General features: G+C 68.1%; 46 protein-coding genes (2 of these 46 cut by a window edge). 20 read left to right on the plus strand and 26 right to left on the minus strand.

Annotation, left to right across the window (positions count from 1 at the left end; translation table 11 throughout):
• From VF651_01830 to VF651_01900, 15 genes are all read right to left on the minus strand, one after another.
• Positions 1-620 carry the 5' end (the start) of a bifunctional 2-methylcitrate dehydratase/aconitate hydratase gene (locus VF651_01830; GenBank protein ID HEX7964431.1) on the minus strand. The gene continues 829 nt to the left of window position 1, outside the view, so 620 of the gene's 1,449 nt are visible here — the first part of the coding sequence; its start codon is at positions 618-620; its stop codon lies off the left edge, out of view.
• 18 nt (positions 621-638) lie between these two features.
• A complete protein-coding gene (gene prpC / locus VF651_01835) occupies positions 639-1,805 on the minus strand; it encodes a 2-methylcitrate synthase (GenBank protein HEX7964432.1) in 1,167 nt (388 codons plus the stop codon).
• A gap of 28 nt (positions 1,806-1,833) precedes the next feature.
• Positions 1,834-2,724, minus strand: a complete 891-nt coding sequence (gene prpB, locus VF651_01840; protein ID HEX7964433.1) for a methylisocitrate lyase — start codon at positions 2,722-2,724, stop codon at positions 1,834-1,836.
• Positions 2,725-2,817: 93 nt separating this feature from the next.
• Positions 2,818-3,435 (minus strand): phosphoadenosine phosphosulfate reductase family protein, encoded by a 618-nt coding sequence (locus VF651_01845; protein HEX7964434.1) that lies wholly within the window; start codon positions 3,433-3,435, stop codon positions 2,818-2,820.
• Position 3,436: 1 nt separating this feature from the next.
• The gene (locus tag VF651_01850; protein HEX7964435.1) at positions 3,437-4,486 is read right to left on the minus strand and encodes an oxidoreductase; all 1,050 of its coding nucleotides are present in this window, start codon (positions 4,484-4,486) and stop codon (positions 3,437-3,439) included.
• Positions 4,483-5,721: an NAD(P)/FAD-dependent oxidoreductase gene (locus VF651_01855; GenBank protein HEX7964436.1), complete on the minus strand. Its 1,239-nt coding sequence runs from the start codon at positions 5,719-5,721 to the stop codon at positions 4,483-4,485. The genes VF651_01850 and VF651_01855 overlap by 4 nt, the downstream gene beginning before the upstream one ends.
• A gap of 72 nt (positions 5,722-5,793) precedes the next feature.
• Positions 5,794-6,342: a hypothetical protein gene (locus VF651_01860; protein HEX7964437.1), complete on the minus strand. Its 549-nt coding sequence runs from the start codon at positions 6,340-6,342 to the stop codon at positions 5,794-5,796.
• A gap of 194 nt (positions 6,343-6,536) precedes the next feature.
• The gene (locus tag VF651_01865) at positions 6,537-6,824 is read right to left on the minus strand and encodes a hypothetical protein (protein HEX7964438.1); all 288 of its coding nucleotides are present in this window, start codon (positions 6,822-6,824) and stop codon (positions 6,537-6,539) included.
• Positions 6,825-6,967: 143 nt separating this feature from the next.
• Positions 6,968-9,376 carry a serine/threonine-protein kinase gene (locus tag VF651_01870; GenBank protein HEX7964439.1) on the minus strand — a complete coding sequence of 803 codons (2,409 nt, stop codon included), beginning with the start codon at positions 9,374-9,376 and terminating at the stop codon, positions 6,968-6,970.
• 192 nt (positions 9,377-9,568) lie between these two features.
• Positions 9,569-10,018 carry a hypothetical protein gene (locus tag VF651_01875; protein ID HEX7964440.1) on the minus strand — a complete coding sequence of 150 codons (450 nt, stop codon included), beginning with the start codon at positions 10,016-10,018 and terminating at the stop codon, positions 9,569-9,571.
• On the minus strand, positions 10,018-10,368 hold the full coding sequence (locus VF651_01880) for a hypothetical protein (protein ID HEX7964441.1): 351 nt from the start codon (positions 10,366-10,368) through the stop codon (positions 10,018-10,020). The genes VF651_01875 and VF651_01880 overlap by 1 nt, the downstream gene beginning before the upstream one ends.
• 170 nt (positions 10,369-10,538) lie before the next feature.
• On the minus strand, positions 10,539-11,816 hold the full coding sequence (locus tag VF651_01885; GenBank protein HEX7964442.1) for a PQQ-dependent sugar dehydrogenase: 1,278 nt from the start codon (positions 11,814-11,816) through the stop codon (positions 10,539-10,541).
• Positions 11,817-11,818: 2 nt separating this feature from the next.
• Complete coding sequence (locus VF651_01890; GenBank protein HEX7964443.1) at positions 11,819-12,391, minus strand: BsuPI-related putative proteinase inhibitor; 573 nt, start codon at positions 12,389-12,391, stop codon at positions 11,819-11,821.
• Positions 12,392-12,605: 214 nt separating this feature from the next.
• On the minus strand, positions 12,606-13,898 hold the full coding sequence (locus tag VF651_01895; GenBank protein ID HEX7964444.1) for an amidohydrolase family protein: 1,293 nt from the start codon (positions 13,896-13,898) through the stop codon (positions 12,606-12,608).
• A complete protein-coding gene (locus VF651_01900) occupies positions 13,895-15,295 on the minus strand; it encodes an amidohydrolase (GenBank protein HEX7964445.1) in 1,401 nt (466 codons plus the stop codon). Before VF651_01900 ends, VF651_01895 begins: the two co-directional genes overlap by 4 nt.
• A 134-nt stretch (positions 15,296-15,429) precedes the next feature.
• On the opposite strand from VF651_01900, the gene VF651_01905 reads away from it, so the two are divergent.
• Genes VF651_01905 through VF651_01920 form a run of 4 tightly spaced genes read left to right on the plus strand, consistent with a single transcriptional unit; the run spans position 15,430 to position 20,067 of the window.
• On the plus strand, positions 15,430-17,442 hold the full coding sequence (locus VF651_01905; protein HEX7964446.1) for a cation:proton antiporter: 2,013 nt from the start codon (positions 15,430-15,432) through the stop codon (positions 17,440-17,442).
• Between the two features lie 35 nt (positions 17,443-17,477).
• On the plus strand, positions 17,478-18,659 hold the full coding sequence (purT, locus tag VF651_01910) for a formate-dependent phosphoribosylglycinamide formyltransferase (GenBank protein HEX7964447.1): 1,182 nt from the start codon (positions 17,478-17,480) through the stop codon (positions 18,657-18,659).
• Between the two features lie 30 nt (positions 18,660-18,689).
• Positions 18,690-19,571: a type II CAAX endopeptidase family protein gene (locus tag VF651_01915; protein HEX7964448.1), complete on the plus strand. Its 882-nt coding sequence runs from the start codon at positions 18,690-18,692 to the stop codon at positions 19,569-19,571.
• Positions 19,572-19,581: 10 nt separating this feature from the next.
• Positions 19,582-20,067 (plus strand): YajQ family cyclic di-GMP-binding protein, encoded by a 486-nt coding sequence (locus VF651_01920; protein ID HEX7964449.1) that lies wholly within the window; start codon positions 19,582-19,584, stop codon positions 20,065-20,067.
• Here VF651_01920 and VF651_01925 read toward each other — a convergent pair whose 3' ends face one another.
• From VF651_01925 to VF651_01960, 8 genes are read right to left on the minus strand one after another with little or no spacing between them, the layout of a single operon-like run.
• Positions 20,068-21,939, minus strand: a complete 1,872-nt coding sequence (locus VF651_01925) for a serine hydrolase domain-containing protein (GenBank protein HEX7964450.1) — start codon at positions 21,937-21,939, stop codon at positions 20,068-20,070. It abuts the gene before it with no gap.
• Positions 21,940-21,972: 33 nt separating this feature from the next.
• A complete protein-coding gene (locus VF651_01930) occupies positions 21,973-22,761 on the minus strand; it encodes a hypothetical protein (GenBank protein HEX7964451.1) in 789 nt (262 codons plus the stop codon).
• Positions 22,758-23,624, minus strand: coding sequence for a hypothetical protein (locus VF651_01935; protein HEX7964452.1), 867 nt, complete (start codon positions 23,622-23,624; stop codon positions 22,758-22,760). The genes VF651_01930 and VF651_01935 overlap by 4 nt, the downstream gene beginning before the upstream one ends.
• 24 nt (positions 23,625-23,648) lie before the next feature.
• Positions 23,649-23,972 carry a BON domain-containing protein gene (locus VF651_01940; protein HEX7964453.1) on the minus strand — a complete coding sequence of 108 codons (324 nt, stop codon included), beginning with the start codon at positions 23,970-23,972 and terminating at the stop codon, positions 23,649-23,651.
• A gap of 29 nt (positions 23,973-24,001) precedes the next feature.
• Complete coding sequence (locus VF651_01945) at positions 24,002-24,964, minus strand: ABC-2 transporter permease (GenBank protein HEX7964454.1); 963 nt, start codon at positions 24,962-24,964, stop codon at positions 24,002-24,004.
• Entirely contained in the window at positions 24,961-25,818 is an 858-nt protein-coding gene (locus VF651_01950) for an ABC transporter ATP-binding protein (GenBank protein ID HEX7964455.1), read from the minus strand. The genes VF651_01945 and VF651_01950 overlap by 4 nt, the downstream gene beginning before the upstream one ends.
• Positions 25,815-26,183: a GntR family transcriptional regulator gene (locus VF651_01955; protein ID HEX7964456.1), complete on the minus strand. Its 369-nt coding sequence runs from the start codon at positions 26,181-26,183 to the stop codon at positions 25,815-25,817. The genes VF651_01950 and VF651_01955 overlap by 4 nt, the downstream gene beginning before the upstream one ends.
• 50 nt (positions 26,184-26,233) lie before the next feature.
• Positions 26,234-26,692 carry a hypothetical protein gene (locus VF651_01960; GenBank protein ID HEX7964457.1) on the minus strand — a complete coding sequence of 153 codons (459 nt, stop codon included), beginning with the start codon at positions 26,690-26,692 and terminating at the stop codon, positions 26,234-26,236.
• 420 nt (positions 26,693-27,112) lie between these two features.
• Between VF651_01960 and VF651_01965 the strand changes: the two genes are divergently transcribed.
• The 5 genes from VF651_01965 to VF651_01985 all read left to right on the plus strand — a co-directional run bounded on the left by VF651_01965 (position 27,113) and on the right by VF651_01985 (position 36,101).
• Positions 27,113-28,096: a malate dehydrogenase gene (locus VF651_01965; GenBank protein ID HEX7964458.1), complete on the plus strand. Its 984-nt coding sequence runs from the start codon at positions 27,113-27,115 to the stop codon at positions 28,094-28,096.
• Positions 28,097-28,241: 145 nt separating this feature from the next.
• The gene (locus tag VF651_01970; GenBank protein ID HEX7964459.1) at positions 28,242-28,697 is read left to right on the plus strand and encodes a thioesterase family protein; all 456 of its coding nucleotides are present in this window, start codon (positions 28,242-28,244) and stop codon (positions 28,695-28,697) included.
• Between the two features lie 61 nt (positions 28,698-28,758).
• Complete coding sequence (locus VF651_01975; GenBank protein HEX7964460.1) at positions 28,759-31,212, plus strand: acyl-CoA dehydrogenase; 2,454 nt, start codon at positions 28,759-28,761, stop codon at positions 31,210-31,212.
• A complete protein-coding gene (locus VF651_01980) occupies positions 31,209-32,591 on the plus strand; it encodes a DUF4286 family protein (protein HEX7964461.1) in 1,383 nt (460 codons plus the stop codon). Before VF651_01975 ends, VF651_01980 begins: the two co-directional genes overlap by 4 nt.
• Before the next feature lie 249 nt (positions 32,592-32,840).
• Positions 32,841-36,101 carry a PAS domain S-box protein gene (locus tag VF651_01985; protein HEX7964462.1) on the plus strand — a complete coding sequence of 1,087 codons (3,261 nt, stop codon included), beginning with the start codon at positions 32,841-32,843 and terminating at the stop codon, positions 36,099-36,101.
• Here VF651_01985 and VF651_01990 read toward each other — a convergent pair.
• Entirely contained in the window at positions 36,067-37,932 is a 1,866-nt protein-coding gene (locus VF651_01990; protein HEX7964463.1) for a diguanylate cyclase, read from the minus strand. The genes VF651_01985 and VF651_01990 overlap by 35 nt on opposite strands.
• Positions 37,933-38,080: 148 nt before the next feature.
• On the opposite strand from VF651_01990, the gene VF651_01995 reads away from it, so the two are divergent.
• From VF651_01995 to VF651_02040, 10 genes are all read left to right on the plus strand, one after another.
• On the plus strand, positions 38,081-38,656 hold the full coding sequence (locus VF651_01995; GenBank protein ID HEX7964464.1) for a DUF4136 domain-containing protein: 576 nt from the start codon (positions 38,081-38,083) through the stop codon (positions 38,654-38,656).
• A 30-nt stretch (positions 38,657-38,686) separates the two neighbouring features.
• Positions 38,687-39,862, plus strand: coding sequence for a DNA polymerase IV (locus VF651_02000; protein ID HEX7964465.1), 1,176 nt, complete (start codon positions 38,687-38,689; stop codon positions 39,860-39,862).
• 5 nt (positions 39,863-39,867) lie between these two features.
• On the plus strand, positions 39,868-41,451 hold the full coding sequence (locus VF651_02005) for an AAA family ATPase (GenBank protein ID HEX7964466.1): 1,584 nt from the start codon (positions 39,868-39,870) through the stop codon (positions 41,449-41,451).
• Positions 41,451-42,089, plus strand: coding sequence for a general secretion pathway protein GspB (locus VF651_02010; protein ID HEX7964467.1), 639 nt, complete (start codon positions 41,451-41,453; stop codon positions 42,087-42,089). Before VF651_02005 ends, VF651_02010 begins: the two co-directional genes overlap by 1 nt.
• Before the next feature lie 20 nt (positions 42,090-42,109).
• Positions 42,110-43,927 carry a DegV family protein gene (locus VF651_02015; GenBank protein ID HEX7964468.1) on the plus strand — a complete coding sequence of 606 codons (1,818 nt, stop codon included), beginning with the start codon at positions 42,110-42,112 and terminating at the stop codon, positions 43,925-43,927.
• Positions 43,928-43,955: 28 nt separating this feature from the next.
• Positions 43,956-45,563, plus strand: coding sequence for a M28 family metallopeptidase (locus VF651_02020; protein HEX7964469.1), 1,608 nt, complete (start codon positions 43,956-43,958; stop codon positions 45,561-45,563).
• A 94-nt stretch (positions 45,564-45,657) separates the two neighbouring features.
• On the plus strand, positions 45,658-46,938 hold the full coding sequence (locus VF651_02025) for a diguanylate cyclase (GenBank protein HEX7964470.1): 1,281 nt from the start codon (positions 45,658-45,660) through the stop codon (positions 46,936-46,938).
• A gap of 60 nt (positions 46,939-46,998) precedes the next feature.
• Positions 46,999-48,129, plus strand: a complete 1,131-nt coding sequence (locus VF651_02030) for an aminotransferase class V-fold PLP-dependent enzyme (protein HEX7964471.1) — start codon at positions 46,999-47,001, stop codon at positions 48,127-48,129.
• Positions 48,130-48,160: 31 nt separating this feature from the next.
• Complete coding sequence (locus VF651_02035; GenBank protein ID HEX7964472.1) at positions 48,161-50,632, plus strand: prolyl oligopeptidase family serine peptidase; 2,472 nt, start codon at positions 48,161-48,163, stop codon at positions 50,630-50,632.
• 56 nt (positions 50,633-50,688) lie between these two features.
• Positions 50,689-52,827: an acetyl-CoA hydrolase/transferase C-terminal domain-containing protein gene (locus VF651_02040; GenBank protein ID HEX7964473.1), complete on the plus strand. Its 2,139-nt coding sequence runs from the start codon at positions 50,689-50,691 to the stop codon at positions 52,825-52,827.
• 45 nt (positions 52,828-52,872) lie between these two features.
• Here the strand turns inward: VF651_02040 and VF651_02045 are convergent, their stop codons facing one another.
• Both VF651_02045 and VF651_02050 read right to left on the minus strand, forming a co-directional pair.
• Positions 52,873-55,485 carry an FG-GAP-like repeat-containing protein gene (locus tag VF651_02045; protein HEX7964474.1) on the minus strand — a complete coding sequence of 871 codons (2,613 nt, stop codon included), beginning with the start codon at positions 55,483-55,485 and terminating at the stop codon, positions 52,873-52,875.
• A gap of 158 nt (positions 55,486-55,643) precedes the next feature.
• Entirely contained in the window at positions 55,644-57,041 is a 1,398-nt protein-coding gene (locus tag VF651_02050) for a M28 family peptidase (GenBank protein ID HEX7964475.1), read from the minus strand.
• A 266-nt stretch (positions 57,042-57,307) separates the two neighbouring features.
• On the opposite strand from VF651_02050, the gene VF651_02055 reads away from it, so the two are divergent.
• Positions 57,308-57,671: the start of a DUF4097 family beta strand repeat-containing protein gene (locus tag VF651_02055; GenBank protein ID HEX7964476.1), read on the plus strand. 842 nt of this gene lie beyond the right edge of the window; 364 of the gene's 1,206 nt are visible here — the first part of the coding sequence; it begins with the start codon at positions 57,308-57,310; the stop codon falls past the right edge of the window.

Below are 57,671 nucleotides of genomic sequence, written 5' to 3' on the forward strand. Positions count from 1 at the left end.
CCGTCGATCCAGGCGTTGGAGACGGCGTTGATCACGTCCTCGCGGCTGCCACCCAGCATGTGGGTCACCACGGCGGTGGAGGCGACGCGCACCAGCAGGACGTGGTCCAGGCCCACCCGGTTGTAGCTGTTCTCGAGCGCCAGCACGCCCTGGATCTCGTGGGCCTTGATCATGGCCGTGAGCACGTCCTTGATGGTGAGCGGCTTCTTGCCCTCGGCGATGTTGCGGCGCGACACGTAGTCCGCCACCGCCAGGATGCCGCCCAGGTTGTCGGAGGGGTGGCCCCACTCCGCCGCGAGCCAGGTGTCGTTGAAGTCCAGCCAGCGCACCATGGCGCCGATGTTGAACGCGGCCTGCACCGGATCCAGCTCGAAGCTCGTGCCCGGCACCCGCGCGCCGCCCTGCAGGGTGGCGCCCGGCACCACCGGCCCCAGCAGCTTGGTGCAGGCCGGGTAGTCGAGGGCGAGCATGCCGCAGCCCAGGGTGTCCATGAGGATGTAGCGCGCGGTCTTGTAGGCCTCGGCGCTCTTCACCTTGTAGTCGCAGACGTAGTCGGCGATGTCCTTCAGGACCTGGTCGGGGGCGGGACGCTTGGCGGAACGGATGTCATGGCCACTCATCTATGTTTCCTTTCTCTCTTACTTGCGCTTTTCGATTGAAATGAACTTCTGGTCTTCGGGGCCAACGTAGTTGGCGCTCGGGCGGATGATCTTGCCGTCGGCGCGCTGCTCGATGACGTGGGCGCTCCAGCCGGTGGTGCGGGCGATCACGAACAGCGGCGTGAACATGGCGGTGGGCACGCCCATCATGTGGTAGGACACGGCCGAGAACCAGTCCAGGTTCGGGAACATGTTCTTGGTCTTCTTCATCACCGCCTCGAGGCGCTCGGCGATGTTGTAGAGCTTCATGTCCCCGGCGCCCTTGGACAGCTCGCAGGCGACCTTCTTGATCACCACGTTGCGCGGGTCGCTCACGGTGTACACCGGGTGGCCGAAGCCGATGATGACTTCCTTGGCCTCCACGCGGCGGCGGATGTCCGCCTCCGCCTCGTCCGGGTTGCCGTAGCGGCTCTGGATCTCGAACGCCACCTCGTTGGCGCCGCCGTGCTTGGGGCCGCGCAGGGCGCCGATGCCGCCGGCGATGCAGGAGTACATGTCGGAGCCCGTGCCGGCGATGACGCGGGCGGTGAAGGTGGAGGCGTTGAACTCGTGCTCGGCGTAGAGGATCAGCGAGGTGTGCATGGCGCGCACCCAGGCGTCCGAGGGCTCGCTGCCGTGCAGCAGGTGCAGGAAGTGGCCGCCCACGGAGTCGTCGTCCGTCTCCACCTCGATGCGACGGCCGTCGTGGCTGAAGTGGTACCAGTAGCAGAGCATGGAGCCCAGGGAAGCCACCAGCCGGTCCGCGATGTCGCGGGCGCCGGCGGCGTTGTGGTCGTCCTTCTCCGGCAGCGCGCAGCCCAGCGCCGAGACGCCGGTGCGCATCACGTCCATGGGATAGCTCGCGGCGGGCAGCGCCTCCAGGGCGGCGCGCACCACCTGAGGCAGGCCGCGCAGGCGCTTGAGCTTGGCCTTGTAGCCCTTGAGCTCGGCGCGGTTCGGCAGCTTGCCGTGGACGAGGAGGTAGGCCACCTCCTCGAAGTCGCACTTCTCGGCGATGTCGAGGATGTCATAGCCGCGGTAGTGCAGGTCGTTGCCGCTGCGGCCCACGGTGCAGAGCGCGGTGTTGCCGGCCACCACGCCCGAGAGGGCGACGGACTTCTTGGCCTTGGGGGCGGCGGCCGGGGCCGGAGTGTTGGTATCAGCCATGTTCCTGCTCCTGATGAGACCGAACTACTTAACTTTTCTTGCCGTCCTGTTTGAATAACTCGTCGAGCTTCTTCTCGTAGTCCATGTAGCCGAGCACGTCGTAGAGCTCGGCGCGGGTCTGCATGCTGTCCAGCACGCCCTTCTGGGTGCCGCGGGCCCGCAGCTCCGCGTACACCCGCTCCGCCGCCTTGCTCATGGCGCGGAACGCGGAGAGCGGATAGAGCACCAGGCGCACGCCGGCGTCGCCCAGCTCCTTGGTGGTGAACATGGGCGTCTTGCCGAACTCGGTGATGTTCGCCAGCACCGGCACCTTCACGGCTTTCGTGAACTGCTTGTACTCGTCCAGGGTCGTGAGCGCTTCGGCGAAGATCATGTCGGCGCCTGCCTCCACATACTTCGCCGCACGGTCCAGTGCGGCCTGCTGGCCCTCGCTGGCGTGGGCGTCGGTGCGGGCCATGATCACGAACTTGGGATCACTGCGCCCGTCCACCGCCGACTTGATGCGGTCGCACATCTCGGCGGCGTCCACCAGCTCCTTGCCGGGCCGGTGGCCGCAGCGCTTGGCGGCCACCTGGTCCTCGATGTGCATGCCGGCGGCGCCGGCACGGATCATCTCGGCAGCGGTGCGGGAGATGTTGAAGGCCGAGCCCCAGCCGGTGTCCGCATCCACCAGCAACGGCAGTTCGGTGGCGCCGCTGATGCGGCGGATGTCCTCGCAGACATCGTTGAGGGAGGTCATGCCGAGATCCGGCAGGCCGAAGGAGGCGTTCGCCACCCCGGCGCCGGAGAGATAGAGGGCCTTGAAGCCGGCCCGCTCCGCCAGGAGCGCCGCGTAGGCGTTGACGGCGCCCGCCACCTGCAGGGGACGTTCGGCTTCGAGCGCGGACCAGAACCGCGCGCCGGCGGAAGCATGAGCCATGGCGGGACCTCTAGGGATGCCGGCCGGAGCCGGGCTTAAGAGCCGCCTATTTTACCGGTTTTGCATTCCCCACGCCCCATCTGGCAAGTCGGCTCAGCCATCCATGGCCCGGGTATGGATGCCGCACTCCTGGTCCTGCTTCGGCCCCTTGCTGGGATCGTAGTAATCCTCGTTCATGGGCAGCTTGTGGGCGAGGCAATAGTCGATGGCCTGCATCTGGGTCCAGTCAAGCATGGGATAGACCGCGAGCATGCCGCCTCGCATGCGCGCGTAGGGGAAGAACCGGCGCTCGGCACTCTCCTCGCGCATGACCCCGGACAGCCAGACCTTCGGCGCTTCGGCCTTGAGCGCCTGCTGCAGGGGATCGAACTTCACGACCCGGGTGAAGTGGGCGAACGCGGGGCTCTCGACCTCGGGTACCGGCAGTTGCGGGGCACGGTAGACCTTAAGATTCAGCTTGAACATCCGAGTGTAGATCTCCATGAGCTCGCGGGTGCGCCCGGTCTCATGGCCGTGGACGATGGTCACCACGCGCATGTCCGGCATGGCATCCGTCACGAGCTTGAGCATGACGCCGGCGGTGGGGCCGAAACTGGTGGTGAGGATCACGTCGCGCCCGTAGCGCTCCACCATGCGGCGGATGCGCGCCGCCGCATCCAGCATCTCCAATTCACTGTCGAGCCGTACAGCGTCCGGCGGCCGATCTGTCATCTCAGTCACGGCTACCGCCGATGTCCACCACGATGCGGCCCTGGTGGCGGCCGTCCAGCACGCGGGGGAAGACCTGCGGCAACTGGTCGAAGGGCACGGTCTCATGGCCGATGGCCTTGAGTTTGGTGGGCTTCAAGTCGGTGGCGATGCGCTGCCACACTTTCAGGCGCAGCTTGCGGGGCGTCGCCATGGAGTTGATGCCCAGGAGGTTCACGCCCCGCAGGATGAAGGGCATCACGGTGGTATGCAGTTCGTGCCCGCCCGCGAGGCCGATGGAGGCGATGTTGCCCCACCAGTCGGTGGTGCGGGTGAGCCAGGTGAGCATGTCGCCACCCACGTTGTCGATGGCGCCCTGCCACTGGATGCGTTCCAGCGGCCGCGAACCGTAGTCGATCTCGCCGCGCAGCAGGATGTGGCTGGCGCCGAGCTGCTTGAGGTACTCCTGGGAGTCCTTCTTGCCGGTGACCGCCACCACCTCATAGCCGCGCCTGGCCAGCATGTTGACCGCGATGCTTCCCACGCCGCCGGTGGCGCCGGTGACCACCACCGGCTTGCCCTTGGGGCTTAGGCCGTTGTGCTCCATCTTGTGGATCGCGAGGGCCGCGGTGAACCCGGCGGTGCCCACCATCATGGCGGTCTCCGGAGTGAAGCCGCGGGGCATGGGGATCACCCACTCACCCCGCACCCGCGCATACTCGGCATAGCCGCCGTCGTGCTCCTCGCCCAGGCCGCAGCCGGTGACCAGCACCTTCTGGCCCTTCTTGTAGCGCTTGTCGCTGGAACTCACCACCGTGCCGGCGAGGTCGATGCCACCCACCAGCGGGAAGCGGCGCAGGATCTTGCCCTTGCCGGTGGCGGCGAGGGCGTCCTTGTAGTTGACGCTGGAGTACTGCACCCGCACCACCACTTCTCCGGGACCGAGGTCCGCGAGCGTCAACTGCTCGTAGCGCGCCTCGACTCCCTTCCCGGCCTCGTGGATGCGGAACGCGGTGAAGGTCTTGTCCATGGCGGTGTCCCTGCGGGCGGTGCGCGCCATTCTAGCGCGGTTCAACCTTGATCCATGATGAGGCGGGCACCGCGCCGGTTGGTGAAGTAGGTCCAGGCCCACTGCAGCATCACCACCATGCGGTTGCGGTAGTCGACGAGGTAGTAGATATGCACGAACACCCACATGAGCCAAGCCAGGTAGCCGCGCACCTTGAGCGCGTGCAGCGCCGCCACGGCCCGGTTGTGGCCGATGGTGGCCATCTGGCCCTTATCTATATAACGGAACGGCTTGCGCGGCCGGCCCTTGAGATCCGCGAGGATGGCGCGCGCCACGGCCAGCCCCTGCTGATAGGCCACCGCAGCGATGCCGGGATAGAGCACACCGGGAGACTGCTCCAGGTGCGCGAGGTCGCCCGCCACGAAGAGTTCCGGATGGCCCGGCACACTCAAGTCCGGCTGCACCCGCACCCTGCCCTGGCGGTCCGCCTCGACGCCCAGAGTCTTGCCCAAAGGCGAGGCGGTGACACCGGCGGCCCAAAGCACCGTGCCCGCCTCGATGCGCCGGCCGGCGAGCTCCACTCCGCTCGCATCGATGCCGGTGACGGCGGTGCCGGTCAGCACTTCCACGCCCAGCTCCGTGAGCGCCCGCGCCGCGTAATCCGAGAGCTTGGGCGGCAGCGCGGACAGGAGGCGCGGCCCCGCCTCCACCAGCACCACGCGGGTGAGCTCGGTGTGGATGTTGCGGAAGTCCTTGGCCAGGGTGAAACGTCCCATCTCGGCGATGGCGCCAGCCAATTCGACGCCGGTGGGTCCACCGCCCACGATCACGAAGCTCAGCAAGCGCTTCTGCAGCTTGGGGTCGGTGGAGCACTCCGCCGCCTCGTAGGCATTGAGCACGCGGCGGCGGATCTCGCGGGCATGCTCCAGGGTCTTGAGTCCCGGCGCCAGCGGCTCCCACTCATCGTGACCGAAGTAGGCGTGGCTCGCGCCGCTCGCCAGCAACAAGTAGTCGTAAGCGAGTTCGCCGAAAGAAGTGATGACGCGGCGCGCGGCGATGTCCGCGCCCCTCACCTCGCCCTGGTACACCCGCACGTTGGCGTGGCGCGAGAGCACCGCGCGCAGCGGCACCGCGATGTCCGCCGGGCTAAGCTGGGCCATGGCCACCTGGTAGAGCAGCGGCTGGAACACGTGGTGGTTGTGCCGGTCCACCAGCGTCACCTCGACGCCGGGCCGGCTGCCCAGGCGCTTGGCTGCCTGCAGGCCCGCGAAACCACCGCCGACGATGACTACCTGCTTCATGTCGCTATTGTCTCATGCCAAAAGAAAGGCCCCGCCTCGTGGCGGGGCCTAGGTTCACCGGCGTACGCCCGGTCAAAACACGTAGCGGGCGCCGATCATGAAGGTGTTGCCGTCGGAGTTGTTGGCCACGCTCGCGAACAGCCGCCAGTCATGGTTGAGGGTGAACAGCCCGCGAACGCCGAGGGTGTTCTGGGTGTCGCTGCTCACGTCCGTGTGGCTGACGAAGCCGTCCAGTTCGAACATGGGCGCGAGCCAGGCGCGCAGGCCGCCGGTGGCACCCCAGCCGCTGTCGGTGCCGTTGCCGGTGGCGTTCACGCTCAGGAACTCGCCGTCGATGAACAGGTCCACCTGGTCGGCGAGGTGCGTGTTCCAGCCGGCCCCGACGTCGAACGTGTTCTGGCTCACGCTGCAGCAGGACACGTGGCTGTAGCCGGCGAACGCGTGCACGTCTTCCGTGAGCGCCAGCGAGGCGTCCACGCTCGGACCGTCCAGGCTGTTGCCGCCGTGGTCTGGGTTGAAGTTGGTGTAGGCGCCTTCCACGTAGTTGTAGTCGAAACCGGCGGCCTGCGCGAACGGCGCAGCGGCCACCAGGGACAGGCTCAGCAGGATGCGCTTCAGCATGGTTCTCTCCTTGGGTATGCGGCATCCCTCTGGCCGCGTGCGAGCGCACTCTAGCGGTTACGCCACGCGGCACCGAGCAGTTCATGACATAAGCGCCGCAACGATGGCGGAACTGTGAAGCAGTTAACGATGGCTGGCTTCGAAGAGCGCCCCGCGCATGCCCCGTGGGATACAAGGCATGCGCGGGACGAGGCTCACGGAGGAGCCGGACTCGTGACGCTGATCAGGCGGCCGCCGGAACTGAACAGGAACGTGGCGCTCACGTCATCCTTGAGCTGATACCAATAGCTATAGCGTCCATCCTGTTCCTGGGTCTTGCGGTCCGGTGTCCCCAGGCAATGCTCCACTTCCGCCGAGGTGGCGTCGTTGGGCTGGAAGCCCGCCACCGTGCCCGGGCAGACGTAGCCGGGCGGCGGCGCGCTGGAGCAGGCCGATAGCGATGCTGCGACGAGGAGCAGTGAGACGATCGCCGTGGCCTTCATTTGCGTCTGCCTTGCATCACGGGGACGGTCCCCGAGCCTGGAACCACGCTAGCGCGCCCGGGGCGCAGAGCGATAACTCAGGGGACATAAGCGGCAGGCAGGATCGCCGAAACGTGAAGCATCCCGCAGGCGCGGGCGTTATGTCAGGCGGGGGTGCGCTTGCGCACGCCGAGCGCGAGGCGCAAGGCGTTGGCGAACTCCATGCCGGTCTGGAAACGCGCGTCCGGATCCTTCTGCAGGGCCTTGTCCATCACCACCTTCACCGTGGCCGGGATGTCGGGGCGCAGGAAGGTCACGTCCGGATGCGGATCGTTCGCGATCTTGAACATGAGGCCGGTGAGCGAAGGCGCCTCGAACGGCAGCTCGCCGCGCAGGAGCTGGTAGATGGTGACGCCGAGGGAGTACAGGTCGCTGCGGCCGTCCAGCTTGTTGCCCTGCACCTGCTCCGGAGACATGTACAGGGGGCTGCCGAGGATGGTGCCGGTCTTGGTCTTGCTCATGTCGGTGAGCGCGGCGATGCCGAAGTCGGTGATCTTCACGCGCCCGCTGGCCCGGTCGTACATGATGTTGGCGGGCTTGATGTCGCGGTGCACCACGTGGTGCTTATGGGCGTAGTCCAGCCCCTCCGCCACCTTGATGGCCACCGCAAGCGACTCGCCCATGGGCAGCAGGTTCTTGGAGTCGGTGAACTTCTGCAGCGAATCGCCCTGCAGGTAGTCCATGGCGATGTAGGCCAAGCCCTGGTCCTCACCCACGTCGTAGATGGTGACGATGTTGCTGTGGTTGAGCCGGCCGGCGGTCTCCGCCTCGCGGAAGAAGCGCTCGTGCACGTCCTTGAGCGCTTCGCCGTCGAACTCGTCGGCCAACGCCATGGTCTTGATCGCCACCTGGCGGCCGATCTTGGCATCCTTGCCGAGGTACACCACGCCCATGGCGCCGCGGCCGAGCTCTTGCACCAATTCATAGCGGCCCAGCATCGGCTTCTGCACGCCGCCGCTGGCGATCGCGCGGGAGAGCGTGGCGGCGCTGCCGGTGCGGGTGAGCGCCGGTGTGCTCTCCAGCTGGCGCAGCCGCTCCAGCCGTTCGCCCAGGCCCTCATAGGCCGGCGCGATGCGCTGCACGTGGGCATAGACCTCCAGCGCCTGGGAGTAGCGGCGGCCGCGCTCATGCTCCTGGCCGAGCGCCATCAGGTTGTCGCACAGGAGGCGCGAGGGCAGGCACAGCCTGAAACGCTGGAACGCCAGGTCGAAGCGGTTGAGCGCCTGCAGCGCCAGCGCATACTCGCGGTTGAGCTCGGACATGGCGCCGCGCGAGACCCCGCTGCGGTCGCGCACGAAATGCATTACGCCCAGCGCGAAGTGCCCGAACAGCAGGAACAGCGTGGGCAACATCAGCGGCAGCCACAACGACTTGGCGAGGAGCGGCACGAACTCGCCGTTGAGGAGTGCCACCGCCAGGAACGCGGTGACCACGAGACCGATGGTGCGGCTGAGGTGCGGCAACAGCAGCAGGAGGTACAGGCCCGCGGCCAGCGTGAGCAGCGCACGCAGACCCCAGGCCCAGAACGGTGTGGATACGAGGTCGCCATTGAGGAGGCCCGAGACCAGCGCCGCGGTGCGCAGTACCGGCGCCCTGCCCTCCGCGTCCACGCGTCCCACCAGCACCGCCTTGCCGGCGAGCTTCTCCGCAGGTACCGCGCCGCTGAGCACGTCCGCGAACCCATAGCGCGGGAGGCCCTCGGCGTCGCCCCGCAGCAGCACTTGGCTGTGGCGATCGGTGCGGATCGCGAGGTCACCGAGCGTGATGCCGCCCAGGGTCTGCACGCCCATGCGGTTGATCTCGATATCCTGCTGACGCGCCGCCGTGAGCAGCGCGAGCGTGGCGAAGGCGTGGCCGTCGGACTGCACCAGCAGCGGCGCCTGGGGCGTGTCCGCCGGCACCTCATCCAGGAAACCCACGCCGCGGGCTGCATTCACGAACTTGGGCAGCGGGGCATCCAACGACACCGCCGGGGCCGCAGGTGCTTCCAACGGCAGCGCGAAGGTGGGGCTGCCGCCGTTCGCTGCGCTGGGCGCGGCGCTCAAGCGCGTGCCACGGGCCGCGACCAGCACGCGCCCGGAGCGCACGATGCTGGCGGCCAGTGCCGCGTCGGTGTCGAGGGCGGCCTGTGCTTCGCCGAGCTTGGCGTTGACCATGGCATCCGGCGAGGCGAGGGATTGCAGCTCGGTGATGTAAGCCAGGGCCGCCGCATTCTGTGGTGAGGACAAGTCCTCTGTGAGCGCCACCACTGCGACCTTGTCATCGGTGAGCACGTCCACCAGCTTCGCGAACCGGCTGCGCGGCCAGGGCAAGGGGCCGTACTGCTTGAGTGCGGCGGCATCGATCGCCACCACCGCCACCTGCGGGTTGGCCGCGCGCTGGGCCGAGAGCGCCTCGCCGAAGCCGTAGCCCGCCCATTCCACGCCCAACGCCCCCTGCAGCAAGGCATACACGGTCAGCGCGGCGACGAAGGCCAGGCCCCAGGCGAGCTTGTTCTTGAGGAATGCGGGCATGAGCAGATAGCGCCTTGGAGCGTCCCCGTTGTTCCGGTCCACCCCTCGAGACGGGGGTTTTCCATAACCGGATTTGACCCACAGGGTAGCTTAAATTCCCAAATCCGACACTACGGGGGTTACCTGGCGCGGCCGGGGCCGCGCCTGCCGCATAGAAGTCCCGCCGTGATCACGGGTTCTCCGGGGGGGTCTTCAGCCCCGGCGCTGCCGTCCAGAAGTGGACCTGGCCTCGCGCTCCATCAGCAGGCAACGGGCCAGGAGACTGAGGTTCCGCCCCGTGACCAGCGCCAGGAACATGGGCAGGCCCCAGTTGTGGCCGAAGTCGCCGCTGAAACCGATGGCTGCCAGGCTGATGAACGCGAGCGCGCCGGGCAGGCCGAGCTCGATCCAGGCCACCGGCGAGCGCCACCCATAGCGGATCTTGAGGTCGATGTGCCGCTGCCGTGGCATCACCGGCAGGATCAGGAGGGTGATGAAAGGCACCGCCAGGAACACCGCGAGCAGGAACTTGAGATCCGCCGCCCGGGGCACGAACCACAGTACCTGCGCCACCACCAGCGACATGCCGCCAGCGCCGATGAGCGCTGCGAGGATGAACAGGCGCGTGTCCGAGAGTGGTCCCCGCTGCTCTTCCGGCTGCATCAGGCCCCTCCCCGGAGCCAGCCGCCCAGGAGCAGCGCGAAGCCCGTGAGCGCGAACGCACCGTGCAGCAGTACCACGCCGAGCGGCAGCCGCTGGCGCGAGACGCGGAACGCGAACAGGAGCAGCCCGCCCAGGGCCGCGAGCACGAAGACCAGGATGGCGGAGTTCACCAGGCGATTGTCCGGGTGATCCACCGCCTGCATCACCAGGAACACGAGGGCGGCGGTGCCCAGCACGCCGTGGGCGCCGCTGATCTTGAGCGGCGGCATGCGGCCGCGCCGCTCCAGCACCGCGAGACCGGCGCCGGCGAGCATCACCACCAGGAAGAAGAAGAGCAGCAGCGTGAGCATCCGCCCATGATACCAACCGGATAGAACATGACATGAAAGGACTACGGCACTAAAACGAGGAATTTTGACCTCTGGCTAGGCGCGCGAGGCGAGCAGGAGGGAGTGCACTCTTATGTGCATGACCGACTGCGAGTCCGAAGCGCAACAACGCCAGAGGGTAAAGGCCCGTTTTAGTGCTGCGGCGAGTAGGTGACGCGCCAGATCCGGCCTGTTTGCGTATCGCCTATATATAGAGAGCCGTCCGGCCCCTGGGCCAGGCCCATGGGCCGGTACTTCGCATCCCCCGGCGAGGCGGGCGCGGCGCTACCGGCGAAGCCGTCGGCGAACACTTCGTAGGGCGCCGAGGGGCGGCCACCCTCGAAAGGCAGGAACACCACCTTGAAGCCTGCCTGGGCCAGCGGCGCGCGGTTCCAGGAACCGTGGAAGGTGATGAACGCGCCGCCCTGATAGCGGGCCGGAAACTGGCGGCCGCTGTAGAACAGCACCGCCTCTGGCGCCCAGTGGCCCGGGAACACGGCGATCGGCTGGCCGTACTTGCCGCAATCGCCCTGCTGCTTGCCGTCGCCGCCGTACTCCGGCGCGCGCAGCTTCTGGCTGCGGTGCGAGTCGTAGTAGCAATAGGGCCAGCCGAAATCGTCGCCGCTGTGCACCTGGAAGAACTCTTCCGCCGGCAGCTCGGCGCTTTCGGTATCGGTATACAGCGAGGGCCAGTTGTCGGAGAGCTGGTCGCGGCCCATCTGCAGCACGTATAGCCCGTCGCGTGCGCCGCCCCAGGTCAGTGCCACCGCGTTGCGGATGCCGGTGGCGTAGCGCGTGCCGTCCTGCGGGAAGCGCTGGTGCGGCGTGTCGGCGTCGAAGCGCCAGATGCCGCCGTGTTCCTCAAGCAGAGGACAGGGCGCGATGCCGGGCGAGCCGGCGGCGCGGTCGTCCTGCTGGCAGGCGTTGGAGGGCGCGCCCACGTTCACGTAGAGGTGGCCGGAGTCATCGAAGGTGATGGTCTTGGCGGCGTGCTCGTCCTGCTGCGGGAAGCCGTCCACCACCGTCTGCGGCAGTGCGGCTGGCACCGCCTCGCCGGGCTTGAGCTCGTAGCGCAGCACCTCGGTGTCGGCAGCGAGATAGAGCCAGCCGTCATGGATGCCGATGCCGCTGCCGCCGGTGTCGCCGAAGTACTGCACCTGGTCGGCAAGGCCGTCGCCATCGGTGTCACGCAGCACCGCGATGCCGCCGCCGTGGGAACGATGCGACAGCGCCACGTACAGGGTCCCGTCCGCGTCCACCACCATGTGGCGCGCCACGCCTACGCCGTCGGCGAACACCGTGGCGCAGAACCCTTCCGCCAGCTTCACGCCGCCGGTGTCTGCGCCGCAGGCACCCGGCGCACCGGCCTCCCCCGTGCGGCAGCCGGCGAGCGCCAGGGCGAGCAGGCAGAGCGGCAGGGAAGCTCGCATGGCTACTGGATGGTGAAGGGCGTCAGCAGCGCGCGGTACACGGTGGGGAACAGCTGGCCGGCGGCGGGCGCCCCCTGGGCCATGGAATCGGCGTTGTCCGCCGCGGAGCCGGCGCCGGTGGTGTTGTACACCGTGAAGCCGCCGATCACCTCGTACTTGCCGGTGTCCACCTGGGCGCTGTCGTTGCCGGCCTGGTCCCAGGTGACGGTGAAGGTCTTGGTCTCGCCCGCGGTGAACTCGAGCGAGGTGAACTGCGAGTCGAAGGTCTGGGTGGCATCCCAGTTCCAGACCACGTCGTTGGTGCCGGCCTGCACCACCGCCAGGTTGTACTCCTGGCTGCTGTTGAACCACAGCGTCTGGCTGGAGTTGCTGCGGTTGCGGATGGTGAGCACGAACTTGATGGTGTCGCCACGGGCGAAAGCGCTGGCCGGCAGGTTGTTGGCATCCTGCACCGCGATGCTGGTGACGAACTGCGGGGTGCCGGTGTCATTGTTCTTGCTGCAGTTGTTGTTGCCGAGCAGCATGAGCACGGCGCAGAGGCCGATCAGATAACGGAACGGGCGACGTAAGGGCATTTCACAACCTTAAGATTTGAAGTTCCCAGTGCAAGACCGTCGCGAGCGAAGGCAGGGCTAGGCGCGCGAGGCGAGCAGGAGGGAGTGCACTCTGGGTGTGCAGACCGACTGCGGGTCCGAAGCGCAACAACGCCCTGCCGAGCGCAGCAGGTCTTGTACCGAGTATACCGCCGTGTGCGAGACAAGGTTGACCGTCTCGCACACGGCGCGTGGCTCAATGTGACGGATAGGCCGGCGGTAGCGCCGGCGGGTTCGGTTTGACGTAAGGCAGGTAGCGGTCGCGCAGCTCGGTCTGGCGGCTGGTCAGCGGCACCGCCTGGCCGCGGATGAACACCGCGTCGGCGAAGCTCGTGACCTCCAGCGGGTCGCCGCTCCATACCACCACGTCCGCGTCCTTGCCCGCCTCCAGCGTGCCCACGCTCTTGTCCATGCCGTAGATGCGCGCCGGGTTGAGGGTGATGGCCTTGATGCCCTCCAGCCACGGCAGCCCGTAGGCCACCGCGTTGCCGGCGTACTGCTTCACGTTCCATGACTTGTGGGAGTCGCCGGTCTCGAAGGCCACCAGCACGCCCGCCTTCTGCAGCTTGGCCGCGCCCGTGAGTGTCGCGCCCAGGGACTCGAAGGCCTCCGGCAGGTCACGCATGGGATTGAGGATGACCGGTACCTTCGCCCGGGCGAGGTCGTCCGCCACCATCCAGGCCTCGGCACCGCCGGAGATGACGAGCTTGAGCTTGAACTCCGCAGCGAGCTTCAGCACCGCCCGGATGTCGCTGGCGCGGTCCGCCTGCACCACCACCGGCATCTCGCCGCGCAGCGCCGGTTGCAACGCCTCCAGGTCGAGACGCGAGAGCGCATACGGGCGCCGCGCGGCCTTCTCCCAGGCGGCGCGGTTGGCGCCGAAGTCCTTCGCGTCCTGCAGCGCCTCACGCAGCACCAGCAGCGAACCGTCGCGCGCGCCGCCGGCGAGCTTCTTGCCCGCCTCGCCGAGCGTGACGAACAGCGCCGCCGGATCCTTGAGCACGAACCCATCCAGGCCATCCAGCGCGATGACCGCGCCGCGGCCCTGCAGCACGCTGCTGCCGCCGGCCGGTGCCACCATGGCGCGGGTCACGCCCTCCATGCGGTTCACCGGGATCAGCACCGAACGCGGGTTGATGCCGTCCACCGGGTCGAATGCGGTGCTGTAGCGGGTGCTGTTCAGCGCCTCGTCCTGGGTCTCCTCCACCTGGTCCACTTCGTCCACGCCGAACTGGCTCTGCGGATCGAAGATGCCGGGGGTCACGAGCTTGCCGGTGGCGTCGATCACCTTGGCGCCGGCGGGCACCGGCAGGTCTGCGCCCACCGCTGTGATCTTGCCGTCCTTGATGATCACGGTGCCGTGGTTGATCTTGCCGGCGGCGCCGAGCGTGTACACCGTGCCGCCGGTGATGGCGTAGGTGTCGGCCTGGACGGGAGCGGCGGCCAGGGCCGCCAGGATCATGCCGATATATATAGAGAGACGGTTCACTGCGCACCTCCGGTCTGGCCCATCATGCCGAGCTCGAAGTCCGAATGGGCCTGGGTCTTGGGGTCGTCGCGGTCATACACCAGCGCGCCGTCCACGTAGACCTTCTCGGCCTTGGCGTACACGCTCAGCGGATTCCCGTTCCACAGCACCACGTCCGCCATCTTGCCGGTCTCGAGCGAGCCCGTGAGCTCGTCGATGCCGAGCGCCTTGGCGGGGTTCAGGGTCATCCACATCACGGCGCGGGCCGCGTCGACGTGCAGGCCGGCGCGGTTGCCCGCGGCCCAGGCCTTGGCCACCTCCTGGTTGAGGCGCTGGATGCCGTTCTGGTCGTCCGAGTGGATCATGGCGCAGGCGCCGCCCGCGTCCACCATCGGGATGTTCTCACGCACGCCGTCCCAGGCCTCCATCTTGAAGCCCCACCAGTCGGCCCACATGGCGGCGCAGGTGCCGTTGGCGGCCAGCAGCGCCGGGATCTTGTAGGACTCGACGGCGTGGTGGAACGCGGCGATGTGGTAGTGGAACTCCTTGGCCACGTCGAGCATGGTCGCCATCTCGTTGGCGCGGTAGCAGTGCATCTGCACCCGCACCCGGCCGTTCAGGACCTCGGCGAGCGTCTCCATCTTGAGGTCGCGGGCCGGCGGGTTGCCCTTCTTGTCCTTCATCCAGGACTTCCACTCGCGGTCGTAGGCCTCGGCGTCGGCCCAGGCCTGGCGGTAACCGGCCACGTCGCCCATCAGGGTGGAGGGGAACTGGCCGTGGCTGCCGTAGACGCGCTTGGGGTTCTCGCCGCAGGCCATCTTCAGGCCGTAGGGCGCGCCCGGGAACTTCATCCCCTCGGTGGTCACCGAGGGCACGTTCTTGAGCACCACCGAGCGGCCGCCGATGAGGTTGCCGGAGCCCGGCAGGATCTCGAGGGTGGTGACGCCGCCGGCGCGGGCGGTGTTGAAGCCGGGGTCCTGAGGCCACACCGAGTTCTCGGCCCGTACCTGGGCGGTGTCGGGGTTGGTGAGTTCGTTGCCGTCCGACAGCGCGTCCACCGCCGGCGAGGGGTAGACACCGAGGTGCGAGTGCACGTCGATGATGCCCGGCGTCACGTACTTGCCGCTGCCGTCGATCACCAGCGCGCCAGCCGGGGCGTTCAGGCCCTTGCCCACCGCCGCCACCTTGCCGTCCTTCATCAGCACGTCGCCGTCATCTATCTCGGCGCCGGTGCCGGTGTAGATGGTCACGTGCCGGATCAGGGTCGGCACGGAGGGCAGCGCATGGTAGGTGGAGGGGAACGGGTCCGGCGGGAACTCGCTGGGACCGGTGTCGGCCTGGCCGTCGGCGAAGGCCGGCGCGGCGAGCAGCAACACCGCCGCCGAGAAGGCGGCCGGCACAAGCTGGCGTAGGGTCATGGGGCGTTCCTTTCTGTGGAGGTCCCGAAGGGGACGGACAGCATACGCAGTTAGCAGAGCCTTGGACGCGAAAAGCCGTGAATCGTTCAATGCTATGATGCAAACCACTGATTTATATGGGGTGAAAGCGGGTCATGGAACACACCACCCTGCGTTCCATCCTGATCCTCATGGGGGTCGCGGTGTTCGTGGTGGCGGCGCTGCGCCGCCTGAACGTCCCCGCCGTGCTCGCCTACCTCGTCACCGGCTACCTGGTCGGTCCCCACGGCTTCAAGCTCATCGGCGACAGCGCCGACACGCGGGAGCTCGCCGAGTTCGGCGTGGTGTTCCTGCTGTTCACCCTGGGACTCGAGTTCTCCATCCCGCGCTTCATCGTCATGCGCAAGGCGGTGTTCGTGCTGGGCGGCGCGCAGGTGATCCTCACCACCTTCGGCGCCATGGCGCTGGCCCGGCTCATGGGCACCAGCACGCCGGTCGCGATCGTGCTGGGCGGCGCCTTCGCCATGTCCTCCACCGCCATCGTGGTGAAGCAGCTCACCGAGCAGAACGAGATCGGCCTGCAACACGGCCGCTCGGCGGTGGCGGTGCTGCTGTTCCAGGACCTGGCGGTCATCCCCTTCCTGATCCTGATCCCCTCGCTGCACGACGGGCTCCACGGCGCCATCGCGGCCGACCTCCTGTGGGCCTTCGCCAAGGGCACGCTGGCGGTGATCGTGATCCTGGCCGCCGGCCGCTGGCTGCTGCGGCCCTTGCTGCACCAGGTGGCGACGGCGCAGTCCGCCGAGCTCTTCACGCTCACCGCGCTGCTGGTCACCATGGCCTCCGCCTTCGGCACCGCCTACCTCGGCCTGTCGCTGGCGCTGGGCGGCTTCCTCGCCGGCATGATGCTGGCGGAGACCGAGTACCGGCACCAGGTGGAAGCGGACATCCGCCCGTTCCGCGACGTGCTGCTCGGCCTCTTCTTCATCACCATCGGCATGCTGCTGAACCCGTTCACGGTGGCGCGCCACTGGTTCCTGCTCATCGTCGCGGTGCTGGCGCTGCTCACGTTCAAGACCGCGCTCATCGCCGTGCTGAGCCGGCGCCTGGGATCCGACAACAACGCGGCGCTGCGCACGGGCCTGGTGCTGGCGCAGGGCGGCGAGTTCGGCTTCGCGCTGCTCTCGCTCGGCCTCGCCCAGGGCATCATGCGCCTGCCGCTCGCCGAGTTCGGCCTCGCCGTGATCGTGGTGAGCATGCTCTCCGGGCCCTTCCTCATCCGCTACAGCCGGCAGATCGCCGAGCGTTTCTTCCCCGAGAGCGACATCGAGGACCACGACCGGCTGCAGCACGACATCGGCCGCCACCAGGTGCACCTGCAGGACCACGTGATCATCGTGGGCTACGGCCGCGTCGGCCAGAACGTGGCGCGCCTCTTGGAACCGGAGGGCTTCGAGTTCGTAGCGCTGGACCTGGATCCCGTGCGGGTGCGCCACGCGCGCGAGGCGGGCGACCCGGTGTACTACGGCGACGGGACCAATAGAGAGGTATTGCGAGCCGCCGGGGTCGAGCGGGCCCGGGTGCTGGTGATCAGCTACTTCAAGGTCTCCACCGCCCTCAAGATCCTCGCCCACGTGAAGAAGATGCGGCCGGACCTGCCGGTGCTGGTGCGCACCCGTGACGATGCGGAGCTGGAGAAGCTGCAGGCGGCCGGCGCCACCGAGATCATCCCCGAGACGCTGGAATCCAGCCTGATGCTGGCCTCCCACCTGTTGCACGTGTTGCACGTGCCCATGTCGCACATCCTGCGCAAGATCCAGGAGGTGCGCAGCCATCGCTACAGCCTGCTGCGCAGCGTGTTCCGCGGCCAGGACGCGGTGCCGATCGATCCTTCCCATGCGTTCCGCGAGCAGCTGCATACCGTGACGCTCACGCCCGGCGCCCGCGGCATCAACCGCACACTGGCCGAGATGGACCTCAAGTCCCTGGGCGTGGTGGTGACGGCGCTGCGCCGCGAGGGCGTGGTGGGCCGACAGCCGCCGGGCATCACGGTGCTGAAGCAGGGCGATGTGGTGGTGCTGTGGGGCACGCCGGAGAAGCTGCAGGATGCGGAGGAGCGGTTGCTGCAGGAGAAGCCGCGCAAGAAATCGGCGGGACCCGCTTCCTAAGCCCCGGCCATGAACCCCAACCCCAAGGTATTTGAATGACTGACATCGGCACGCCCCTCACCCCCAACGCCACCCGCGTGATGCTCCTGGGTTCCGGCGAGCTCGGCAAGGAAGTGGTGATCGAGCTGCAGCGCCTCGGCGTGGAGGTGATCGCCGTGGACCGCTATCCGCGGGCGCCGGCCATGCAGGTGGCGCATCGCAGCCACGTCATCAACATGCTGGACGGCGCCGAGATCCGCCGCCTGGTGGAGCTGGAGAAGCCCCACTACATCGTGCCGGAGATCGAGGCCATCGCCACGCCGGAACTGCTCAAGCTGGAGGCGGAAGGCTGGACCGTGATCCCTACCGCGCGCACCGCGCGGCTCACCATGGACCGGGAGGGCATCCGTCGCCTCGCCGCGGAGACGCTCGGTATCCCCACTTCCCGCTACGAGTTCGCCGACACCCTGGAGGACTTCCGCGCCGCCGTGCACGAGATCGGCATGCCCTGCGTGGTGAAGCCGGTGATGAGTTCCTCCGGCAAGGGCCAGAGCGTCATCAAGAAGGACGGTGACATCGAAGTCTCGTGGAAGTACGGCCAGGAGGGCGGCCGCACCGGCAAGGGCCGCATGATCGTGGAGGGCTTCATCGACTTCGACTATGAGATCACCCTGCTCACCGTGCGGCATGGTGCAGGGACCAGTTTCTGCGCTCCCATCGGCCACCGCCAGGAGGACGGCGACTACCGCGAGTCCTGGCAGCCGCAACCCATGAGCCCGAAAGCCCTGGCGGAAGCGGAGCGCATCGCCAAGCTGCTGAGCGACGACCTGGGTGGACGCGGCATCTTCGGCATGGAGTTCTTCGTGAAAGGCGACGCGGTGTGGTTCAGCGAGGTCTCGCCGCGGCCCCACGACACGGGGCTGGTGACGCTCATCTCCCAGGACCTCTCGGAGTTCGCGCTGCACGCGCGGGCGATCCTGGGACTGCCGATCCCGGTGATAAGGCAATGGGGTCCATCGGCTTCCGCCGTGATCCTGCCCCACGGCGACTCGGATGCCCCGCTGTTCCGGCAGGTGGACGCGGCGCTCAAGGAGCCGGACACGATGCTGCGGCTCTTCGGCAAGCCCGAGATCCGCGGCCAGCGCCGCATGGGCGTGGCGTTGGCGCGGGACGCGAGCATCGAGGCCGCCGTGGCCAAGGCGCTGCGGGCGGCCGCGGCGGTGAAAGTACAGTTCTGAGAACGACAGACGGTCTCTAGGGAGACGACGATGGATACCACGATCCCGACGGTCAACCGCCGTCCCGGCAAACTCTGGGCCTTCCTGCAGTTCCCGTTGACGCGTTTCCTGCTGGCGTTCTTCGCCATCTTCATCTGGATAGGCGCCATCCAGGTGGGCTCGAAGCTCGTGGGCGTGGCGCCAGAGAGTCCCCTCGGCGCCATGCTTGGCCTGCTCATCGCCGTGGGCGTGCTGGTCATCTACGTCTTCTATGTGAGGCTCCTGGAGCGGCGCACGGCAGTGGAGCTGGCGGCAAAGGGTGCGCAGCGGCATGCGGCCCGCGGCATCCTCGTGGGCGCCGCGCTCTTCTGCACCACCATGCTGGTGTTGAAACTGCTCGGCGCATGGAGCTACACCGGCACCTATCCCCTCTCCGCCCTCGCCTTCCCCTTCGCCGGTGCCGTGTTCGCGGCCCTGGTGGAGGAGACCGTGGTGCGGGGCCTGCTGTTCCGTATCCTGGAGGAGAGCCTGGGGAGCTGGATCGCGCTTGGCCTCTCTGCGCTCATCTTCGGCCTGTTGCACGCTGGCAATCATGGCGCCACCCTGGTCAGCACCTCCGCCATCGCGCTGGAAGCCGGCGTGCTGCTGGCCGCCGCCTACATGTACACCCGCAGCCTGTGGTTCGTGATGGGACTGCACTTCGCCTGGAACTTCACGGAGGGCGGCGTTTTCGCCACCAGCGTCTCCGGCCACGCGCCCGAAGGCGTGATCGGCGTGCAGTTCACGGGGCCTGAGCTCCTCACCGGCGGCGCCTTCGGCCCGGAGGCCTCCCTGGCGGCGGTGGTGATTTGTCTCGCGGCAGGAGTCGCGTTCATCATATTGGCCGTCCGCACAGACCGCGTAGTAGAACCCTTCTGGATGCGCAACACGTAACGGAGTTCCAATGCCTTCCTTCGATGCCGTCTCCAAGGTCGACACCGCCGAGCTCACCAATGCCGTGGACCAGGCCAGCCGCGAGATCGGCCAGCGCTACGACTTCAAGGGTTCCTCCGCCGCCATCGAGCGGTCGGACGACGTGCTGACGGTCTTCGCAGACAGCGAGTTCCAGCTCAAGCAGGTGACGGACATCCTCTACGGGAAGGCCGCCAAGCGCGGTATCGACGTGGCCAGCTTCGACCCGCAGAAGATCGAGGCCATCGGCGGCGACAAGGCCAAGCAGGTCATCAAGGTGAAGCAGGGCATCGAGAAGGAACTGGCCAAGAAGATGGTGAAGCTCGTCAAGGACAGCGGCCTCAAGGTGCAGGCGGCGATCCAGGGGGACGAGCTGCGTGTCTCCGGCAAGAAGAAGGACGATCTGCAGGCGTGCATGGCGCTGTTCCGCCAGTCCAAGCTCGAACAACCCATCCAATACACGAATTTCAGAGACTAGTTAGAAATTCCACATCCTGAGACCTATCAGTCCCCAGTGGCCTAAGAAAGCGGCCACGCCCAGGCAAGCGACAGCGGCAGCGAGCGCCTGCCACCTGGCCCAGCGGTTCATCTCCCAGCCGAAGGAGCGCAGCGCCTGGACGCAGGCGGCGAGGCTCAAGAGCGCAAACAGCACCGAACCTAAGTAGAAGATCACGGTGTGGACATTGACACTGCCGAGCTGCATGGGCTGCACGCTGACCGCGCCGCCCAGCATGAAGGCGAAGGCGGTGACGGCGGCGAGAGGCAGCAGCCGCACCTCCCAGTGCCGGAGGCCGCGCATCTGTCCGCTGAGCATCCGCACCAGCCATACCGGCGCCATCACCACGCTGCTCAGCATCGCGAGCAGCGCGAGGCCGAGGAGCCACAGCGGGCCCCGGGCCGCGAGCCGGCTGGTCTTCACCATCCAGCCTCCGCTGGACCCGAAGTCCAGCACTTCGCGGCCGTCCTCGACGTAGGACACCGCCGAGGGGCCCGGATCGCCGCCGCGCGCCCACAGGTCCAGCCCCACCGGCCCCAGCGGCTCGGTGCCGCCGATGAGCGGCGAGTAGGTCAGCTGGCCGTCCGTGTGCAGTTCCACTTCGGCGGTGTCGAGCAGCCAGTCCAGGCCCGCCAGCACCTGGTTGCGCGGGTTGCCGGCCCGGTAGAAACCTTCCAGCCGCCCGAGCTGCTGGGGGTCGGCATTGCCCACGGCCGGCAGCGGCTTGGGCTGGTCGCGCATGAGGTAGGCGGTGATGAGCTCGGAAGCCTGGCGCATGAAGCGGCCGGGGCTGGAGGTGTTCACCAGCAGCACGAAGCCCACGCCCTCGTCCGGCGCGTAGGCGTAGCGTGAGACGAACCCGTCTATGCCGCCGTCGTGGCCGTGGAACAGGTAGCCGCCGATGTAGCTGGAGTAGTCGGCGAAGCCGTAGCCGTAGTCCAGGCCGTGGCGCGCGGCGAGGCTGGTCCGGGGCGTCTCCATGCGCGTGACGCTGGCGGCGGAGAGGAACGGCGCGTTCCGCCACTGGCCCCGGTCCAGGAGCAGCACCCCCAGGTTCGCGAGTTCCGCCGGCGAGGCCGCGAGCGCGCCGGCGGGACGCAGGTAGATCTGCGCCGGTTCCACCGGTTGCTCGGGAGTGCCGATGTACCCCTGGGCGAGTCCCGCGCGCGTCGCGGCATCCAGCGCCAGGCTGGCGTGGGCGAGCCCCAGGGGCCGCAGCACATGCTCCGTGACGTAGCGCGCGTAGCGCTCGCCGGAGACCTTCTCGATGAGGTAGCCCGCCACCAGGTAGTCCGGATTCGAGTAACTCATGCGGGTGCCGGGGCGCCAGCGGACTTTCAGTTCCGGCGCGCTGCGCTCCAGCACCGTGAGCAGCGGCAGGTCCGGCGGCTCGTGGAAGTTGTAGAGGCGCGGGAAATGCATGTCGTCGAAGCCGGCGGTGTGCTCCAGCACCTCGGCCACGGTCACGGGATCGGTCTTGTCCCAGGCGTTGGCCACCGGGACCTCCGGCGCGATGTCCTTGAGCCTCGCATCGAGGTTGATGGCGCCGTGCTCGGCGAGCTGCAGCAACGCCACGGCGGTGAAGCTCTTGGTGATGGAACCGACGCGGAACAGCGTATCCGGTGTCACGGCCTTCTTCGCGGCGAGGTCCGCATAGCCCAAGCCTGCCGTCCAGGTCACGCCTTCGCGGCCGAACAGCGCCACGCCGGCGCCGGGCACACCCGCATCCTGCATGAGCCGGGTGAGCTGGGCCTTGAGGCTCTCCAGGTCCTGCGGCGGTGCGGGCGCGTCCGCGGCGCGGACGGGAGCCAGCGGCAGCAGCGCGAGGAGGAGGATGGGCAGGAAGCGGGGCATGGGGCATTGTCCCATGGACCGCGCGGGGCGCGCTTACTTGGCGTCGTCCTTGAACACGTCGTGGTAGTCCTTGAAGTCCCCCAGGGGGCCCACCCGCAGGTCCGCGAGGCCCGCAGTGACCTTGAGGTCCATGTCGTCCTTGCCGCCGGCCTGCTGCGCCACGCCGTTGCCGAAGAAGTGGAACGAGCTCATGAAGCCGTGCTGCTCCGGCGGGCCGTAGTACTTGCCGTTGAGGCTCAGCACCGCGAGGCCGAAGGTGCTGCGCAGCGAGAGTGCGCCCGGCTGGGCGCTATCGGAGATCACATGCAGGCGGCCCGCACTCACCTGCGCCTTGATCGGCCCGCCGGGGCTGCGGATGGTGATGTCGCCGGCACCGAGCCGGGCCTGTACCCCGCCCCGCACGCCGTCGATCTCCAGCCGCCCCGCTTCCATCCCGGCGTCCAAGGCGAGGCGCGCCGGCAGCATCAGCATCCAGCGCTGCTTCACGTCGCTGCGGCTCTCGCCGGAGGGATAGGCCAGCGACAGCGTAAGGATGCCGTCCTTCAGGGATTTCTGCAGCGTGGCGCCGGCGAGGTCGCGGGTGGTGGAAGCGCTCAGCCAGTGGAACAGGCCGAGGAAGCTGCGCTCGTCCTGGTGCAGGTCGAGCTGCGCGTGGATGGCGTCGTCACCCGAGACGGTGACCACCGCCTCGCCCGCCCCGGCCCGCAGCACCACATGCTGCAAGCCCGTGGCCGGCACGTCGGTGCTCAGCAAGCCGGGGGCGCCCCAGGCCGGCGCCGCGAGCGCCAGGAGCAGTAGAGCGAAAGCCGTCCGCGTATTCATTCGTCGTCATCCTCGTCTTCGCCCTTGGACTTGGCACCGCGCGCGTGCTTCGGTTTGTCCTCGCCGGGCGCCAGGAGGTGCAGTGAGACCTCGCCCACGTTGACCGAGAGGTGCATCTCGTCGGCACCCTCTCCGTCCAGCGTCACCCGGTTGCCGAGGCCGCCGCGGTCATGGCTGCCGGTGGACTTGCCGGAGGAGACCAGTACCGCCTCGCCGATGTTGCTGGAGAGGTCGATGCGGCCGTGGGCCTGGCTGCCCGAGGTGGCGCGGATCTCGCCCACGTTCAGCTCGGCATGGATGCGGCCCTTGGGCGTGTCGATGCTGAGTTCGCCGACGTTGAGGCCGGCGTCCACGCCGCCGGCCACGTCCTCGATGCTGAGGTCGCCCACCTTCATGATGGTCTTCAGGGCGAGGCGCGCCGGCACCTGCACCTCCCAGTCCTGTTTCACGTCGTCCAGCTCGGCGCCGTGGGAATCCAGCGACAGCGTCACGCGCTTGTCCTGCACCTGCTGGCGCAGGGAGGCGGCGGCGATCTCGCGCGCGGTGCCCTTGCTGCGCCAATGGAAGAACCACATGAGCTCGCGCTCCTTCTGATGCAGGGTCACCTGCACATGCACCTTGTCGTCACCGGAGGCGCTGACGTGGGCCTCGCCCACGCCGATGTCGAGCGCGGCAGTGTCGAGATCCGCGGCGGGCAGCTCCAGGGAGAGGGTGCGGGGCGCGGCCAGGGCCGTGTCCGGACCGCCCGCGGGGGCGCTGCCGGCCACGACCGGGACGCGCGTGGGATGCTCGGCGGCGTACCACGCGAAGCACGCCGCCAGCACCAGGATGACGGCCACGAGCGCGGCAGTAGTCTTGTTCATGCGGCTCTCCTTAGCGAAGCGCGTTCAGCGTATGACGACGACCCGGCAGCGCACGCTCTTCACCTCGGGGGTGTCGAGCGCCACCTGCACAGCGCGGGTGAGCGTCTCGGCGGAATGCACAGTGCCTTCCAGGTACACGCGGCCATGCTCGGCGGAGACCTTGAGGTCCGCCTCGCGCAGCGCCGGGTCGGCCTCGTAGCTCGCACGCACCGCGCGGGCCAGCGTGGTGTCGCTGTGTTCCGAGCTCCAGGAGGAGCCGTCGTCGATGCCGTTGCCGACGGCCAGCACGCAGCCGCCGAGGTTGGCCATCGCGGCACACAGGGTCATGGTGACGAGGATACGGCGCATCTGTCTCACTCCGGTTGCAGTCTTCGACTCTAGATCTCGGAACGCTTGCGGCGCAGCTCGATGGCGCCGTAGATGAAGGCCGCGGCCAGCGCCGCGCCTATCCACAGGCGCGGGGCGGTGAACACATGCCCGATGTTGCCCAAGCCGAAGATGGGCCCGCCGATCACATCGAATGACTTGTCGCCGTGCATCTTCAGCGCATCGAAATTGAAGGCCAGCGGCAGCCAGTCCACGGTCTGGTGGGCGATCATGCGGGCGAAGTAGCCGGTGTGGAACACCCAGGCCTCGGCCACGATGATCCCGGCCGGCACCAGCACGGTCCACAGGAACGGCGTCTTCTTGGCCCAGGACGAGGCCAGCATCACCCAGGCGAAGATCGGCAGATACCAGAGCGCCTGCACCAGCTCACCCCAGGCCACCAGCAGCCAGGAACTCAGGAACGCGCCGGGGTGCGCCAGCAACACGAAGGGATGGGTACCGAGCGCGGAGCCCAGGATCAGGCCCAGCACCAGCAGCACCAGCTCGAAGGCCACAGTCACGGCGAATGCGACCACGGTCACGCCGATCAAGGCGGTGGCGAGCTTCGACAGCACGGTGCGGGTGTCGGACACCGGCATGGAACGCCAGAACAGCACGCTGCGGTCGCGGCGGTCGGCGTACAGGCTGTCCAGCAGGTAGAAGAACGTCACGATCAGCATCAGGCGGCTGAACATGAAGCTCAGGCCGAAGGTGACCACGCGCACGAAGCCCGTGATCTCGGCGTCGCTGGCGTCGCGCAGGTCCGGCATGTCGGAGATCTGGAAGTGCGGGCCGTTGTCGATGTCGATGTTGTTCACGGCGCCGGAGTGGTTGACCAGTACCGCTACCAGCATGTAGACGCTCAGCACCGTGAGGATCGCGGCGAACACCGTCGGCACCAGCCACAGCGAGCGGTTCTCCCAGAACTCGCGGCGGATAAGGGTCTTGTTGATGCGCATGTCCACGGCGTTCATTTCATCTCTCCTTTCACCTTCGCCACGAAGATGTCGGCGACGCTCGGGGTGTGCAGCTCGCCCAGCCTGGCCAGCTCCTCGCGCGAGGCACCCTCGAACAGGAACAGCTTCTTGCCGAACACTTCGCGCTCGTAGAGCGGCTTGAGCGCCTGGGCGGCGGCGGCCTTGTCGTGAGCCACCAGCACCTCGGTGTACCGCTCGGCCACCTCCTCCATGGAGCTGTTGAGCGTCACCCGCCCGCCGTCGATGAACATGAGGTGGGTGAGGATCTTCTCGATCTCCTCCACTTGGTGGGTGGTGACCAGGATGGTGCGCTGCGCGTCGAAGTAGTCGTTGAGCAGGCTGGTGTAGAACTCCTTGCGGTACAGGATGTCGAGGCCGAGGGTCGGCTCGTCCAGCACCAGGAGCTTCGCGTCGATCGCCATGATCAGCGCCAGGTGCAGCTGGGTCACCATGCCCTTGGAGAGCTCGCCCACCTTGCTGCGCTGCTTGATCTTGGTGCGCTCCAGGAAGTGCATGGCGCGCTCGCGGCTGAAGCCGGGGTGCACCGCCTCCACGTACTCGATGGCGTTGGACACCCGCAGCCAGCGCGGCAGCACCGCCACGTCGGCGATGAAGCAGACCTGGCGCATCAGCTCGTGGCGGTCGCCGCGCGGGTCATGGCCCAGCACGTCGAGTTCGCCCTCGAAGTCGGTGAGGCCGAGGATGGCCTTGAGCGCGGTGGTCTTGCCGGCGCCGTTCGGGCCGATCAGGCCGACGATGCGGCCCTCCTCGATCTCGAAGTCCACGTGGTCCAGCGCCGCCAGCGCGCCGTATCGCTTGGTCAGGCCCTTGGCCTTGACGAGCATGCTCATGACTTGCTCCCTTTATCCGCGTCCTTGGCGAGATCCATCAGGTCCAGGCCGAGGCGCTGTATGCGTTGCAGGATCTGCGGCCATTCGGCCTTGAGGAACTGTTCGCGCTCGTTCTTCATGAGGTTCTTGCGCGCGCCTTCCTTCACGAACATGCCCAGGCCGCGGCGCTTCTCGACCAGGCCCTCGTCCACCAGTGACTGGTAGCCCTTGAGCACCGTCAGCGGGTTGATCTGGTACTCGGCGGCCACCGAGCGCACCGATGGCAGGGGGTCGCCCTCCTTCAGCGCGTCCTCGAGGATCATGGCGACCACCCGATCCCGCAGCTGGCGGTAGATCGGCTGGTTGTCGCTCCAGTTGGGTTCCATGTCCATGGCCTCGCTGCTATAGCGCAATAGTTGAGTAGCTTGCCGCTACCTTAGCCGCCCATCCGGGCAAAGACCAGCGCGCTGATCAGTGCCATCACGCCGCCGAGCACCGGGGCCTTGGCATCGCGCGCGGTCACCGTCACGGCGCCGAGGTACAGAGTGCCCGGCTCGTCGGCCAGGTTGGCCGCCACGCGGGCGTCCTCGGAATCGGCGTTGGTCACGGTCACGGCGCCGATGTAGAAGGCCCCCTGCTTCGCCGCGGTGGCCGCGGTGGCGCGGGAGACGGCGGAGTCGTCGGCAGTGACCTCGACCCGGCCGAGGTAGGCAGTCGAGCCGTAGTTGCGCTTCGGCTGGCGGGCGCCTTCGGCATCCGCCGCGGTCACCTTGATGGTGCCGAGGTGGATCACGTTGCGGGCCTGGCCATGGCTCGGGGCGCCGGTCGTCAGGGTGGTCTGTGCCTTGGCCGCGGGAGCGGCGCTGGCGGCATCGGCTGCCAGGCTCGCACCCATCAGGCAAAGGCCCAGGGCAACAGCGGCGCTCAATTTGGTGGTGGTGTTCATGACTCTCCTCTTTCCTTCTGACCCCGTCCGGGGCCAGTTCCGTAGTGGTGTTGTAGCTAACTATAACACTAAAAAAAGAGATTGCAAGGGGGTTGGAGAGAAATTCTCCACATCCATGTATTAGTCATATAAAACAATGGCTTACGTATATAAAAATCAGCGGAAACCGGGGCTCCAGGGTGTTATCGGTCCCCCTTCCCGCAGTCCATCTATAACACCGCCTATAACACCCCTGTGACACCTCACCCGCCGGCACTGCCCAAGGCCTGCAGGAAGCGGGTGCTAAAATCGCGTCCCCTTAAGAGGCCGTCCCCAGGGGACCGGCCGCCCAGGACCCCACCAGAACTTACGGAGCTCCCTCGAATGGCTATGAAGAAACCCGTCCGCGTCGCCGTCACCGGCGCCGCCGGCCAGATCGGCTACCAGCTCATCTTCCGCATCGCCGCCGGCGACATGCTGGGCCCGAAGCAGCCCGTGATCCTGCAGCTCCTGGAAGTGACCCCGGCCTTGCCGGGCCTCAATGGCGTGGTGATGGAACTCAACGATGGCGCCTACCCGCTGCTGGCGGGCGTGGTGGCCACGGACAGCGCGGAAGTGGCGTTCAAGGACGCGGACTACGCCCTCCTGGTGGGCGCCCGCCCGCGCGGTCCCGGCATGGAGCGCAAGGATCTCTTGCTCGAGAACGCGAAGATCTTCTCGGCCCAGGGCAAGGCGCTCAACGCCGCCGCCAAGAAGAACGTGAAGGTGCTGGTGGTGGGCAACCCGGCCAACACCAACGCGCTCATCGCCGCCTCCAACGCGCCGCGCATCCCGGCCAAGAACTTCAGCGCCATGATGCGCCTCGACCACAACCGTGCCATGTCGCAGCTCGCCGCCAAGACCGGCAAGCACGTCACCGACATCAAGCGCATGACCATCTGGGGCAACCACTCCTCCACCCAGTATCCGGACATCCGCGCCGCCACGGTGAAAGGCAAGCCCGCAGCCAAGCTGGTGGACCAGGCCTGGATCGCCAACGACTTCATCCCCACGGTGCAGCAGCGCGGCGCGGCCATCATCAAGGCCCGCGGCGCCTCCTCGGCGGCGTCCGCCGCGTCCGCCGCCATTGACCACATGCGCGACTGGGCTCTCGGCACGGCGAAGGGCGACTGGGTCAGCATGGCCGTGCCTTCCGACGGCAGCTACGGCATCAAGAAGGGCATCATCTACGGCTACCCGGTCACCTGCAGCAAGGGACAGTGGAAGATCGTGAAGAACCTCAAGATCGACGACTTCTCCAAGCAGCGCATGCAGGCCACCGAGGCCGAGCTGCGGGAGGAGCGCGAGGGCGTTAAGGACCTCCTGCCGGCCTGATTGAGCTGAGAAACCCCCTCCCTGGGTTTCTCAGCCTCGAAGACCGCGGAGTGAATCCGCGGTCTTCTCCATCCCCTCCGGGCGCAATGGCACCCGGAGGGGATGGCGGCACATCCCTGTGCCGCGTCATCCTCAATAGAAGGCCGTGGGTTCCACGGCCTTCCTCTATATAAGGTATGCCATGCCCCGCGTGGAGATCGCCCTGCCGGAAAGCTTCCCCTTCTCCACCCAGCTGGAGGTGCGGGTCGGCGACCTCAACTACGGCAACCACCTGGGCAATGACCAGGTGCTGGGCCTGATCCACGAGGCCCGCCGCCGCTACCTGCGCTCCCGGGGGGCGGACGAGATCGGGACCGACGGCATCGGCTTCGTGGTGGGGGACGCCGCCGTGGTGTACCGGGCCCAGGCCTTCTACGGCGACACGCTCACGCTGGAAGTCGCCGTGGGGGAACTGCAGAGCCGCGGCTGCGCGTTCTTCTATAAGGTGCGCAAAAGCGATACGGTGGTGGCGGAGGCGCGCACCGGCATGGTGTGCTTCGACTTCAGGTCACAGAAGGCCATCAGCATCCCGCCGGCGCTCCTCGCGAAGCTCCAAGCCTGAAACCACCGGCCGCCGCGCGGCAGTAGTATATTTAGGTGCACCCCACGGGATGGGAACTTCCATGCTGACCGCACTCTGGATCCTGGTGTTCATCGGCGGCAGCCTGGCGCTCACCTATCACCGGGTGCCGTTGTTCCTGGCCACCCTCGCCTACCTCCTCTTCCTCATCGTCTATACCGTGGCCGGGACCGGGCCGGACTGGCTCAAGCTCCTGTTCTGGGTCCTGTTCCTGGTCATCGCGGTGCCGGTGAACGTGCCGGCCATCCGCCGCGCCTACGTGTCGAAGCCGCTGCTGGACGTGTTCCGCCGCATCATGCCCGAGATGTCGCAGACCGAAGCGGACGCGCTAGAATCCGGCAGCGTGTGGTGGGACGGCGAGCTCTTCAGCGGCCGCCCCAACTGGCAGCGCCTGCTCAACACTCCGGCGCCGAAGCTCAGCGCCGAGGAGCAGGCCTTCCTCGACAACGAGGTCGAGGAGCTGTGCGGGATGCTGGACGAGTGGAAAATCACCCACGAGTGGTGCGACCTGCCGCCGGAAGCCTGGGATTACCTGAAGAAGAAGGGCTTCTTCGCCATGATCATCCCGAAGCGCTACGGCGGGCGGGAGTTCTCGGCGCTGGCGAACTCCGAGGTGCTGGCCAAGATCGCGACCCGCAGCGCCACCTGCGCCTCCATCGTCGCGGTACCCAACTCGCTGGGCCCGGCCGAGCTCCTGCTGCGCTACGGCACCGAGCAGCAGAAGGACCATTACCTGCCGCGCCTCGCCGACGGCACCGACGTGCCCTGCTTCGCCTTGACCGCACCCAACGCCGGCTCCGACGCCGCCGCCATCAAGGACTCTGGCGTCGTGTGCAAGGGCATGTGGGAAGGCAAGGAGATCGTCGGCATGCGCCTCAACTGGGACAAGCGCTACATCACGCTCGCCCCCGTCGCCACGGTGCTCGGCCTCGCATTCAAGCTCTACGACCCAGAGCACCTCATCGGCGACACCGAGGCATACGGCATCACCTGCGCGCTCATCCCGCCGCACCTGCCCGGCATCAGCATCGGCCGGCGCCACTTCCCGCTCAACCTGCCGTTCCAGAACGGTCCGACCCAGGGCAAGGATGTATTCGTGCCGCTGGACTTCATCATCGGCGGCACCAAGATGGCCGGCCGCGGCTGGCGCATGCTGATGGAGTGCCTGGGTGCGGGCCGCGCCATCTCGCTGCCCTCCAACACCGCCGGCGCCGCGCGCCTCGGCGTCTATACCACCGGCGCCTATGCACGCGTGCGCAAGCAGTTCCACCTGCCCATCGCCCGCTTCGACGGCGTGGACGAGGTGCTGGGCCGCATGGGCGGCATGCTCTACGCCATGGAGGCGGTGCGCACCATGACCGCCGGCGCCATCGACCAGGGCGAGGCCCCTGCCGTCTGCGCCGCCATCTCCAAGCTGCACGTGACGGAGATGGCGCGCCAGGTGGGCAACGACGCCATGGACGTGCACGGCGGCAAGGGCATCCAGCTCGGGCCGAAGAACTACCTCGGGCGCGGCTACGAGTCCATACCGATCGCCATCACCGTCGAGGGCGCCAACATTCTGACGCGCAACCTCATGATCTACGGCCAGGGCGCGATCCGCTCGCATCCCTACGTGCTGAGGGAGATGCGTGCCGCGGCGGACGAGGATCACGCCCACGCGCTCCGGGACTTCGACCTGGCGCTATTCGGCCATATAGGACTTGCGCTCAGCAACGCGGCGCGCGCGCTGTGGATGGCGCTCACCTATGCGCGCTTCACGCGCGTGCACATCGCCACCCCCACGGAGCGCTACTACCAGCACATCAACCGCTTCAGCGCCGCCTTCGTGCTGGCCTCCGATGCCGCCATGCTGAGCCTAGGGGGCGCGCTCAAGAAGCGCGAGAAGCTCTCGGCTCGCCTCGGCGACATGCTGAGCTACATGTACATCGCCTCGGCGGTGCTGAAGCGCTATGAGGACCAGCACCGGCCGGAGGAGGACCTGCCGCTGGTCGAATGGGCCTGCCGCGACGCGCTCTACCGCCTGCAGGAGTCCATGCACGCGTTCCTGCGCAACCTCCCCAACCGCCTGGTGGCGGGAGTGCTGAGGGTGTTGATCTTCCCCCGCGGCCGCATGTACTCGGCACCCAGCGACGAACTCGGACACCAGATCGCCGAGCTCGTCTCGCTGCCCGGACCGGCGCGCATCCGCCTCACCCGCAACACCTACACGGGCGACTCCGGCTCGCCGGTGGGCATGTTCAAGGAAGCGCTGGAGCTCGCCGCGCGCCTGGAGCCCGTGGAGCGGCGCATCCGCGAGGCGGAGAAGTCCGGCAAGCTCAAGGTCGGCCACGGCGCGGTGCCGGCGCTCGCCGCCGAAGAAGCCGGCATCATCGACGTCCAGGAGGCGCGCGCGCTGGTGCGCCTCGAGGAGCTGACCGCGAAGATCGTCGCAGTGGACGACTTCGATCCCATGGAACTCGGCACCAAGCCGTTCAGGACCCAGGCGCGCGCATGAACCCGCTGGTCTACGAGGTCACGCTCGACATCGAGTCCGGCGCGGCGCCGGAGTTCGACACCTGGCTCAAGCAGCATGTGCGGGAGATGCTGGCGCTGCCCGGCTTCCGCGACGCCCGCATCCTGAGGCCGGAAGGCGCCGAAGCCGGCGCGGAGCGGCGCGTGGTGCAGTACACGCTCGGCAGCCGCGCCGAGCTCGACCGCTATCTCGACGAGCATGCGCCGCGCATGCGCGCCGAGGGCACCCAGCGCTTCGGCGGGAAGCTCAAGGCCAGCCGCCGGGTGCTCGACCTGGACGCCGGTAGCGCGGTGCCGGCGCTGCCCGGGCTCGCGCTCGCGCCGGAGGGGCCGCGCTGCCGCAACTGCGGCACTCCGCTCTCCGGCAAGTTCTGCGTGGAATGCGGCCAGAAGAACCATACTTACGTGGCCCCGCTCTGGCACGTGCTGCACGAGTTCGCCACCCACCACTTCGGCTTCGACACCAAGTTCTTCCACAGCATCGTGCCGCTCCTGTTCCGGCCCGGCTTCCTCACCCGCGAGTACTGCCTCGGCCACGAGGAGCGCTACGTCAAGCCGTTCCGCATGTACCTGTTCTGCAGCATCGTGTTCTTCTTCCTGGCGGCGATCTTCTGGCCGGACATGGACCTAGGCAAGAACCCCGCCAACATCAAGGTCGCGCACATGAGCGCGACGGACCGGGCACAGGCCCGCGCCGATATCGAGAAGTCCATCCAGGCGCTGGATGCGCAGCCCGGCGACGAGGCCGGCAAGTCCTTCGCCCGCTCGCTGCTGGTGGCCCAGCGTGACCGGATGGACGCCGCGACGGCCGCCACTGCCACCCCGCCCGCCGCCACCGGCGCCAGGCCCGCGGGCAAGACGGACGACGATGACGGCTTCGTGCGCATCGACAGCGGGGACGAGAAGGTGGATAACCGCTTCGCCAGGGCGCTGCTCAACGTCAAGAAGAATCCGGACCAGTTCAAGAAGAAGCTCTACGAGAACCTGCCGAAGATGATGTTCGTGCTGATGCCGCTGATCGCGCTGTTCCTCAAGTTCTTCTACATCGACACCAAGCGCTTCCTCACCGAACACTTCGTGTTCACCCTGCACTACCACTCCATGGTGTTCGTGGTGATGCTGCTGGTGCTCACGCTGGGGTCCGCCGCACGGCACATCGCCTGGCTCGCGCCCATGAAGTCGGAGATCGCGACCGTGGCCGGCTGGTACATGGCGATCTACCTGTTCCTGGCGCTGCGCTTCTTCTACCGCCAGTCCTGGTTCATGACCGCGCTGAAGTTCTTCATGCTGTTCATCAGCTACTTCGTGGCGCTCACCATCACCTTCGTGCTCGGCGCGGTGCTGACGGCGGCGGAGATCTGACGGGCGGCGCGTCCGGCGGCCTATGCCGGATATGTCGTATTGAAGTCGGTTCCAGCTAGCCCCTCTAAGTGCCTATGCCTGGGGATTTTTTTCCCCTAGCCCCCATCCTTCTTCGCCGGCCGGTAGTCAGCCTGGGATATTTTGGCCTAAATTGACTTAATGCAGGATTGCTTCACCCCTTGAGATACGGGTCGGGGGTGGCGCCGCACGGAAGCGGACCCAACGCGATCCACAGGGCAGGTGCCAGGCGTGAAGCTCGCCAGCGCATTCAACGGCTCGTCCAGTCTGGTGGCACTCACCCGCCTCTCGGACGGTCGTTTCGTGGACGTCAACGACAGCTTCGAACGGGCCCTCGGTTACCCGCGCGCGGACCTGATCGGGAAGACCTCGGTGGAGCTGGGCATCTGGGATGCCGCCAAGCGCGAGCAGTTCGTCCAAGAACTGGTCGAGCAGCGCAACATCACCACCCGGCCCATGACCTATAGGCGCCGCGACGGCAGCGAGTTTGAGGCCCTGTTGATAGCCTCGGTGGTCACGGTGGACGGCGAGCACTATGTCCTCGGCATCCTCGAGGATGTGCAGCAGCAGGAAGCCAACCGCGCCCTGCAACACCGCACCGAGACCCGCTACCGCAGCATGTTCGACCACGCGGTGGAGGCCATCTACCAAAGCACGCCGGAAGGGCGCTTCCTGGACGCGAACCCCGCCATGGCGCGCCTGCTGGGCTACGCCTCGCCCCAGGAGCTGATGCAGGCGACGCGCGACATCGGCACCGAACTCTACGCCGACCCTGACGCCCGTGCCGAGCTGCTGCGCCTGCTCAAGCGCCAGGGCCACTTCGAGGAGTGCGAGGTGCAGGTGCGCCGCCGCGACGGCAGCCTGCTTTGGGTCTCGGAGAACGCCCACGCGGTGAAGACCGATTCCGGTGAGCTGCTCTACTACGAGGGCACTTTCGTGGACGTGGGCGCGCGCCGCGCCGCGGAAGTGGCACTGCATGTCTCAGAGGAGAAGTACCGCACCCTGGTGGACCACAGCCAGGACGGCGTGTTCATCACCCAGGAGGACAACTACACCTACGTGAACCAGGCCTACGCCGCCATGCTGGGCTACACCATCGGCGAGATGACCGGCACGCCCTACAAGCAGTTCATCGCGCCCGAGGACCGGACGTTCCTCGAGGAGATCTGGCGCAAGCGCCGTGCCGGACAGTGGGAGAAGAGCGCCTACGAGGTGCACCTGCTCAAGAAGGACGGCAAGACCCGCATCCTGGCCTCGGTGCGCTCCGGGCCCATCACCCTCAACGGCCAGCTCGCCAGCACCGGCACCATCCGCGACATCACCGAGGAGCGGCGCACCCAGGAGGCGCTGCTGGCCGCCGAGCAGAAGTTCCGCGCCATCTTCGAGAACGCCGTCATCGGCATGTACCAGAGCACCCCCACCGGCCAGTACCTGCGCGCCAACCAGGCCATGGCCGAGATCTTCGGCTACCCCAACGCCGAGGCCCTGCTCACCAGCGTCAAGAACATCAGCGAGCTGTACAAGAACCCGGATGACCGCCGCCTCGTCAACGCCGACCTGGAGCGCACCGGCCGGGTGGCGGGCCGCGAGGTGGAGCTGCGCCGCAGGGACGGCCAGAGCATCTGGGTGTCCTTAAGCGCGCGCGTGGTGCGCGACGCCGAGGGCAAGGTCGGCTACTACGAAGGCTCGCTGCAGGACGTGACCGCGCGCAAGCGCGCCGAGAGCGCACTGCAGCGTTCCGAGCAGCGCTACCGCCTGCTGGTGGACCACAGCCAGGTGGGCGTGTTCATCAACGAGAACGGCTACTACACCTACGTGAACCACGCGTTCGCGCAGATGCTGGGCTACACCGAGGCCGAACTCACCGGCATGAGCTACCGCGACGTCTTCCCGCCGGACGAGCTGGCCGCCGCCGACGAGCGCTTCCAGCGCCGCCAGCGCGGCGAGGAGGTGGCGAACGACTACGAGTCCGCGCTGCTGCACAAGGACCGCAAGACCCGCGTGATCGTGACCCACAGCATCGGCACCATCGACCAGGACGACCGGCGCATGATGATCGGCACGGTGCGCGACGTCACCGAGCAGAAACGCTTCGAGGCGCAGCTCCGGCACAACGCCAGCCACGACCCGCTCACCGACCTGCCGAACCGCAGCTTCTTCATCGAGCGCCTGGCGAAGGCGATGGAGCGCAGCCGCGGGCGCGGCGCGCCGGGCTACGCGGTGCTGTTCATCGATCTCGACAGCTTCAAGGTGGTGAACGACAGCCTCGGCCATGCCGCCGGCGACGACATGCTGGTGCAGGTGGCGCAGCGCCTCAAGCAGTGCCTGGGTCCCTGGGACACCCTCGCCCGCCACGGCGGCGACGAGTTCACGGTGCTGGTGGGCCAGACCCAGGACGCGGAGGACGCGGTGGAGGTGGCCGAGCGCATCCTGGCCGAGCTGGTACGCCCGGTGCGCCTCGGCGACAACGAGATCTACACCAATGCCAGCATCGGCATCGCGCCCGGCCACGCCGATTACGCCAGCACCGACGAGCTGCTGCGCGACGCCGACACCGCCATGTACCGCGCCAAGGCGGCGGGCAAGGCCGGCTACGTGGTGTTCGACCAGGACATGTATTCCCGCGCCCGCGCCCGCCTGCGGGTCGAGACGGAGCTCCGGCAGGCGCTCGACGCGCGCGAACTCCGCGTGCACTACCAGCCCATCGTGTCGCTGGCATCGGGCAAGCTGCTCGGCTTCGAGGCGCTGATGCGCTGGCAGCACCCGGTGCGCGGGATGCTGTCGCCGGACGAGTTCCTGCTGGTGGCGGAGGAGACCGGCCTCATCCTGCCCGCCGGCTGGTGGCTGCTGGAGGAGGCCTGCCGCCAGCTCAAGCACTGGCGCGAGCGCCACCCGCAGGGCAAGGACCTGACGGTGGCGGTGAACCTCGCCCACAAGCAGTTCATGTACACCGGGTTGCCGCAGCGGGTGGCGGACACGCTGCGCGACACGGGCCTGGAAGCCCACGGCCTGCACTTGGAGATCACCGAGACCGTGTTCCTGGAGAACCCCAAGGCCGCCGAGCACACCCTGCGCCGCCTGCGCGCGCTGGGAGTGGCGCTGCACCTGGACGACTTCGGCACCGGCTACTCGTCCCTGAACTACCTGTCGGCGCTGCCGCTGGATACCCTCAAGATCGACCGCAGCTTCGTCATGGACATGGAGCAGAACGCCAAGCACGCGGCCATCGTGCGCACCATCATCGACCTGGCACGGGAGCTCGGCATGAACACGGTGGCGGAGGGCGTGGAGACGCGCCACCAACTGCGCATCCTGGAGGGCCTCGGATGCCGCGCGGGCCAGGGCAACCTGTTCGCGCCGGCCCTGGACCTGAAGCGCGCCGACGCGCTGTTCGAACGGGAATCCCTGGTGCTGGCGCCGGGGGATGAGCTGGGCGGCATGCCGCCCAGTAGCCTGTTCAGGCGCACACGCGATTTCTTCCGCCGCGTTTAGCCTCGTAGAGCTTCTCGTCCGCCGCCGCGATCAGCGCGTCCACGTCATAGGAGGGCGGCGCTGCCGCCACACCGACGCTGAGGGTCACGTGCAGTCCCGGCTGCAGGCGGCTCCAGTCGTACTCCTCCACCTGCTTGCGGATCTTCTCGCAGACCGCGAGCGCGTTGTCCTTGGTGGTCTCCGGGAAGCAGAGCAGGAACTCCTCGCCGCCGTAGCGGGCGATGATGTCGATTGAGCGGCACTGGGTGCGCAGGATGTTGGCGATGGTGCGCAGCACGTCGTCGCCCACCATGTGCGAATGCTGGTCGTTGACGCCCTTGAAGCGATCCACGTCGGCCATGGCCAGCGCGATCTGGCGGTTGTAGCGCTCGGCGCGCTTGACCTCGAAGTCCAGCCGGTTGTCCAGGTAGCGGCGGTTGTAGAGGCCGGTCAGGCCGTCTTCGCGGCTCTGGCGCTCGAGCTCCGAGGCCTGCTGCTGCAGGCGGCCCAGGAGTTCCTCCTTCTCCCGGTTCGCGCTGCGCAGGGACTCGGTGAGCGCGTGCAGCTCGTCCTTCTGCAGGGCCAGGTCGTGGGTGCGCTCCACCACGCGCCGCTCCAGCTCGTTACGTCCCTTCTCCAGCTCCTCGAACAGCCGCGCGTTGGCGATCGCCACCGCCACCTGCCCGGCGAAGGTCAGCACCAGCTGAAACTGCGACTCGCTGAACATGTAGGGCGTATAGCCCTGCACCGACAGCACGCCCAGCACGCGCTCGCGGTAGGTGATCGGCACCGCGATGAACGACTGGGTCTGCGGCGTGTCGCCGATGTGGATCATCATGCTCTTGAACTCGCTCTCGTCGCTGCCCCAATCGCTGATGAACACCGGCTTGTTGCTGGACACCACCCAGGAGAGCACGCCCTCGCCCAGGCGGCGCCGGCGCGGCGCCTGGCGGCCGGCCCGGTTATGGTGCAGGCGGATGTCCAGCTCGCGGGTGCTCTCGTCGTAGAGCGCCAGCATGAAGGAGTCCGACTCGAGCAGGTTCTTGCTCTCGCGGTAGATCATCTCGATCACGTCGTCCAGCACCAGCGCGCCGGACACCGCGCGGCCGACACGGTTCAGCGCCTCCAGCTCGTCCTTCTTCACGGCCAGGGTGGTCTGGGTGTCGGCGATGTGCTTGACGATCCAGATGATGAGGAACAGCACCACCAGGAACAGCCAGAACACCGGCGTCTCGAGCCGGTTGTAGACGATGGCGGTGAACACCGCGAGCGGCACGGCGGCGATGTCCACCGCGGCGGAAAAGAACCCGAAGGCCTTGCGCCAGTCGAAGCCCTCCATCCAGGCGATCACGGCCACGAAGCAGTTGTTGAGCAGCTGCATGACCAGCGCGAGCATCAGCATCAGCATGCCGTCGTGCAGGTCGAGCTGCTCCAGCGGCACGCGCCCGCCGAAGTATTGGTACAGCCCGCCGGTGATCAGCACCAAGAAGATGATCATCCCGGAGTTGTGGAAAGCGCGCAGCAGCGTGAGGCGCATGCTCTGGTTGCGGTTCGCGCCCCAGGGCAGGAACGGCCACACCACGGAGGAGATGCCCGCGATCCAAGCCGCCTGCAGCGTGCCGAAGATCAGGATGCTGGAGATCTGCACCACCCGGTCCAGCGAGACGTGGCCCACGTGCGGCGCCGGGAAGCCGAACAGCACCACCACGATGCCGAACAGGGTGAATCCCACCACGGCCGACACGTTCGCCACTTCGAGCTGGGTGTGCACGGACAGGTAGACGAGCAGGGCGAAGCCGGCGAATGCCAGTAACGCGGCGTAAACCACAGATACTTGCCGTGCGTTCTTCATGTGAGGCGTTAACTTCTTCCCCTGATGTCACTGTTGTTACATAGGCACCCTGGGGGTGCAAGACAATGTTTGTATACTAAAGGTATACACCCGGCAGCCGGCTGAAAACACGCGTGCTAGACTGCCGGATACCCACGAGGCGACCGCCATGCACCTTGATTCCAAAGGCTTTTTCTCCCGTCCCCTGATCCTGGCCGTCTGCGGGGCCGCCCTGCTGCTGGCCGCCTGCGCCCCCCGCGTCTATGTGGAACAGGACGATGGCGCCGGGCTCCAGGGCTACCACCGTTTCGCGTGGGTGACCCCGCCCGCCGGGCCGGTACGGGACCCGATCCTGGACAGCCAGATCCTGGAATCGCGGGTGCATAACGCGGTGAGCGCCGACCTCAAGGCCCGCGGCTTCGAGGAGGTGGCGGCGGACGGCGAACCGGACTTCATGGTGACCTACCATACCTCCAGCAAGCAGAAGCTGGAGAGCACCGGCGCCTCCTTCAGCTTCGGCATCGTGGACGCGTTCCCACACGGCTTCGGCAGCGTGGCGTTCCCGGTGGGCAGCGACGTGCAGACCCGCGACGAGGGCACACTGATGCTCGACGTCATCGACGGCAAGAGCAAGCGCCTCGCCTGGCGCGGCTGGACCACCGGCCTGCTCAACCAGGACAACTACAGCGACAAGTCCGTGGCCGAGGCCGTCAAGAACATCCTCGACAAGTTCCCCGCACAGTAAGCCTCCCCGCATGCCCGCGCCGGTACCGCCATGATGCCGGCGCGGCTCATCGCCCACGTGGACATGGACGCGTTCTACGCGTCCGTGGAACAGCACGACGATCCTTCCCTCAAGGGCCGGCCCGTCATCGTCGGCGGCATCGGCACCCGCGGCGTGGTGAGCGCCGCCAGCTACGAGGCGCGCGTCTTCGGCGTGCGTTCGGCCATGCCCATGTACGAGGCTCGCCAGCGCTGCCCCCAGGGCGTGTACATCCAGGTGCGCATGTCGCGCTACAAGGAAGTATCCCAGCAGGTCTTCCAGGTGTTCGAGTCGTTCACGCCCACCATCCAGGGCTTGTCCCTGGACGAGGCCTTCCTGGACCTCACCGGCGCCATCGGCAGCGAGGATCCGCTGGCCCTCGGCCGCAGCATCAAGGATGGCGTGCGCGCCGCCACCGGCCTCACCGCCTCCATCGGCCTCGCGCCCAACAAGCTGGTGGCCAAGATCATCTCCCAGCAGTGCAAACCCGACGGGCTGCAGCACGTGAAACCGGAGGAGGTGCAGGCCACCCTGGACCCGCTGCCCGTCACCGCCATGTGGGGCATCGGTCCCCGCACCGGGGAATCCCTCAAGAAGGCCGGCATCGCCACCATCCGCGACCTGCGCGGTGCACCGGAGCATAAGCTCAAGGCCCTGTTCGGCTCCCAGGCGCTGCACTTCAAGGCGCTCGCCGAGGGCCGCGATGCGCGGCCGGTGGACGACTCCGGCGGCGAGCGCTCCGTGAGCCAGGAGACGACGTTCGAGCGGGACTTGGGCGACATGCGCGACCTGGACCCGATCCTGCGCGGCCTCACCGAGGACCTGTGCCGCATCCTGCGCAAGAACGGCCTCAAGCCCCATACGCTCGTGGTGAAGCTGCGGGAGACGGACTTCAGCCGCCACACCCGCCAGCGCCGCTTCACCCCCGCGGACGCCAGCTTCGACGCCCTCTACCCCATCGCCCGGGGACTGCTGGTCCGCTGGCTGGAGGAGCATCCGCACCGCCAGCTTCGGCTCCTGGGCGTAGGAGCCAGGGACTTCGCGGGCGACGAGCAGCAGGACTTATTTGACGAAAGCCGGGCCCGCCGCCAGCGCCTGGAATCGGCTTCAGATGCGGTGCGGGACCGCTTCGGCGACAGCGCCCTGCGCCGAGGCGTATCCTTGGACGACGATCAGGACCCGGCTTAAGACCCATGTACGCCAGCTACTTCGGCCTCAGCGACAACCCGTTCGCCATCACGCCGGACCCGCGCTTCCTTTTCCTGTCGGCGCGGCACACCGAGGCGCTGGCGCATCTCCTGTACGGCGTGACCGAGAGCGGAGGCTTCATCCAGCTCACCGGCGAGGTGGGCACCGGCAAGACCACGCTGGTGCGCACGCTGCTGGAGAAGCTGCCGGACAACGTGGACGCGGCGCTGGTCATCAACCCGCGCGTCTCGGTACTGGAGTTCCTGCGCAGCATCTGCCGCGAACTCGGCATGGACTGGAAGCAGAGCCAGACCCCGCAGGACCTCATCGACACCCTCAACGCGCACCTCTTCAAGTCCCATGAGAAGGGCCGGCGCGTGGTGCTGATCATCGACGAGGCCCAGGGCCTCACCGCCGAGGTGCTGGAGCAGGTGCGCCTGCTCACCAACCTCGAGACCCGCGAGCAGAAGCTCCTGCAGATCATCCTCGTCGGCCAGCCGGAACTGCGGGAGATGCTGGCGCGCAGCGAACTGCGCCAGCTCGCCCAACGCATCACCGGCCGTTACCACCTGACACCTCTCTCCCGCCCCGAGACCCGCGCCTACGTGAACCACAGGCTGACGGTGTCCGGCGCCATGGCGCCCATCTTCAGCGGCGGCGCGCTGCGCACCCTGCAGCGCGTCACCGGCGGCATCCCCCGCCTCATCAACATCATCTGCGACCGGGCGTTGCTCGGCGCCTATACCCATGAGCTGCGGCAGGTGGACTCGGGCTTGGTGCGCCGCGCGGCGCAGGAAGTGCTGGGTGAAGCGCCCTCCGCCGCATCCTGGTGGCGGCCGCGCCCCGTACTGGCCTTGGGACTGGGCGTGCTGGCTGTGATAGCGGTGGTGCTAACCGTACCGTTCTGGGCCGCCGGTCCCAAGCTAGAGGCCGCGGCGGTGCCGCCGCCCGCGAAGCCCGCGCCCGCGCTTACCCTCGCGGACTGGCTCGCGGACCCGGGACATCCCAGCGACACCGACGCCGCCTTCGGCACCCTTTTCTCCCTGTGGGGCGCGGGCTATGCGCCGGGGGGCAGCGGCAGCGGCTGCCGCGAGGCGGCGGATGCGGGCCTGCGCTGTCTATATAGACGCGGCACCTGGAACAACCTGAGGGGCTTCGACCTGCCCGCCATCGTCACCCTCACGGACGGGGCCGGCGGCGCGCACCAGCTGGTGATGACGCGCATCGACGGGCACGGTGTCACGCTGCGTGCCGGTGGCGCGAGCGCCAGCTTCCCCATCGCCGAGGTGGAACCCATGTGGTACGGCGAGTTCCTGGTGCTGTGGCGCCCGGACAGCCACGCGCAGCACCCGCTCACCCCCGGCATGGTGGGCACCGGTGTCGCCTGGCTGCGCAGCCAGCTCGCCACGCTGCAGCACACCGACGACTCCCGCAGCGCCATCTACGACCCGGCGCTCACTGCCGCGGTGAAGCGTTTCCAGGCTGAGCAGCACATGCAGGTGGACGGCATCGCCGGCGAAGAGACGCTGGTGCGCCTGTCCGCGGTGCTGGCGCAACCCGGCACGCCGCTGCTGAGCGGAGGCAGCTGATGTCACTGATACTGGATGCCCTGCGCAAGTCCGAACGCACCCGCCAGCAGAGCCTGACGGGCCAGCTCGGTGCCGGTGAAGTGCCGACATCGTTGAGCCGCCTGCCGGTGCCCTGGGTACCGCTCGTGGGTGCGCTGCTGCTCATGAACGCCATGCTGCTCTGGTTCTTCTGGCCGCACGCTGCGTCCACCCCCGCGATCCCCACGGCGAGCACCCCGGCCGCGCCCGCGGCACCTTACCGGCCCACGGTGCGGCCGCTCGCCTCCGAGATCGGTCCCGGCGACGAGACGGTGCCGGTGCTGCCGGTGCCGGGACCCGTCTCCAAGGTCGCGCCGCCCGGCAATCCCTCACTCGCCGCCGCGGTGCCGGCGGAAGTGCCGCCGGTGCGCCATTACGGCAACCAGCCTGCCGTGCAGGGCATCGACAGCCTGCCCGCGGACCTGCGCCAGGCCCTGCCCGCGCTGCACCTGGACGTGCACGCCTACGCCAAGGATCCGGCCGAGCGCTTCGTAGTGATCAACCTGCAGCGCTACCACATCGGCGACCTCCTGGCGGAGGGGCCGAAGCTGGTGGACATCCTGCCCCAGGGCGCAGTGCTGGAGTTCCGCGGCGCCACGTTCCTCCTGCCCGCCACCTGATGCTGCCGCGCCGCTAAGGCATGGAAGCCATCGCTGCCATCGCCTATGTGGACGGCGTGCGCCTGCGCCGCGCGCTCAGCGCCGGCATCCAGCATGTGATCGCGCGCCAGGAGCACCTCAACGCCATCAACGTGTTCCCGGTGCCGGACGGCGACACCGGCACCAACATCGCCTTCACGCTGCGCGCCGTGCTCGCCGCCATGAGCGACGAGCCCGGCCGCCACGCCGGCCACATGCTGGAGACGGTGGCCTCGGCCGCCCTGGACGGCGCGCGCGGCAACTCCGGCGCGATCTTCGCGCAGTTCTTCCAGGGCCTCGCCGAGCGCTCCCGCGAGCTCGCGGCCCTCGGTCCCGCTGATTTCAGCGCCGCCGTCAGCCACGCCGCGAGCTCGGCCCGCGGCGCCCTCACCCAGCCGAGGGAAGGCACACTGCTCACGGTGATGGGCGACTTCGCCGCGGCACTGCGCGAGGCGCTGGCGGCCCGCTCCGGCGCGGACGTGCAGGAGCTCATGGTGCAGGGCCTGGCACGGGCCGAGGTCTCGCTGGCCAACACGCCGAACCAGCTGGAAGTCCTCAAGAAGGCGGGCGTGGTGGATGCCGGCGCCCAGGGCTTCGTGGACCTGGTGCGGGGCGTGGTGGAATTCCTGGAGGACGGGAGCCTCGACGAGCTGCCCGCCGACGCGCCTCTGCCGGTGGAAGCCCACCCCAAGGGCGTGGAGCTGGACAAGGAGTACCGCTACTGCACCGAGTGCCTGGTGCAGGACGAGGCGCTGGACCGGGCCGCCTTGAGCGCCGAGCTCGCCGTGGTGGGCGGCAGCCTGGTGGTGGCGGGTGGCGCGCGCAAGCTGCGCGTGCACATCCACCTCAACTCGCCGGACGCGCTGTTCCGCATCGCCGCGCGCCACGGCAAGGTCTCGGGAGAGAAGGCAGACGACATGTGGCGGCAGGCGCGCCTCGCGGGCAAGCGCGTGGCGCGCCCGGCGATCGTCACCGACTCCGGCGCCGACATCCCCGTGGCGCTGCTGGAATCGCTGGACATCCACATGGTGCCGGTGCGGGTACACTTCGGCGACCACGCCTACCTCGACAAGGTCTCCCTCAAGCCCACGGACTTCTACCGCGAGTTGCGCGAGAACCCGCAGGCCCCCAAGACCTCGCAGCCGCCCCCCGGCGACTTCCGCCGCGAGTTCAGCATCCTGGGCGGTCACTACGAGGCGGTGCTCTATATAGGCCTCACCTCCCGCGCCAGCGGCACCTTCCAGGCGGGCGCGTCCGCCGCCGCGCGCACCGACGACGCGGCGGTCTCCGCGCTGGACAGCTGTACGGTCTCCTGTGGCCAGGGCTTGCTCGCCATGTACGCAGCGGAATGCGCGTTCGCAGGGCTCGACGCCGCCGCGACGCTCGAGGCGGTGCGGGCGATGATGCCGCGCACCCGCACCTACGGGATGGTGCCCGACCTCACCAGCGCGGTGCGCGGCGGCCGCGTGCCGCGCTCCAAGAAGCTGGTGGCGGACCTGCTGCACGTGACCCCGCTGCTCACCGCCCGGCCCGACGGCGAGGTGAGGTCCTGCGGCGTGCTGCTCGGCCGCGCCGGCCGGGTGGCGAAGTTCGCCCGCTACCTCGCGCGCCACGCCCCCGCCGGCGGCCCGCTACGCCTCCTCATCGGCCACTGCGCGGCGCCGGATGCGGCGCAAGCGCTGCTGGAGGAGCTGCGCAGAGCCTTGCCGGAAGTGGAGTCCGCACACATCACGGAAGCCGGGCCCGCGCTCGGCGCCCACGCCGGGCCCGGCGCACTGGTAGTGGGCCTGCAGGCCTATGCGCCGCCGCGACTCAACTGATCACCGGATCCAACCAAAGGGAAGTGCCATGCGCCTCATCCTCGCGTTCCTCCTCACCCTGCCCGTCCTCGCGCTCGCCACGGACATGCCCGCGTTCAGCGAGGCGAACCTGCGCGGCAGCATCCAGACCCTCTCGTCCGACGCCTTCGGCGGACGCGCACCGGGCAGCCCCGGCGAGCAGCTGACCGTCGACTACATCGCCGGCAAGTTCAAGGACTACGGCCTCGTCCCCGGCGCCGGCGGATCCTACCTGCAGGACGTGCCCATGAAGCAGATCACCGCGGCGCCGGACGCGGAGCTCACGGTCAGCGGCGGCAAGGATGCCCCGCTCAAGTTCGCCTATGGCAAAGACATGGTGGTGAGCTCGCCGCGCACCGCTGCCACAGTCTCGCTCAAGGCGAGCCCACTGGTGTTCGCGGGCTACGGCGTGGTGGCGCCGGAGTACGGCTGGAACGATTACGCCGGCCTCGACGTAAAAGGCAAGACCGTGGTGGTGCTGGTGAACGACCCGGGCCACGAGCGGGATGATCCCAAGCTGTTCGAAGGCCGGGCCATGACCTATTACGGCCGCTGGACCTACAAGTACGAGGAAGCGGCGCGCCAGGGCGCCGCCGGGATACTCATCGTGCACGAGACCGAGGCCGCGGGTTACCCCTGGGAAGTGGTGCAGGGCAGCTGGACCGGCCCGCTGGAAGAGCTCACCCCCGTGCCCGGCGCCTACCAGCTCGCGGTGCAGGGCTGGATCTCCGGTGACACCGCGCACCGCATCTTCGCCGCCGCGGGCCAGGACCTGGACGCGCTCGAGAAGCGCGCCTCGGAGCGCGGCTTCAAGGGCATCCCCCTCAAGCTCGCCGCCGACGTCACGCTGCACGACACCGTGAAGGACATCGTCTCCCACAACGTGGCGGGGCTGGTGAAAGGCAGCGCGCATCCGGACGAGGTGGTGGTGTACTCGGCCCACTGGGACCACCTGGGTCAGCGCACCGGCACCGACGGCAAGGCCGAGGTGTTCCACGGCGCCGTGGACAACGCCTCCGGCATCGCGGGCCTGCTGGAGATCGCGCGCGTCATGCCGAAGTCCAGACCGCAGCGCAGCGTGCTGTTCCTCGCCACCACCTCCGAGGAGCAGGGCCTCCTGGGCGCCGCCTACTACGCGGCCCATCCCCTGTTCCCGCTGGCACGCACCGCCGCCGACCTCAACATGGACGTGCTCGACACCTACGGCAAGACCCGCGACGTGACCGTGCGCGGGCGCTTCCTCTCCGGCGCGGATGCGGCGCTGGTGGCGCAGGCGAAGGCGCTCGGCCTCAAGGTGGAGGAGGACTCGCAGCCGGAGAAGGGCCTGTACTTCCGTGCCGACCACTTCGAATTCGCCAAGGTCGGCGTGCCTGCCTTGAGCATCGCGCTCGGGACGGATTACGTGGACCATCCTGCCGGCTGGGGCCTCACCCAGCAGCGCGCCTACACCGCACAGCGCTACCACAAGCCGGCGGACGTCTACGAGACGGGCTGGGACCTCTCCGGCATGGTCCAGCAGCTGGACCTCATGTACCGCACCGGTCTCGCGCTGGCTGACGCGGGCAGCCTGCCGGAGTGGAAGGCCGGCGCGCCCTTCCATCGGCCGGTGAAACTCTAGGATTCCCGCTTAAAAACCCGTGCCGGCGGGGGTCGCGCTACCCCCGCCGGGCCCCGGCGGGTAGAATCCGGCCAAGGGTCTCAAGAACAGCGCAATGCACATCCTCATCGTCGACCACTCGAAGGTCGTGCGAACCGTCTGGAACAAGATGGTCGCGGACCTGGGCCACCAGAGCCTCACCGTCTCGAGCGCCGAGGAAGCCATGGAAGTGCTGAACGGCCAGGAGGTGGAGTTCATCTGCGCCTCGCTCTCGCTGCCCGGAGAGAACGGCATCGGCTTCTGCCGCCACGTGCGTGCGCTGCCCAAGCACCACAAGACCCCCTTCATCCTGCTCACCTCCACCCAGGACAAGACCACGCGCCAGGAGGCGTTCGAGGCCGGCGTCACCGAGATCCAGGAGAAGATGGACAAGGAGCAGCTCGAGGCACGCCTCAAGCAGTACCTGTCCGAGGAGCAGCAGGAACTCACCGGCCGCGTCCTGTACATCGAGGACAGCATGGTGGCGGCGCACATCATGATCAAGATCCTGCGCCACATGAACCTGCAGGTGGACCATTTCCGCAGCGCCGACGAGGCGCTGGCCGCTTTCGAGAAGAACGACTACGATGTCATCATCAGCGACATCCTGCTCGAGGGCGTGATGAGCGGCGTGGGCCTGGTGAACCGCGTGCGCAGCTACCTCTCGGACAAGCGGCGCGTTCCGATCCTGGCGCTCTCCGGCATGGACGAGACCTCCCGGCGCATCGAGCTGTTCCGCCTCGGCGTCAACGACTACATCGCCAAACCGCCGGTGGAGGAGGAGGTGCGCGCGCGGGTGCGCAACCTGATCATCAGCAAGCAGCTCTTCGACCGGGTGCAGGCCCAGTCGCGCCAGCTCTACCAGCTCGCCATGCAGGACCTGCTCACCGGCCTCTACAACCGCACCGGCCTCGATGAGTTCGGCAGCAAGTGCTTCAGCGAGGCCAACGAGTACGACACCCCGCTGTCGATGCTCATCATCGACCTGGACCACTTCAAGAACATCAACGACACCCATGGCCATACCGCCGGCGACAAGGTGCTGGCCAAGGTCGGCACCATGCTGACGAAGGCCTGCCGCGAGACCGACATCGCGGCCCGCGTCGGCGGCGAGGAGTTCGTGCTGATCCTAAACCAGTGCGGCGTCGAGGAGGCTACCCGGCAGGCCGAGAAGCTGCGCAAGGACATCGAGAAGCTGAGGCCGGACGGCGTGGCCGTCACCGCCAGCATCGGCGTGACCTCGCGCCCCTTGGGCAAGGGGGTCAGCTTCGACGACCTGTTCAAGGTCGCCGACCGCGCTGTGTACGAAGCCAAGAACCAGGGAAGGAACCGCGTCGTGAGCATGCTCTATTCGTAGCGCAGCGCCGGAAGCGCACGCATCACTTGCACCGAAACCCGTCCCGGCATGAGGAACCCCATGTCAGACAAGCCTGTTCACTTCGATACCGCCTGCGTCCACGCCGGCCGCCAGGTGGACCCCGTGACGGGCGCAGTGGCCCCGCCCATCCACCTCTCCACCACCTTCCAGCGCAGCCCGGACTACGGCGCCGACCCCTACAACTACGTGCGCGGCAACAACCCCAACCGTGCCCAGCTCGAGGCCTGCCTCGCGGCGCTGGAAGGCGGCGCGGCGGCGTTCGCCTTCGCCTCCGGCAGCGCCGCAGCCACGGCGGTGTTCCAGTCCCTGAAACCCGGCGATCATGTGGTGTGCACCCGCGACGCCTACCACGGCATCCTGCGCATCCTGCGCGAGATCATGGCGCCCTGGCAGCTCAAGGTGAGCCTCGTGGACGCCAGCGACCTCGACGCGGTACGCGGCGCGCTGACCCCGGCCACGCGGCTGGTGTGGGTGGAGAGCCCCACCAACCCGGTACTCAAGATCACCGACCTCGCGGCGGTCGCGGACATCGCGCACCGGGCCGGCGCCATCGCGGTCTGCGACAACACCTTCGCCACGCCGGCACTGCAGAACCCCCTCGCCTTCGGCATGGACCTCGTCATGCACAGCGCCACCAAGTACCTGGGCGGCCACGGCGACGTGATGGGCGGTGCGCTGGTGGCGCGCGAGACCGGTGCGCTCGCGGAACGCCTGCGCGGCCTGCAGGGCAACGGCGGCGCGGTGCCTTCGCCCTTCGACTGCTGGCTGGTGCTGCGCGGCACCGCCACCCTCAGCGTGCGCATGCGCGCGCACTGCGAGAACGCGCTCGCGCTGGCGCGCCGGCTGGAATCGCATCCTGCGGTGGAACGCGTGTTCCATCCCGGCCTCGCCTCGCATCCGCAGCACGCGCTCGCCGCGCGCCAGATGCGCGCGTCCGGCGGCATGCTATCCTTCTGCGTGCGCGGCGGCGCTGAGGCCGCGCTACGCGTGGCGTCCCGGGTGAAACTTTTCACGCGCGCCACCAGTCTAGGAGGGGTGGAGAGCCTGATCGAACATCGCGCCTCGGTGGAAGGGCCCGAGAGCCCCACCCCGAAGAACCTGCTGCGCATCTCGACCGGCCTCGAACACCCCGGCGACCTGGTCGCCGACCTTGAGCAAGCTCTGTCTTAGATCCGAAAACCAAGACTCCAAGGGAACTCCCATGCAGTACCGCCTACCCGCCTTCCTCCTCGGCGTCCTCACGGCCGCCCTGCCGGCCCTCGCCGCCGCCGCGCCTGCTTCCGCCGGCTCGGGCGTGACGCCCACCGTCACGTTGGAGCAGATCATGGCCGCCCGCGACTGGATCGGTAACCCGCCGGAAGACGGCTACTGGAGCTGGGACAGCAAGAGCGTGCTGTACAAGGTGAAGCGCGATGGCAGCCCGCTGCGGGACCTGTACCGGGTGGATGCGGTCGGCCCCGGGGCCCCGCGCAGGCTGGGCGACGCCGACCTCGCGAATGCGCCGGCTCCGGGCGGAGCCTTCAACCGCGCCCACACCCTGCAGGTGTTCATCCGTGACAACAACGTGTTCGTACGCAACCTCGCCACCGGCAGCCTGCGCCAGCTCACCCGCGACAACACCGCGCGCAACGCCGAGCAGTTCATGGCCGACGGCAACCGCGTGCAATGGCACCAGGGCAACGACGTCTATGTCTACGAGCTCAACACCGGCCTGACCTCCCTGGCGGCGGACCTGCGCCTGACCGAGGACCCGGCCAAACCGGCGGCGCCGAAGAACTATCTGCAGGCGGAGCAGCCCCGCCTGTTCGACTTCCTCAGCACCCGCGCTGCCAACAAGCAGGCGCAGCGGGACCAGCAGGCGGCGCAGCAGAGTGCCGACGCCACCCGTGTGGGCGCGCCCTGGTACCTGGGCAAGGGTTTCGACATCGTGTACGAATCGCTCTCGCCCAACGGGCGCTGGCTCGCGCTGGTGACCCAGCCGAAGGATGCTGACGCCGGTGAGCCCGGCATCATGCCGGCCTACGTCACCGACAGCGGCTACGTGGAGACCAGCAAGGAGCATACCTACGTCGGCCTGAACCCGCCGCCGGCCCAGCAGGTGAAGGTGCTGGACCTCCAGAACCACACCGCCTTCGACCTCGACCTCTCGCAGCTGCCCGGCATCAAGGACGACCCGCTCGCGGCGCTGCGCAAGTCCGCGGTGGACTGGGACGCGAAGCACGGCATCACCCGCAGCGGCGACGCCAAGGCGCCGGCGGTGCGCGAGGTGTCGGTGAACGGCCTCGCCTTCAGCGATGACGGCGCCAACCTAGCGGTGCAGTTCATCTCCAACGACTTCAAGGACCGCTGGCTCGCCACCGTGGACTTCGCGAAGAAGGCGCTGGTGACCCAGGACCGGCTCAGCAACCCGCGCTGGGTGAACTGGACCTTCAACGACTTCGCCTGGATGCACGACAACCACAGCCTGTGGTTCCTGTCGGAAGCGGACGGCTGGTCGCATCTGTACGTGAAGGACCTGGCTGCCAGGAGCGCGCGCCAGCTCACCAAGGGCGAATTCGAGATCAACTCCGGCGTGGCCGCCACCCATGATGACGCCTACTTCTTCGTGAGCGCCAACAAGCCCGCACCTGGCACCTGGGAGATCTACCGGGTGGACGCCAAGAGCGGCGCATTCGAGGCGGTGACGAACCTCGGCGGCATCAATGGCGCCCAGCCAGCCATGCATGACGGCGAGAGCTTCCAGCTCTCGCCGGACGAAAGCAGGCTGCTCGTGTACCACTCCATGACCGACCGGCCGCCGGAGATCTGGGCGGTGGACGCCAAGCCCGCCGGCGCCGCGGTGCAGCTCACCCACACCGTGTCCGGCGCGTTCAGCGCGGTGGACTGGGTCGAGCCGCAGATCGTGCAGGTGCCCTCCAGCCACCAGTCGCGCCCGCTGTACGCGCGCCTGTACCTGCCGAAGGACTACTCACCCGCGAAGATCTACCCGGCGGTGGTGTTCATCCACGGTGCCGGCTACCTGCAGGACGCGCACAGCGGCTGGTCCTACTACTTCCACGAGTTCATGTTCCACACCTTCCTGACCCAGCACGGCTACCTGGTGCTGGACATGGACTACCGCGGTTCCGCCGGCTACGGCCGCGACTGGCGCACGGCCATCTACCGCAACATGGGCCATCCTGAGGTGGAGGACATCACCGACGGTGCCCACTGGCTCGGCCAGAACTACCACGCCGACCCGAAGCGCATGGGTGTGTATGGCGGCTCCTACGGCGGCTTCATGACCTTCATGATGATGTTCCGCCAGCCGGACCTGTTCCAGGCCGGCGCCGCACTGCGCCCGGTCGGCGACTGGGCGGACTACAACGACGGCTACACCGCGGCCATCCTCAACCGCCCGGACGTGGATCCGCAGGCCTACTTCGACAGCTCGCCCATCAACTATGCCGGCGCGCTCAAAGGGCATCTGCTCATCATGCAGGGCATGCAGGACGACAACGTGTTCTTCATCGACACCGTCCACATGGTGCAGAAGCTGCAGGAGCTCAGGAACCCGAACTTCGACGTGATGTTCTACCCGACGGAGCACCACGACTTCCGCGACGCGGCGAGCTGGCTGGACGAGTACCGCCGCATCTGGCGGCTGTTCGACACCTACGTGGACCCGCAGTGAGCAAGGGCTCCATGGGCTGCTAATATGGACCCCGCCTCATGGCGGGGTCTTTTTTCATGGCACCGAGGAAGTTCAGCAGTCCGGACGAATGCGTGGAGGCCATCCTCCAGCGGGTGGGTCCGCGCCTGGTGGTGGGCGCGCCGCTCGGCATCGGCAAGCCCAACCACCTCGTCAACGCGCTCTACCGCCGCGTGGCGCGCGACCCCTCGCTGCACTTGAGGCTCGTCACCGCGCTGTCCCTGGAGCGTCCCGTGGGCAAGAGCGGACTGGAACGGCGCTTCCTGGGTCCCTTCACGGACCGGGTGTTCGGCGACTATCCCGAGCTCGAGTACGTGGCGCCGCTGCGCCAAGGCAAGCTGCCGCCCAACGTCGAGATCTCCGAGTTCTACTTCAAGTCCGGCAGCATGCTGGGCGTCCCCTCCGCCCAGCGCCACTACATCAGCAGCAACTACACCCACGTGGCACGGGACATGCTGGCGGCAGGCGCCAACGTCATCCTGCAGGCAGTGGCCGCGCTGCCGGGCCCGCGCTACAGCCTCTCCTCCAACCCTGACGTGACCCTGGACATCATGCCCGGCCTGCGCGCGGCCGAACGCGCGGGCCGCAAGGTCGCCGTGGCGGGCATGGTGAACCGCCGGCTGCCGTTCATGTACGGCGCGGCCGAAGTGGAGCCGGAGTTCTTCGACTTCATGGTGGACGCTCCCGGGCTCGACCACCATCTCTTCGCCGTGCCGAACATGCCGATCGACCCCGCTGCCCACATGATCGGCCTCTACGCCAGCGCGCTATTGAAAGACGGCGGCACCTTGCAGGTGGGCATCGGCTCCCTGGGGGACGCCTGCGTCTACGCCTCGCAGTTGCGCCATGCCCGCAACCCGGACTACCGGGCGGCCCTGGACGCCACGGGCGCGCTGGCGAAGTGCGGCGTGGCCATCGAGGCCATGGGCGGGCTCTCGCCCTACCGGGAGGGCCTCTATGCCGGCAGTGAGATGTTCGGCGACGGGCTGCTGCGGCTCTACGAGGCCGGCATCCTCAAGCGCCAGGTCTACGACCATGCGGGCCTGCAGGCGCTGCTGAACTCAGGCCGCCTTTCCGAGAGCGTGGGGCCGGACACCCTGACCACGCTGAAGGACGAAGGGATCATCGGCGCCAAACTCTCGCCGGAGGACATGGCCTTCCTGCAGCGCTTCGGCATCCTGCGGCCGGACCTGCGTCTGGAAGGGGGCGTGCTGCTGTTGGCGGATGGTGCGCGGGTGACGGCGGACCTGGATGACCGGGAAAGCTTCCGGCATATCGCCGGCGCCGCCCTGGGCGCGCGCCTCAAAGAGGGCGTGCTGATGCACGGCGCGTTCTTCCTCGGCAGCCAGTGGTTCTACGACACGCTGCAGGCGATGCCTGAGCCTGAGCGGCGCATGTTCGCCATGGAGGCGGTGTCGCAGGTGAACGAGCTCTTCAGCGACGTGGAGCTGGAGAAGCTGCAGCACCGGCATGCGCGGTTCCTCAACATCTGCATGAAGATGACGCTGCTGGGCTCGGCGGTCTCGGACGCGCTGGACGGCGGCCGGGTGGTGAGCGGCGTGGGTGGCCAGTACAACTTCGTCGCCATGGCCCATGCGCTGCGCCAGGCCCGCTCCGTGCTGATGCTGCGCAGCACATACTCGGCGCGCGGCAAGGCCGAATCCAACATCCTGTGGGAGTACGCCCACAGCACCATCCCGCGCCACCTGCGTGACGTGGTGGTGACGGAGTACGGCATTGCCGACCTGCGCGGCAGGACCGACGAGGAGACCATCGTCGCGATGCTCAAGGTGGCGGACTCGCGCTTCCAAGACGCGCTCATGGCCGAGGCCAAGCGCGCCGGCAAGCTCAGGCCGGACTTCGCGCTGCCCGAGCTCTACCGCCACAACACGCCGGAGCGGTTGAGGGCGGACCTCAAGCGCTTCCAGGACGCGGGCCTCTTCCCGGAGCTGCCCTTCGGCAGCGACTTCACGCCGGAGGAACTCGTGCTCGGCAAGGCGCTCAAGCGGCTGCAGGCCGCGAGCCGGAGCTGGGCGGGCCGTCTTGGCCTCGCCGCCTCGCTGCTGCGGACGCCGTCCCCGTCGGCGGCGCCTTATCTGAAGCGCATGGGCCTCGACGCGCCGAAAGGATTGGAGGAGCGGGTCTATGCCCGCCTGGTGGCCGGCGCCCTGAGATGAAACGGGCCGCGTGAGCGGCCCGTTACGGTCCAGTGATGCGATGCTTCAGCCGCGCCGGCGCCGCAGACCTAGCACGCCGAGCAGGAGGGGCAACAGGGGCAGCCAGAAACCCCCCAGGAACCCGCCGCCACCGCCACCGCCGGTGTTGTTGTTCTGGACGGTGACATTCGTGGTGGCGATGTTGGACAGCTTCACGCCGTCGCTGGCCTGGAACGTGAAGCTGTCCTTGCCGATGTAGCCCGTGTTCGCGAAATAGGTGAAGCTTCCCCCGCCGAAGCTCAACGCTCCGTGGGTGGCCGGCGACAGCACGGAGAAGCTCAGCCCGTCGCCGTCCTTGTCGCTGGCATTGAAGGTGCCGCTGAGGGGCTGGGTGCCGTCCCGTATGAAGAACGGGCCGCTCTTCGCCACCGGCGCCGTATCGGCTGCCACCACCCCGGGTATCTGCAGCGAGATGTTGAGGTCGTCGCTGCCGCCGTTGATCACCGCCAGGTCCGGCTGGCCGTTCTCGTCGAAGTCAGCCACCGCCACGCCGCGCGCATCCACTTCCGCGGGGTAGCTGTTGCTGATCAGGCCGCCCTGGCCGTTGCCGAGCAGCACGCCCACGCTGCTGCTGCCCACGCAGGTGGTGACCACGTCCGGGTCACCATCGGCATTGAGGTCCGCCACCGCGAGGCTGCTGGGGTTGGTGCAGGTGGAATAGCTGAACGCCGCATCGAAGCGCTTGCCGTGGCTGCGCAACACGGTGATCCGGCTGTTGCCATAGTCGGCGACGATGATGTCCGGGAAGCCGCTGTGATCGAGATCCGCCAGAGCCGCCCGTACGCCGACACCTGCATACACGAAGGAGCTCGCGCCATTCTCGTCGAACGTGACCGGCTGGAGCTTGCCGCCGCCGTCGTTCACGAGGATCGCCACGTTGCTGCCCACCGTCACCACGTCCGGGATGTGGTCGCGGTTCGCGTCTCCCACCGCCAGCGCGCTGATCACGCCGCCCGCGGCGAAGCTGCGCGGCGCGCCGAAACCGCCGCCGCCGTGGCCGGGAAGGATACTGACCTTGTTCACCACCGCGTTGGCGACGATCAAGTCCGGCTTGCCGTCGCCGTCCATGTCTTCCACCGCCAGATCCACGGGGTTGTCGCCCGCGGCGAACTGCCTTGCCGTCTGGAAGCTGCCGTCACCGTTGCCGAGCAGCACGCTCACGGTGCCGTCGCCGTTGTTGGCGCAGACCGCATCCAACTTCCCGTCGCCGTCCAGGTCCGCGAGCGCGAGCCGCTGCGGATGGGTGCCGGTGCCGCCGACGCTGAAGACCTGCCGCGCGCGGAGCGTGCCGTCGCCGTTGCCGAGGCGCACGCCCAGCGTGCCGTCGGCGGAGTCGACCTCCACCACATCGGCATGGCCGTCTCCGTCGAGATCGGCCGCCTTCACATCGCTAGGGACCGCACCGGTGGCATAGGAACCCTGCAGCGGGAAGCCGCCGCTGCCGTCGTTGTGCAGCACCTGGATGAAGCTGCCCGCAGGGTTGATGGCCACGATGTCGGGATTGCCGTCGCCGTCCACGTCGCCGGTGGCGAAGGGCTGGACAGCGAGACCGGAGTTGATGCCGGCAGCGGGGTAGTAGACGCCGGCGTGGAAACCGCCCTGGCCGTTGCCCTTGAGCACCCGCAGGAGACCGGTGGCGATGCTGCCGGTGAGGAGGTCGAGATGCCCGTCGCCGTCCGCGTCCAACGCCTGGACATAGCGCGGCTGCGGGCCGGCGGTGAAGGAGCGCGATTGGCCGAAGCGGCCCCTGCCTTCGCCCGGTTCGTAGATCACCGTGGTGCCATTGGGATCGGTATTGGTGATCACCACGTCCACCTTGCCGTCGCCGTCGAAATCGGCGGCGGCGATCGTCTGCACGGTGCTGGTGGTCGGCGGTCCGCTTATGGTGGTCGCGGTCTGGGCCGCGAAGGTGCCGTCGCCCTTGTTGCGCAACACGCCGAGGGTGGATTCGCCGGTGTTCGCCACCAGGATGTCCGGACCGTTGTCGTTGAGGTCGGCGATGGCGACATAGGTCGGGCTGAGGCCGGTCGCGTAGGTCGCCTGCCCCTTGAAGGTGCCGTCGCCCTTGTTGAGCAGCACGCTGACGTCGTTGTCGGTGAAGTTGGCGGTGACGATGTCGGGGCTTCCGTCGCCGTTCACGTCCGCCACCGCCACCGAGAAGGGGCCGGCGCCGGTCGGGTAGGTCGGCGCGGGCGTGCCCTTGCCGGTCGTCGCCTGGGCGGCGGTCTGCGCCACGAAGGTACCGTCGCCCTTGCCGATCATCACCATCACGTTGGCGCCGTCGTTGTCCGCCAGCACCACGTCAGGCTTGCCATCACCGTTCAGGTCCGCCACTGCCAGGGCTACCGGGTTGGCGCCGCCGAAGTAGTAGGAGGTCGGGCTGCTGAACTTGCCCTTGCCGAGACTGTCGTTGAGCAGCACCGCCATGGTGCCGATCTCGCCGATCTCCACCACATCCAGGTGGCCGTCGCCGTTCACGTCCGCCAGCGCCACCGCGCCGGGCGTATCCAGGGTGCCGAAGAAGGGGACCGGGTAGAGGCCATTGGCCCCAGCCAGTCCGCAATAGGCGAGGGCCGCTAGCCCGAGGGCGTAGCCGGGCAGGTGTCGTCTGCTGTGCATGCTGTTCCTCAAAAAGACCGGGCGCTTCGACCGCTAGGGTCAGGCCCGACCGGGGGTCTATGGGCGGCGGCGTGGGTCCTGAAAATGTGGCGTCATTATACCCACAGCCCCGCCCCGTCCGGGATGGAACGCCCGGCCGGGGACGGGGATGACAGGCTTCAGCCGCCGGGCACAGGTGCGGCAGGCACGAACGCGCCGGCCGGGCCCGGGAACACCACCGGGCTCTCGAAGCCCTCGCCCGAGACCGCCGCCACGCCGAAGAACCAGTCGTCGATGCTCACGTCCTTGAGCACGTAATGCTGCACCGGACCCACGTAACGGCCCGCGTTCCAGCGCGGATCGGTGGTAGCGCGCCAGTGCAGGCGGTAGCCGGCAGCCCCGGCGGTGGGCTGCCAGTCGAACACCGTATCGGTGCCGCCGGACATGCCTGGTGCCGGGTCCGAGGCGATGGCGACGCCGGCCGGGGGCGCCGGCGCCCAGGCCAGGGCGGCGAGGGTGACGGCGTTCATGCCCGCCACCTTGGCGAGATAGGGGAAGTCCACGCCCGAGAGCTCATCGCCGTAGCGCAGGCCGCGCTCCGTGCGCAGGTCCTGGTGCTGGTGGGTGAAGTCCTCGTGGGACTCGGTCACGCGCACCGCGGGATAGCCGAGCGCGTTGAACGCCACGTGGTCGCCGCCGCGGCCGTAGCGGTCGGTGCGGTACACCAGCATCACGTGCCAGTTCGGGATGTAGCGCTCCGCCAGCGCCTGCATATAGCGCGCCACGTTGCGCGAGGGCGAGTCCAATTCGCCGCCGTGGTAGCGCCGGTCCTTCGCTTCCTGGGGCGTCTCCAGCGCGCGGGTGCCTTCGGAGAACACCCGCACCGTGGTGTCGTCGGTCACGCCGTTCTGGCCGCGGCTGTTGCCGACGATGTCGTTGTTGAGGTCCGCCTCCACGTACCACTTGTGGTCCTGGGCGTACTGGGCGATGACCTTGCCGCCGAACAGGCCCTGCTCCTCGCCGCTGTCCGCCGAATAGACGATGCTGGCGGCGAACTTGTACTTGCTGAGCACGCGCGCCGTCTCCAGGAGCGCCGCCACGCCGGAGCCGTCGTCGTCGGCGCCGGGGGCATCGGACTTGACGTCCATGACGTCGCTCACGCGCGAGTCCAGGTGCGCGGTCATCACCACGTAGCGGTCGGGGTCCGTACTGCCCTTCTGGATGGCGACCACGTCCATCACCTCGGCGCCTCCCTTCGGCATGCGCTCGCCGGTGAACACCTGCGAAGGCGTGATCACCTCCAGGCAGCCGCCGCAGTCCTTCGAGATGGACTCGAACTGCCCCTGCACCCAGCGGCGCGCGGCGCCGATGCCGCGCTTCTTCGACTGGGTGTCGGAGAGCGTGTGGCGCGTGCCGAAGCCCACCAGCGTGGTGAGCGTGGCCTTGAGCCTCGCCGGGTCCATGCCCTGGGCGATCTCGCCCAGCACCGGGTGCTCGTCCGGCGGCGGCGCGAGGTCCGCGGCCAGGGCCGTGCCGCTGAGGAAGAGAGCGAGCAGGAAAGGCAGTCGCTTGAGCATGGACTTTCTCCAGGGTGACGGAGCGAGGGGCTATTCTGGGACGGGACGCTGCCTTTAGGGAATCGCCCAGCCGCCCGGGCATGGGGCGCTTCGGGACGGTGTCCTCTCACCTGGACTAAACCCAGGACCCTGTTGAGACGTCCAAGCTGGGAAGACTCGAGACCCGGGCTCTTCAGGTCCCAGGCTTGAAATGTCCCAAGCCTGTGTTATAGTAAGATAATACAGTAACACGCCCGCCCCGGGCGCCCCCGACAGGAGCCAAGCTCATGCGCATCCCCGCCCTCCTCTGCGCCGCCGTCCTGGCGGCCGCCGCCGCCGGCCCGGTGGCCGCGGCCCAATCCTTCGAGAAGACCGACACCTACAAGAACCCGGCCATCAAGGCCGGCGGCAGCCTGAGCCTGAGCAACCTGGTCGGCCACGTCAGCGTCGTGACTGCCGCCGACGGCGTGCTCTCCGTGGACAGCAAGGTGGTCGCGGCCTCCGGCAGCGACGCCGAAGCCCAGGCCCTGGCGGCCAAGCTCAAGATCGTGCCCCAGGTGGACGGCAACAGCGTGACGCTGCACGCCGAGTACCCGCTGGACGACTACACCGAGTACTACTACCACGGCAACGGCAGCAACTTCGGCATGA

Source organism: Gammaproteobacteria bacterium (assembly GCA_036383255.1).
Classification (GTDB): domain Bacteria; phylum Pseudomonadota; class Gammaproteobacteria; order Natronospirales; family REEB76; genus DASUBN01.

Excerpts from the sequence above, each read along its gene's own strand:
- VF651_02000 (HEX7964465.1), top strand. The coding sequence starts at position 38,687 with ATGATGCCGGCGCGGCTCATCGCCCACGTGGACATGGACGCGTTCTAC.
- VF651_02050 (HEX7964475.1), bottom strand. The coding sequence starts at position 57,041 with ATGCTCAAGCGACTGCCTTTCCTGCTCGCTCTCTTCCTCAGCGGCACG.
- VF651_01955 (HEX7964456.1), bottom strand. The coding sequence starts at position 26,183 with ATGGAACCCAACTGGAGCGACAACCAGCCGATCTACCGCCAGCTGCGG.
- VF651_01890 (HEX7964443.1), bottom strand. The coding sequence starts at position 12,391 with ATGCCCTTACGTCGCCCGTTCCGTTATCTGATCGGCCTCTGCGCCGTG.
- VF651_01940 (HEX7964453.1), bottom strand. The coding sequence starts at position 23,972 with ATGCGCCGTATCCTCGTCACCATGACCCTGTGTGCCGCGATGGCCAAC.
- VF651_01880 (HEX7964441.1), bottom strand. The coding sequence starts at position 10,368 with ATGCTCACGCTGCTGCTCTTCTTCTTCCTGGTGGTGATGCTCGCCGGC.
- prpC (HEX7964432.1), bottom strand. The coding sequence starts at position 1,805 with ATGGCTGATACCAACACTCCGGCCCCGGCCGCCGCCCCCAAGGCCAAG.
- VF651_01925 (HEX7964450.1), bottom strand. The coding sequence starts at position 21,939 with ATGCCCCGCTTCCTGCCCATCCTCCTCCTCGCGCTGCTGCCGCTGGCT.
- VF651_01855 (HEX7964436.1), bottom strand. The coding sequence starts at position 5,721 with ATGAAGCAGGTAGTCATCGTCGGCGGTGGTTTCGCGGGCCTGCAGGCA.
- VF651_01845 (HEX7964434.1), bottom strand. The coding sequence starts at position 3,435 with ATGACAGATCGGCCGCCGGACGCTGTACGGCTCGACAGTGAATTGGAG.
- VF651_02040 (HEX7964473.1), top strand. The coding sequence starts at position 50,689 with ATGGCACCGAGGAAGTTCAGCAGTCCGGACGAATGCGTGGAGGCCATC.
- VF651_01865 (HEX7964438.1), bottom strand. The coding sequence starts at position 6,824 with ATGAAGGCCACGGCGATCGTCTCACTGCTCCTCGTCGCAGCATCGCTA.
- VF651_01980 (HEX7964461.1), top strand. The coding sequence starts at position 31,209 with ATGAACCCGCTGGTCTACGAGGTCACGCTCGACATCGAGTCCGGCGCG.
- VF651_02005 (HEX7964466.1), top strand. The coding sequence starts at position 39,868 with ATGTACGCCAGCTACTTCGGCCTCAGCGACAACCCGTTCGCCATCACG.
- VF651_02045 (HEX7964474.1), bottom strand. The coding sequence starts at position 55,485 with ATGCACAGCAGACGACACCTGCCCGGCTACGCCCTCGGGCTAGCGGCC.
- VF651_02025 (HEX7964470.1), top strand. The coding sequence starts at position 45,658 with ATGCACATCCTCATCGTCGACCACTCGAAGGTCGTGCGAACCGTCTGG.
- VF651_01915 (HEX7964448.1), top strand. The coding sequence starts at position 18,690 with ATGGATACCACGATCCCGACGGTCAACCGCCGTCCCGGCAAACTCTGG.
- VF651_01885 (HEX7964442.1), bottom strand. The coding sequence starts at position 11,816 with ATGCGAGCTTCCCTGCCGCTCTGCCTGCTCGCCCTGGCGCTCGCCGGC.
- VF651_01930 (HEX7964451.1), bottom strand. The coding sequence starts at position 22,761 with ATGAATACGCGGACGGCTTTCGCTCTACTGCTCCTGGCGCTCGCGGCG.
- VF651_02010 (HEX7964467.1), top strand. The coding sequence starts at position 41,451 with ATGTCACTGATACTGGATGCCCTGCGCAAGTCCGAACGCACCCGCCAG.
- VF651_01875 (HEX7964440.1), bottom strand. The coding sequence starts at position 10,018 with ATGCAGCCGGAAGAGCAGCGGGGACCACTCTCGGACACGCGCCTGTTC.
- VF651_01975 (HEX7964460.1), top strand. The coding sequence starts at position 28,759 with ATGCTGACCGCACTCTGGATCCTGGTGTTCATCGGCGGCAGCCTGGCG.
- VF651_01905 (HEX7964446.1), top strand. The coding sequence starts at position 15,430 with ATGGAACACACCACCCTGCGTTCCATCCTGATCCTCATGGGGGTCGCG.
- VF651_02015 (HEX7964468.1), top strand. The coding sequence starts at position 42,110 with ATGGAAGCCATCGCTGCCATCGCCTATGTGGACGGCGTGCGCCTGCGC.
- VF651_01950 (HEX7964455.1), bottom strand. The coding sequence starts at position 25,818 with ATGAGCATGCTCGTCAAGGCCAAGGGCCTGACCAAGCGATACGGCGCG.
- VF651_01920 (HEX7964449.1), top strand. The coding sequence starts at position 19,582 with ATGCCTTCCTTCGATGCCGTCTCCAAGGTCGACACCGCCGAGCTCACC.
- VF651_02035 (HEX7964472.1), top strand. The coding sequence starts at position 48,161 with ATGCAGTACCGCCTACCCGCCTTCCTCCTCGGCGTCCTCACGGCCGCC.
- VF651_02030 (HEX7964471.1), top strand. The coding sequence starts at position 46,999 with ATGTCAGACAAGCCTGTTCACTTCGATACCGCCTGCGTCCACGCCGGC.
- VF651_01945 (HEX7964454.1), bottom strand. The coding sequence starts at position 24,964 with ATGAACGCCGTGGACATGCGCATCAACAAGACCCTTATCCGCCGCGAG.
- VF651_01860 (HEX7964437.1), bottom strand. The coding sequence starts at position 6,342 with ATGCTGAAGCGCATCCTGCTGAGCCTGTCCCTGGTGGCCGCTGCGCCG.
- prpB (HEX7964433.1), bottom strand. The coding sequence starts at position 2,724 with ATGGCTCATGCTTCCGCCGGCGCGCGGTTCTGGTCCGCGCTCGAAGCC.
- purT (HEX7964447.1), top strand. The coding sequence starts at position 17,478 with ATGACTGACATCGGCACGCCCCTCACCCCCAACGCCACCCGCGTGATG.
- VF651_01935 (HEX7964452.1), bottom strand. The coding sequence starts at position 23,624 with ATGAACAAGACTACTGCCGCGCTCGTGGCCGTCATCCTGGTGCTGGCG.
- VF651_01995 (HEX7964464.1), top strand. The coding sequence starts at position 38,081 with ATGCACCTTGATTCCAAAGGCTTTTTCTCCCGTCCCCTGATCCTGGCC.
- VF651_01990 (HEX7964463.1), bottom strand. The coding sequence starts at position 37,932 with ATGAAGAACGCACGGCAAGTATCTGTGGTTTACGCCGCGTTACTGGCA.
- VF651_01870 (HEX7964439.1), bottom strand. The coding sequence starts at position 9,376 with ATGCCCGCATTCCTCAAGAACAAGCTCGCCTGGGGCCTGGCCTTCGTC.
- VF651_02020 (HEX7964469.1), top strand. The coding sequence starts at position 43,956 with ATGCGCCTCATCCTCGCGTTCCTCCTCACCCTGCCCGTCCTCGCGCTC.
- VF651_01965 (HEX7964458.1), top strand. The coding sequence starts at position 27,113 with ATGAAGAAACCCGTCCGCGTCGCCGTCACCGGCGCCGCCGGCCAGATC.
- VF651_01900 (HEX7964445.1), bottom strand. The coding sequence starts at position 15,295 with ATGACCCTACGCCAGCTTGTGCCGGCCGCCTTCTCGGCGGCGGTGTTG.
- VF651_01960 (HEX7964457.1), bottom strand. The coding sequence starts at position 26,692 with ATGGGTGCGAGCCTGGCAGCCGATGCCGCCAGCGCCGCTCCCGCGGCC.